This is a genomic window from Caballeronia sp. BR00000012568055 (genome assembly GCF_029439455.1).
In the GTDB taxonomy this organism is placed as follows: domain Bacteria; phylum Pseudomonadota; class Gammaproteobacteria; order Burkholderiales; family Burkholderiaceae; genus Caballeronia.
This window is the reverse complement of the sequence record NZ_JAQFVG010000238.1, coordinates 368-43,343: the sequence shown is the minus strand read 5'-3', so window position 1 is coordinate 43,343 and position 42,976 is coordinate 368. Positions and strand designations below refer to the sequence as shown.

The 42,976-nt window shown below is 59.9% G+C and carries 45 protein-coding genes and 2 pseudogenes; 27 read left to right on the top strand and 20 right to left on the bottom strand.

Annotated elements, in window-relative coordinates:
• Positions 1-16: 16 nt before the first annotated feature.
• Positions 17-1,252 (top strand): porin, encoded by a 1,236-nt coding sequence (locus P7F28_RS11180; RefSeq protein ID WP_277184546.1) that lies wholly within the window; start codon positions 17-19, stop codon positions 1,250-1,252.
• A 60-nt stretch (positions 1,253-1,312) separates the two neighbouring features.
• On the opposite strand, the gene P7F28_RS11175 is transcribed toward P7F28_RS11180, so the two are convergent.
• Positions 1,313-2,941 carry a hypothetical protein gene (locus tag P7F28_RS11175; RefSeq protein WP_277184545.1) on the bottom strand — a complete coding sequence of 543 codons (1,629 nt, stop codon included), beginning with the start codon at positions 2,939-2,941 and terminating at the stop codon, positions 1,313-1,315.
• A gap of 442 nt (positions 2,942-3,383) precedes the next feature.
• Here P7F28_RS11175 and P7F28_RS11170 point away from each other — a divergent pair, with 442 nt between their 5' ends.
• Both P7F28_RS11170 and P7F28_RS11165 read left to right on the top strand, forming a co-directional pair.
• The gene (locus P7F28_RS11170) at positions 3,384-3,605 is read left to right on the top strand and encodes a hypothetical protein (protein WP_277184544.1); all 222 of its coding nucleotides are present in this window, start codon (positions 3,384-3,386) and stop codon (positions 3,603-3,605) included.
• Between the two features lie 179 nt (positions 3,606-3,784).
• On the top strand, positions 3,785-4,858 hold the full coding sequence (locus P7F28_RS11165; RefSeq protein ID WP_277184543.1) for a hypothetical protein: 1,074 nt from the start codon (positions 3,785-3,787) through the stop codon (positions 4,856-4,858).
• A 76-nt stretch (positions 4,859-4,934) separates the two neighbouring features.
• On the opposite strand, the gene P7F28_RS11160 is transcribed toward P7F28_RS11165, so the two are convergent.
• Positions 4,935-5,252: a DUF4148 domain-containing protein gene (locus P7F28_RS11160; protein WP_277184542.1), complete on the bottom strand. Its 318-nt coding sequence runs from the start codon at positions 5,250-5,252 to the stop codon at positions 4,935-4,937.
• 340 nt (positions 5,253-5,592) lie between these two features.
• On the opposite strand from P7F28_RS11160, the gene paaA reads away from it, so the two are divergent.
• From paaA to P7F28_RS11110, 10 genes and pseudogenes are all read left to right on the top strand, one after another.
• Positions 5,593-6,606: a 1,2-phenylacetyl-CoA epoxidase subunit PaaA gene (gene paaA / locus P7F28_RS11155; protein WP_277184541.1), complete on the top strand. Its 1,014-nt coding sequence runs from the start codon at positions 5,593-5,595 to the stop codon at positions 6,604-6,606.
• A 16-nt stretch (positions 6,607-6,622) separates the two neighbouring features.
• On the top strand, positions 6,623-6,907 hold the full coding sequence (paaB, locus tag P7F28_RS11150) for a 1,2-phenylacetyl-CoA epoxidase subunit PaaB (protein WP_233386847.1): 285 nt from the start codon (positions 6,623-6,625) through the stop codon (positions 6,905-6,907).
• 10 nt (positions 6,908-6,917) lie between these two features.
• The gene (gene paaC / locus P7F28_RS11145) at positions 6,918-7,721 is read left to right on the top strand and encodes a 1,2-phenylacetyl-CoA epoxidase subunit PaaC (protein ID WP_277184540.1); all 804 of its coding nucleotides are present in this window, start codon (positions 6,918-6,920) and stop codon (positions 7,719-7,721) included.
• Positions 7,722-7,729: 8 nt separating this feature from the next.
• Positions 7,730-8,254, top strand: a complete 525-nt coding sequence (gene paaD / locus P7F28_RS11140) for a 1,2-phenylacetyl-CoA epoxidase subunit PaaD (RefSeq protein ID WP_277184575.1) — start codon at positions 7,730-7,732, stop codon at positions 8,252-8,254.
• 30 nt (positions 8,255-8,284) lie between these two features.
• Positions 8,285-9,373: a 1,2-phenylacetyl-CoA epoxidase subunit PaaE gene (gene paaE / locus P7F28_RS11135; RefSeq protein ID WP_277184539.1), complete on the top strand. Its 1,089-nt coding sequence runs from the start codon at positions 8,285-8,287 to the stop codon at positions 9,371-9,373.
• Between the two features lie 79 nt (positions 9,374-9,452).
• A complete protein-coding gene (locus P7F28_RS11130; RefSeq protein ID WP_277184538.1) occupies positions 9,453-10,961 on the top strand; it encodes a 3-hydroxyacyl-CoA dehydrogenase in 1,509 nt (502 codons plus the stop codon).
• Positions 10,962-10,979: 18 nt separating this feature from the next.
• The gene (gene paaK / locus P7F28_RS11125; protein WP_277184537.1) at positions 10,980-12,305 is read left to right on the top strand and encodes a phenylacetate--CoA ligase PaaK; all 1,326 of its coding nucleotides are present in this window, start codon (positions 10,980-10,982) and stop codon (positions 12,303-12,305) included.
• Between the two features lie 237 nt (positions 12,306-12,542).
• A pseudogene (locus P7F28_RS11120) lies at positions 12,543-15,718 on the top strand (efflux RND transporter permease subunit).
• A 53-nt stretch (positions 15,719-15,771) separates the two neighbouring features.
• A complete protein-coding gene (locus tag P7F28_RS11115; protein ID WP_370467296.1) occupies positions 15,772-16,911 on the top strand; it encodes an efflux RND transporter periplasmic adaptor subunit in 1,140 nt (379 codons plus the stop codon).
• Positions 16,908-18,398: an efflux transporter outer membrane subunit gene (locus P7F28_RS11110; protein ID WP_277184535.1), complete on the top strand. Its 1,491-nt coding sequence runs from the start codon at positions 16,908-16,910 to the stop codon at positions 18,396-18,398. The genes P7F28_RS11115 and P7F28_RS11110 overlap by 4 nt, the downstream gene beginning before the upstream one ends.
• A gap of 42 nt (positions 18,399-18,440) precedes the next feature.
• On the opposite strand, the gene P7F28_RS11105 is transcribed toward P7F28_RS11110, so the two are convergent.
• From P7F28_RS11105 to P7F28_RS11095, 3 genes are all read right to left on the bottom strand, one after another.
• Positions 18,441-19,130 (bottom strand): methyltransferase domain-containing protein, encoded by a 690-nt coding sequence (locus P7F28_RS11105; protein WP_277184534.1) that lies wholly within the window; start codon positions 19,128-19,130, stop codon positions 18,441-18,443.
• A gap of 228 nt (positions 19,131-19,358) precedes the next feature.
• Positions 19,359-19,994: a hypothetical protein gene (locus P7F28_RS11100; protein WP_277184533.1), complete on the bottom strand. Its 636-nt coding sequence runs from the start codon at positions 19,992-19,994 to the stop codon at positions 19,359-19,361.
• 31 nt (positions 19,995-20,025) lie between these two features.
• Positions 20,026-21,420 (bottom strand): selenium-binding family protein, encoded by a 1,395-nt coding sequence (locus P7F28_RS11095; protein ID WP_277184532.1) that lies wholly within the window; start codon positions 21,418-21,420, stop codon positions 20,026-20,028.
• 128 nt (positions 21,421-21,548) lie between these two features.
• On the opposite strand from P7F28_RS11095, the gene P7F28_RS11090 reads away from it, so the two are divergent.
• On the top strand, positions 21,549-22,376 hold the full coding sequence (locus tag P7F28_RS11090; protein WP_277184531.1) for a DMT family transporter: 828 nt from the start codon (positions 21,549-21,551) through the stop codon (positions 22,374-22,376).
• Positions 22,377-22,427: 51 nt separating this feature from the next.
• Positions 22,428-22,586, top strand: coding sequence for a hypothetical protein (locus tag P7F28_RS11085; RefSeq protein ID WP_277184530.1), 159 nt, complete (start codon positions 22,428-22,430; stop codon positions 22,584-22,586).
• A gap of 52 nt (positions 22,587-22,638) precedes the next feature.
• On the opposite strand, the gene P7F28_RS11080 is transcribed toward P7F28_RS11085, so the two are convergent.
• The gene (locus P7F28_RS11080; protein WP_277184529.1) at positions 22,639-22,962 is read right to left on the bottom strand and encodes a hypothetical protein; all 324 of its coding nucleotides are present in this window, start codon (positions 22,960-22,962) and stop codon (positions 22,639-22,641) included.
• 76 nt (positions 22,963-23,038) lie between these two features.
• Entirely contained in the window at positions 23,039-23,509 is a 471-nt protein-coding gene (locus P7F28_RS11075) for an Lrp/AsnC family transcriptional regulator (protein ID WP_277184528.1), read from the bottom strand.
• A gap of 110 nt (positions 23,510-23,619) precedes the next feature.
• On the opposite strand from P7F28_RS11075, the gene P7F28_RS11070 reads away from it, so the two are divergent.
• Entirely contained in the window at positions 23,620-24,546 is a 927-nt protein-coding gene (locus tag P7F28_RS11070) for a DMT family transporter (RefSeq protein WP_277184527.1), read from the top strand.
• A gap of 48 nt (positions 24,547-24,594) precedes the next feature.
• On the top strand, positions 24,595-25,506 hold the full coding sequence (locus tag P7F28_RS11065) for a recombination-associated protein RdgC (protein WP_277184526.1): 912 nt from the start codon (positions 24,595-24,597) through the stop codon (positions 25,504-25,506).
• A 20-nt stretch (positions 25,507-25,526) separates the two neighbouring features.
• Here P7F28_RS11065 and P7F28_RS11060 read toward each other — a convergent pair whose 3' ends face one another.
• The 4 genes from P7F28_RS11060 to P7F28_RS11045 all read right to left on the bottom strand — a co-directional run bounded on the left by P7F28_RS11060 (position 25,527) and on the right by P7F28_RS11045 (position 29,358).
• The gene (locus tag P7F28_RS11060; RefSeq protein ID WP_370467294.1) at positions 25,527-26,738 is read right to left on the bottom strand and encodes a diguanylate cyclase domain-containing protein; all 1,212 of its coding nucleotides are present in this window, start codon (positions 26,736-26,738) and stop codon (positions 25,527-25,529) included.
• Positions 26,698-27,411 (bottom strand): hypothetical protein, encoded by a 714-nt coding sequence (locus tag P7F28_RS11055; protein WP_277184525.1) that lies wholly within the window; start codon positions 27,409-27,411, stop codon positions 26,698-26,700. Before P7F28_RS11055 ends, P7F28_RS11060 begins: the two co-directional genes overlap by 41 nt.
• 522 nt (positions 27,412-27,933) lie before the next feature.
• Positions 27,934-28,845, bottom strand: coding sequence for a YihY/virulence factor BrkB family protein (locus P7F28_RS11050; protein WP_370467293.1), 912 nt, complete (start codon positions 28,843-28,845; stop codon positions 27,934-27,936).
• Positions 28,846-28,962: 117 nt separating this feature from the next.
• On the bottom strand, positions 28,963-29,358 hold the full coding sequence (locus P7F28_RS11045; RefSeq protein WP_277184524.1) for a hypothetical protein: 396 nt from the start codon (positions 29,356-29,358) through the stop codon (positions 28,963-28,965).
• Here P7F28_RS11045 and P7F28_RS11040 point away from each other — a divergent pair.
• Entirely contained in the window at positions 29,357-30,835 is a 1,479-nt protein-coding gene (locus P7F28_RS11040; RefSeq protein ID WP_277184523.1) for an NCS1 family nucleobase:cation symporter-1, read from the top strand. The genes P7F28_RS11045 and P7F28_RS11040 overlap by 2 nt on opposite strands.
• A 6-nt stretch (positions 30,836-30,841) precedes the next feature.
• Here the strand turns inward: P7F28_RS11040 and P7F28_RS11035 are convergent, their stop codons facing one another.
• The gene (locus P7F28_RS11035) at positions 30,842-31,165 is read right to left on the bottom strand and encodes a hypothetical protein (protein WP_277184522.1); all 324 of its coding nucleotides are present in this window, start codon (positions 31,163-31,165) and stop codon (positions 30,842-30,844) included.
• Positions 31,166-31,262: 97 nt separating this feature from the next.
• Between P7F28_RS11035 and P7F28_RS11030 the strand changes: the two genes are divergently transcribed.
• Positions 31,263-32,228, top strand: a complete 966-nt coding sequence (locus P7F28_RS11030; protein ID WP_277184521.1) for an alpha/beta fold hydrolase — start codon at positions 31,263-31,265, stop codon at positions 32,226-32,228.
• A gap of 10 nt (positions 32,229-32,238) precedes the next feature.
• On the opposite strand, the gene P7F28_RS11025 is transcribed toward P7F28_RS11030, so the two are convergent.
• A complete protein-coding gene (locus P7F28_RS11025) occupies positions 32,239-32,661 on the bottom strand; it encodes a diacylglycerol kinase (RefSeq protein ID WP_277184520.1) in 423 nt (140 codons plus the stop codon).
• A gap of 141 nt (positions 32,662-32,802) precedes the next feature.
• Here P7F28_RS11025 and tehA point away from each other — a divergent pair, with 141 nt between their 5' ends.
• Positions 32,803-33,801, top strand: a complete 999-nt coding sequence (tehA, locus tag P7F28_RS11020; protein ID WP_277184519.1) for a dicarboxylate transporter/tellurite-resistance protein TehA — start codon at positions 32,803-32,805, stop codon at positions 33,799-33,801.
• A gap of 13 nt (positions 33,802-33,814) precedes the next feature.
• On the opposite strand, the gene P7F28_RS11015 is transcribed toward tehA, so the two are convergent.
• Positions 33,815-34,732: a LysR family transcriptional regulator gene (locus P7F28_RS11015; RefSeq protein ID WP_277184518.1), complete on the bottom strand. Its 918-nt coding sequence runs from the start codon at positions 34,730-34,732 to the stop codon at positions 33,815-33,817.
• Between the two features lie 258 nt (positions 34,733-34,990).
• Between P7F28_RS11015 and P7F28_RS11010 the strand changes: the two genes are divergently transcribed.
• The 3 genes from P7F28_RS11010 (at position 34,991) to P7F28_RS11000 (ending at position 36,249) form a co-directional block, all read left to right on the top strand.
• Entirely contained in the window at positions 34,991-35,386 is a 396-nt protein-coding gene (locus P7F28_RS11010) for a hypothetical protein (RefSeq protein ID WP_277184517.1), read from the top strand.
• Positions 35,387-35,443: 57 nt separating this feature from the next.
• Complete coding sequence (locus P7F28_RS11005; protein ID WP_368860334.1) at positions 35,444-35,644, top strand: hypothetical protein; 201 nt, start codon at positions 35,444-35,446, stop codon at positions 35,642-35,644.
• A 71-nt stretch (positions 35,645-35,715) separates the two neighbouring features.
• Complete coding sequence (locus P7F28_RS11000) at positions 35,716-36,249, top strand: cupin domain-containing protein (protein ID WP_277184516.1); 534 nt, start codon at positions 35,716-35,718, stop codon at positions 36,247-36,249.
• On the opposite strand, the gene P7F28_RS10995 is transcribed toward P7F28_RS11000, so the two are convergent.
• Entirely contained in the window at positions 36,230-37,171 is a 942-nt protein-coding gene (locus P7F28_RS10995; protein WP_277184515.1) for a DMT family transporter, read from the bottom strand. The genes P7F28_RS11000 and P7F28_RS10995 overlap by 20 nt on opposite strands.
• 300 nt (positions 37,172-37,471) lie before the next feature.
• Here P7F28_RS10995 and P7F28_RS10990 point away from each other — a divergent pair, with 300 nt between their 5' ends.
• Together P7F28_RS10990 and P7F28_RS10985 are read left to right on the top strand one after the other, a co-directional pair.
• A complete protein-coding gene (locus P7F28_RS10990; protein ID WP_277184514.1) occupies positions 37,472-37,861 on the top strand; it encodes a YqjD family protein in 390 nt (129 codons plus the stop codon).
• Positions 37,862-37,945: 84 nt separating this feature from the next.
• Positions 37,946-38,419 carry a response regulator gene (locus P7F28_RS10985; RefSeq protein WP_277184513.1) on the top strand — a complete coding sequence of 158 codons (474 nt, stop codon included), beginning with the start codon at positions 37,946-37,948 and terminating at the stop codon, positions 38,417-38,419.
• Positions 38,420-38,455: 36 nt separating this feature from the next.
• Here P7F28_RS10985 and P7F28_RS10980 read toward each other — a convergent pair whose 3' ends face one another.
• The 3 genes and pseudogenes from P7F28_RS10980 to P7F28_RS10970 all read right to left on the bottom strand — a co-directional run bounded on the left by P7F28_RS10980 (position 38,456) and on the right by P7F28_RS10970 (position 39,908).
• Entirely contained in the window at positions 38,456-38,716 is a 261-nt protein-coding gene (locus P7F28_RS10980) for a DUF1488 domain-containing protein (protein ID WP_277184512.1), read from the bottom strand.
• A gap of 211 nt (positions 38,717-38,927) precedes the next feature.
• Positions 38,928-39,152 (bottom strand): annotated as a pseudogene (locus P7F28_RS10975) (zinc ribbon domain-containing protein); the annotation flags it as partial.
• Between the two features lie 60 nt (positions 39,153-39,212).
• Positions 39,213-39,908, bottom strand: coding sequence for a carbonic anhydrase (locus P7F28_RS10970; RefSeq protein ID WP_277184511.1), 696 nt, complete (start codon positions 39,906-39,908; stop codon positions 39,213-39,215).
• A gap of 324 nt (positions 39,909-40,232) precedes the next feature.
• Between P7F28_RS10970 and P7F28_RS10965 the strand changes: the two genes are divergently transcribed.
• Together P7F28_RS10965 and P7F28_RS10960 are read left to right on the top strand one after the other, a co-directional pair.
• Positions 40,233-40,544, top strand: a complete 312-nt coding sequence (locus tag P7F28_RS10965) for a zf-TFIIB domain-containing protein (RefSeq protein WP_277184510.1) — start codon at positions 40,233-40,235, stop codon at positions 40,542-40,544.
• A 57-nt stretch (positions 40,545-40,601) separates the two neighbouring features.
• Positions 40,602-41,129, top strand: coding sequence for a CBS domain-containing protein (locus P7F28_RS10960; RefSeq protein WP_277184509.1), 528 nt, complete (start codon positions 40,602-40,604; stop codon positions 41,127-41,129).
• A gap of 3 nt (positions 41,130-41,132) precedes the next feature.
• On the opposite strand, the gene P7F28_RS10955 is transcribed toward P7F28_RS10960, so the two are convergent.
• Both P7F28_RS10955 and P7F28_RS10950 read right to left on the bottom strand, forming a co-directional pair.
• Positions 41,133-41,528, bottom strand: coding sequence for a hypothetical protein (locus tag P7F28_RS10955; protein WP_368860333.1), 396 nt, complete (start codon positions 41,526-41,528; stop codon positions 41,133-41,135).
• Between the two features lie 526 nt (positions 41,529-42,054).
• Positions 42,055-42,976 (bottom strand): ISNCY family transposase (locus P7F28_RS10950; RefSeq protein WP_277184507.1); only part of this gene is annotated, 922 nt, incomplete at its 5' end.

The window sequence follows — 42,976 nt, the reverse complement described above, 5'->3', positions numbered from 1 at the left end:
GAGCAGAGGAGATCAAATGAAGGGTTTCAACTTGACCAAGAGCGCGCTCGTCGCGGCACTCGCATTCGCCGCCGCAGCCCCGGCTTTCGCACAAAGCAGCGTGACGCTGTACGGTATCGTCGATGATTCGATCGTGTACCAAAGCAGCCAGACCTCGCTGGGTTCGACGAGCGGTGGCCGTTCGAACGTCAAGACCGCATCGGGCATCTGGGCGGGCAGCCGTTTCGGCCTGAAGGGCGCGGAAGATCTGGGCGGCGGCACCAAGGCCATTTTCCAGTTGGAATCCGGCTCCAACATCAATAACGGCGCGCAGCAATACACCAACGCCATGTTCGGCCGCCAGGCTTGGGTCGGTCTGACGAACGGACAGTTCGGTACGCTGACGTTGGGTCGTCAGTACACCTCGTACTACACGCTGATGGCCCCGTACAGCCCGACCAACTGGCTGACCGGCTACTTCGGCGCACACCCGGGCGATCTGGACGAACTGGATACGATCTACCGCGCAAACAACTCGATCGTCTATACGTCGCCTAAGCTCTACGGCGTGACGGTCAGCGGTTCGTACTCGCTCGCAGGCACGCCGGACAGCGTGTATCGCGGATCGACCTGGTCGGCTGCAGTCCAGTATCAGCAAGGCCCGATCGGCGGTACGGTCGCGTTCACGCGCATCAACAACTCGACCATCGGTGGCGGCGTCTACGGCACGGATTCGACGACGAACACGGCTGGCCAATCGGGCGTGTCGGCAGTGACCAACGGCTATCAGGGCGCGCAGGCGCAGAACCGCTTCGCGGTCGGCCTGGGCTACGTCTTCAACAGCGCGTGGGATATTTCGGCGACGTACACGAACGTTCAGTACATCCCGGGTATCGCGTCGAAGTTCACGGACGAGCAAGTGTTCAACACGGCCGGCACCGTGCTGCACTGGAAGGCCACGACGGCATGGGACTTCGCAGCGGGCTACAGCTACACGTGGGCCAGCAAGGCGAACGGTATCGACGATGCAGCGTCGTACCATCAGTTCAATCTGTCGCAATACTATTCGCTGTCCAAGCGCACCGGTCTGTACGCACTCGAAGCGTTCCAGCGCGCGAACGGCCGTACGCTCGGCACGCCGACGTTCACGGCAGCAGGCGCGGTCAACCGTTCGATCGCGGCAACCGCATCGATCGGCGACGGCTTCCAGACGGCTCCGTCGTCTTCGCGCAGCATGTTCGCAGCAGGCGTGGGTATCATCCACCGCTTCTAAGCTTCATCAGCGGTTTAGCTGTATCGAAAAACCGGGCGCTTCGGCGTCCGGTTTTTTTTGTTAGCGAGGCGGATCGGTGCGAACCACGGCCGCATTCGACGCGTGATGCGGCACCTTAGGCGGCACATTCGGTGGCACATTAGGCGGCACATTAGGCGGCACATTAGGCGGCACGCGCGGCGGCGGCTCCGTCTCGCGCGGCGGAAAGATCGCGCCCACGAGCCGATCGACAAAATAGAAGAACTTGTCCGATGCATAACCCGCCACGAACGACAAGGCGAGCGGTGAAATATCCTTGCCGCCTTCGAGCAATTTGCTAAAGAGTCCGATCGAAATTCCCACGATCACCGCGCTCGTCATATGCGCACGATTGGCAACTTTGGAATGCTCCGGATGAAACGTATTCGCCGATGAATCGACGTTCAATTGGCGAAGGATCGACGCGCATGCGCCCAGGCACGCGTATAAAACCGGCAGCAGGAATCCCGTCACCGCGCCGAACACGGACAGAATGATGTCGTTCGCATACAGCGCCATCGCGCGAATGTCCTGATACACCGCGATCTTTTCAAAGCCTTGATCCACGGCGTCTCGCTCGGTGGGAATGGTGGTATCGCCCGCTTTTTTCTCGGGACGCGCGAGCAGCGGCAACGTGATTTCCAGCACTTCACGCGCGACTTCCGCCTGACATTGCCAGTCGCCTTGATCTTTCGGCGGTGCTTTGGTCGCGCCCGTAGTGAACGCGGTGCGAAGACTGAGCGCGTTTTTATCGTCGGGGCAGGGTAATTTATATGGACTCCGTATTGCACCAAAACCGAGCGCCGCCGTCGCCCAGCTAATGCGCGATACATCCGAGAAAAGCTGCCGGTTATTGGTCGCGAAAGTCTGCAATTCCTCCTTGATTTGCAGGGCCGGCTGCGAATTCTGCAAGGCGATGAGCGCGCCGTCGTTGCCGCTATCGACGGCGGCATCGATCGCGGCGCGGTGCGCGAGCAACTGGTTGTGGAGCGTGAGCGCTTCGGCATCATTCGACCTGACGATATTGCCGATGTCGCCCGAAATCTGATTGCCGACGAAGAGCATGCACGACAGCGACAACACGACCACGGTCAGCGTCACGGCGCAGTACGTGTAGATGCGGATCGCGCGGCGCGCACCGCGCCGCGCTTCGTCGCCCGCGGTCTCGGCCACCACCGGCGACAGCGAATGCGCGATACGGCTCATCGCAGCGTAGAACGCGGCCTCGAGCTCCGGACTCCATGTGCGGTTCTGCAATGCCGTGCGCGCGTTCGACAGCGCCTGCACGTCCTTCTCTTCGAGCAGTCTGCCGTTCTGCGCGCCGTACGAGACCATCTCCCGGCAGTGCGCGATATCGTCGATGATGCGCGGCCCCGGATATTGCACGCGCTCTGAAATCCGGCCCATCGCGGCATAGAAGGCACTGCCGACGGCGCACGTCCACTCACCGCGATCGCAGGCGCAGCGCGCATTTCGGACGGCGTTGACATCGGCTTCATCGATCACGGTGCCGGCCTTCGCCGCGTGCGAGATCAGCATCTCGCAGCGGTCAAGATCCTTCTTCACGCGCGCGCCGGGTCGTGTGCTGCCGGAGGCTTCGTTTGCCGTGGCGTTTGCGTTGGCATCGCCGCCTGGCTCGCCAGTGGGAAGCGTCGTGGAAGGAACACTCATGCCGGTCTCCCGTCATCACCGGGCGGCGTCGTAACGCCGGACGGATATCGATCCGAACCGAATGCGCGATCCAAAGACTTTCACGCTGAGTGCGTCATGCGAGGTTCATGCGCACGACGCCGAAGGCGAACCAGAAAGTTCGCATAGCAAACGTTTGTATTGATCAGGTAGACGAATTTTAGGTGGGGAGTGTGCAGAATGTGTGATCGCATGCCCACACAAGGACGCGTTTGCATTTTGCATGTTTGATGCAAAGCGCCGCGTGCTAACGGCTTGTGCAACGGTCGGGCGCAGTGTGCTGGATTTTGGCGGATACAAGAGAAGCGGGGACGCGACGATGTTTCCAGACACGGGATGTCGGGCAGATTTTTAGCCGATATGCGATCCTTGACCGGCGGCAATCACACGCGTGACGCGCCGCGTTTCGACTGTGGGGTGAATCATGAAAACAAAGGGCTTTGCCACGGTTTTCGCCGCCGCTGCATTCACCATCGCCGCACCTGCGTTCGCTCGTGATGACGGTCCGCGTTTCGCGCAGGATCGGCTCGATACGCTCGTCGCGCAGCATGCGGAAGCGAGCCGGCATATCGCGCATGCGGATCGGGGAACGTCGCGTGAGGCGAGCGCCTTGTTCGCGCGGAAGGCGAAAGACAACGCTTCCTGATCGATCGCACTGATCGTTGAAGCAAGTTGTTCGGCTGGCGCGCAACACGCCAGCCGGGAGTGCCTTTTTGCATTCAAAATGCGTCATGCAAAAAGGCAAAGGTATGAGAATTGCTGCCGCGCCCCAAGTGTTCCGCGGCTTCAGGCCGACGATCCTCCCGTCATCCAACACTCATTCCCATGACCAGAAAAGCCCTGTGCACCGCCGTTCTGTCCGCGTCCTTTCTTGCTGCGGGCTGTGCGGGCATCGGGCCTGGCCGTTTAAAAGCGGACCAGGTCGATTACGCCCGCGCCCTCGGCGATGCCAAAAAACGTGAAATTCTTGCCGCGATTGTCGGTTTGCGCTTCGCCGATGCACCGTCGTTCCTCACCGTGAGCAGCATCATCGCCGCGTATACATTCGATGCGACGGGTGGCGCGATCCTCAACGCCGGTTCCGGCGCTCAGCCGAATTACGCGCAGGCCACGGGCAGCGTGTCGTACTCGAATCACCCGACGTTCACGTTCACGCCCACCACCGGCGATGCCTACGCCAGCGCCTACATTCGCCCGCTCGCGCCCACGCTCGTGATGCCGCTCGCAGAAAGCGGCATTCCGATCGATCTGCTGCTGCGTATCACCGCGCAGTCGATCAGCGGTTTGCAGAACGGCAATGCGCTGGGTGGGCCGAATGCATCGGGATCGCCGGATTTCTTCTTGCTTTTACAGGCGTTGCGCCGCTTGCAATTGGCGGGCGAGTTGAACATCGAAACGCGTAACGAAGACAAGAACGGCAAGTCCGGCGTGTTCATGACGTTGGGCGCAACGCGCAGTGGTGAGATCAAGCAAGTGGTCGATGATCTCACGCTGGTCCGCAAGTTGTTGCATCTGTCGCCGAAGATGAAGACATACGAAATCATCTACGGGCAGTCGTCGGATCGCGATCGCATACCAATGGTCACGCGTTCCGTGCTCGGCATTCTCACCGATCTCGGCGCGCAGATCGCGGTGCCGGACAGACAGGTGGATAGCGGCGCAACCAAGCCGAGCATCGGATTGATCGGCGGCGAAACACGGCCGACGATCATCGTGAAAGTGGGGCAGAAGCCGCCGAAGGATGCCTATGTCAGCATTCCTTACGATCAATCGGATTACTGGATCGATCGCAGCGACTTCGATTCAAAATATGCGTTCACCGTCGTGCAAAACCTGATGGCGCTCGCCGAAGTCACCGACACCGCCAAGGCACCCGTGGTCACGATTCCGGCGAATTGACCGAATCCACGCGCAAAAAAGGCGCTGTATCCGATCGATGCAGCGCCTTTCCTTACTTTCCTCGACAACGGTCCAATTACTGGCCGAAGAACGTGCTCATCGCGCGCGGCTCAGCCCGGCCCGATTGCGACGAACCTGTCGCGACCGAACCGTAGTCGCTCGATTGCGTCGAGGTTTGTGCGACTGCCTGTGCATTCACACGCGCTTCGGCAGCCTGAAGATTCGCCGGATACGATGGATCATTGATATTCGGGTTGTAGCCGGCTTTCTCCAGTTGCACCAGTTCGGCGCGGACCTGAGCGCGCGTCAGCGGCGCGTCGCTTTGTTGGGCGAAGGCGAGTGCGGGAGCGACGAGTGCGGCTGCGACAGCGACTGCGGAAATGAGCGACTTCATGATTGTTACCTCCGGTTCAGTTTGGTGTTGCTTCGAGTCCGTTAATAAGACGAGCAACTTGTGGACGGAGTTTAAAGAGGCGTCCGCTTCAGATCATTCGCGTTTCCGTTGAATGATCTTTGTCGAAATCGGAATAATGCCTGCGCGGTATGGAGTAGCGAGTGCTGGTCAAGCGCATTCTTTCCAATTTCGACAAAGATACTTTTGGCGCGATTTGGGCGTCGCAGGGTTAACGCGACGCTATTTATCGATTCTGCCAAACGCGAAAATTAATCAACCGTCCGGTCGGTTAATAGTTATACTTGCGCATCGTATCTCAAAAACTATTGCGGAGCCCCGCATGTACACCCAATCTCTCGATATCCCTTCGAGTCAGAACGCTGAACGCGAGAGCAATAACGCTTCGAACGCAGCGTCAGCCGAACAATCGCGATTCGATTCCGTGATGCAAGCCGATGGCAAGATCGAGCCGCAGGACTGGATGCCCGAGGCGTATCGCAAAACGCTCGTGCGTCAGATCTCGCAGCATGCGCATTCGGAGATCATCGGCATGCAGCCCGAGGGCAACTGGATCAGCCGCGCGCCGAGTCTGAAGCGCAAGGCGATCCTGCTTGCGAAAGTGCAGGATGAGGGCGGCCACGGGTTGTATCTCTATAGCGCGGCCGAAACGCTCGGTGTGTCGCGCGGTCAACTCGTCGCGGCACTGCATGCGGGCAAGGCCAAGTATTCGAGCATCTTCAACTATCCGACACCCACTTGGGCCGATGTCGGCGTGATTGGCTGGCTGGTCGATGGCGCGGCGATCATGAATCAAATTCCGCTGTGCCGCTGCACTTACGGTCCCTACGCTCGCGCGATGATCCGTATCTGCAAGGAAGAGTCTTTCCATCAGCGTCAGGGCTTCGATGCGCTGCTCGCCATGATGAAGGGCACGCAAGCGCAGAAGGACCTCGTTCAGCAGGCGGTGGATCGCTGGTGGTGGCCCGTGTTGATGATGTTCGGCCCGAGCGACAAAGATTCGATTCACAGCGGCCAGTCGTTTGCATGGGGAATCAAGCGTATTTCCAACGGCGATCTGCGTCAGAAATTCGTCGATGCCACCGTCGAGCAGGCAAAGATTCTCGGCGTGAGCTTGCCCGATCCGGATCTTAAGTGGAACGAATCACGCAACGCGCATGACTACGGCGAGATCGACTGGGAAGAGTTCTGGCGCGTGGTCAACGGCGATGGTCCATGCAACAAGGAACGCCTGGCTACGCGTGTGAAAGCACATGACGAAGGAGCCTGGGTGCGTGAAGCGGCGCTGGCTTACGCGGACAAGCAGAAAGCGCGTGCGCATCGGGATGCGGCATAAAAAGGGAGACGGGAAGATGAACAAGGAATGGCCGATCTGGGAAGTGTTCGTGCGCAGCAAGCAGGGACTGGATCATAAGCATTGCGGCAGCCTCCACGCGCCCGATGCAGGCGCGGCACTGCGCATGGCGCGCGATGTCTATACGCGTCGACAGGAAGGCGTGAGCATTTGGGTGGTGCCGTCAGCGGCGATCACCGCTTCGGACCCTGCGGACAAGGGCGAATTGTTCGAACCGGCGGTGGACAAGATATATCGGCATCCTACGTTTTTTGTTTTGCCCGATGAAATCAATCATATGTGAGGCGCGGGATATGTCGATTACGCATCAGCATCTCGCCTATGTATTGCGTCTCGCCGATAACGCGCTGATCCTCGGTCAGCGCAATGCGGAATGGTGCAGCCACGGTCCTGCGCTCGAAGAGGATATTGCGCTCGCGAATATGAGTCTCGATCTGATCGGGCAAGCGCGTTTGCTTTATACGCATGCGGCCACGCTCGAAGCCTCGTTGACCGGCGCGACGAAAACCGAAGACGACTACGCGTATTTCCGGACTGAACGCGAGTTTGCGAACTACACGATTGCGGAACTGCCGCACTTCGGGCCGCTTGCGGGCACGGCACGCACCGAACGCGACTACGCCGTGACTATCGTGCGTAACTTTCTTTATTCGGCATTCATGTTTGAGACGTGGACCGCCTTGCAGGCATCGACCGATGCGCAACTTGCGGCGATCGCGGCGAAGTCGATCAAGGAAACGCGCTACCACGTGCATCACGCGCGCGACTGGTTCGTCCGATTCGGTGATGGCACCGATGAGTCTCATCGTCGTGCGCAGGCAGCGCTCGATTATTTGATGCCTTATACAAGGGAGTTTTTCGCCATCGATGACACCGAACGCGCAGTCGCCGAAGCGCGCATTGCACCGCTTGCGAGCGATGTCGAAGCGACATGGCGCGAGGAAGTGGCATCGGCAATCGAAGAGGCGACCTTGTCTGCGCCTGCGGAAGTGAAGCACGTCAGCGCGGGCAAACATGGCGAGCACTCCGAACATATGGGTTATCTGCTCGCTGAAATGCAAAGTCTCGCGCGTCAACATCCGGGCGCGACGTGGTGATGAAAGCGATGGAAGCGATGGAAGCGACTATTGAACGTGCCTGGTCGGTGCTCGAATCCGTGCCCGATCCGGAGATTCCCGTGGTTTCGATCCGTGAATTAGGCATTCTTCGCGACGTGCGTCACGGCGATGACGGTGTGCTCGAAGTGGTCATCACGCCGACTTACTCGGGATGCCCCGCGATGTCGCAGATTGCCGAAGATATCGCGCACGCGATCGATCAGGCCGCGCTCGGTGCGCATCGTATCGAAACGGTGCTGGCTCCCGCGTGGACGACCGACTGGATCACCGACGAAGCGCGTGACAAGTTGCGCCGCTACGGTATCGCGCCGCCGTCCGGGCAATGCGGCCACGCGCCCGCTGAAACGCTCAAGCCAATTCGCTTCGCGCCTCGCAAGCAGGACGTCGTTGCGTGTCCACGCTGCGGCTCGCATCACACGGAAAAGCTGGCACAGTTCGGATCGACCGCATGCAAGGCGCTCTACCGATGCCTCGATTGCCGCGAGCCGTTCGATTACTTCAAGCCGTACTGAACCGATTCAACCTTCTTCGATACGCACATCATGGCTACTCCGCAATTCCATCCGCTGCGCATCCGCGACGTCCGACCCGAAACCGCCGACGCAGTCACGGTCTCGTTCGACGTTCCGCCCGCCTTGCGCGATGCGTTTCGCTTCACGCAAGGCCAATTCGTGACCTTGAAGACGCATATCGACGGGGAAGAAACGCGACGCTCGTATTCGATCTGCGTCGGCGTGACCGACTACGATCGCGACGGCGAGTTGCGCATCGGCATCAAACGTGTGCGCGGCGGGCGCTTCTCGAACTTCGCATTCGATACCCTGAAGCCAGGGCATGAGATCGACGTCATGACACCGGACGGGCGCTTCTTCACGCATCTGAATGCGGATCACGCGAAGCACTACGTAGCATTTTCGGGCGGCTCTGGCATCACGCCGGTTCTTGCGATCATCAAAACCACGCTCGATATGGAGCCGACCAGCCGCTTTACGCTGGTCTACGGCAATCGCAGTGTCGATGCGATCATGTTTGCCGAAGAACTCGAAGACTTGAAGAATCGGTATATGAGTCGTTTCTCGCTGTATCACGTTCTGTCGGACGATATACAGGATGTCGAACTATTCAATGGCGTGCTGGATCAGGATAAATGCCGCGCGTTTCTTGAGACCTTGCTCCCGGCTGACGAGATCGATGAAGCCTTTATCTGCGGTCCCGGTCCGATGATGGACGCCGCAGAGGCCGCGCTGAAGGACTCGGGTGTCGCGCCAAAACAGATTCATGTGGAGCGCTTCGGCACACCTTTGCCGCAGGCGGGCGTGCCGCAGATCGAGATTACGGAGAACACGCCGGCTGCGGATCTTGAAGTCATCATCGACGGCAAGAAGCGCAAGATGCGGTTGCCTTATCAAGGCGTAAGCGTGCTGGATGTCGGTCTCAAGGCTGGCCTCGCGTTGCCATACGCATGCAAGGGCGGGGTGTGCTGCACGTGCCGCGCCAAAGTACTCGAAGGCGAAGTGAAGATGGAAAAGAACTTCACGCTCGAACAGCATGAGATCGATGAAGGTTTCGTGCTGACGTGCCAGTGCCATCCGGTGAGCGAACGCGTGGTCGTCAGTTTCGACGAACGCTAAGCAGTACGTTTATTTCATTTCACAACGAGGTCGCCGGTGAAACGCCGTGGCCTTGTCGCGTTCCTTTATTGACGAAAACATGGCTACCGCTATTCAGGCTTCTTCGACGATCGGCGTTATCGGCGCGGGCGCGATGGGCGCGGGTATCGCGCAAGTCGCGGCGCTCGCCGGACATATGGTGTTGCTTTACGATCTCGATTCCAACGCGCTCGAGAAAGCGCGTAACGGAATTGCATCGAATATTCAGCGTTTGATCGACAAGAACAAGGTTGATGCCGAAACGGGGCGCGCAGCGATCGAACGTGTATGCGTGGTCTCTGATCTTGCCGATATGCGCGGCGCGGCGCTCGTCGTCGAAGCGGTTGCGGAACGGCTCGATGTGAAACGTGGCTTGTTTGCGCAGCTCGAAGAGATTGTGGATGATGCCTGTATTCTTGCGACCAATACATCGTCCATCTCGATCACAGCGATTGCCGCGCTCCTGCGCAAACCATCGCGCGTGGTCGGCATGCACTTCTTCAATCCCGCTCCGTTGATGGCGTTGGTCGAAGTCGTGCGCGGTCTCGCCACGTCCGACGATATTGCGCAAGCCGTTCATGCGACTGCTGCGGCGTGGGGCAAAAAGCCGGTGTATGCGAAGTCCACACCGGGCTTTATCGTCAATCGCGTGGCGCGTCCGTTCTATGCCGAAGCCTTGCGCGTGCTGAACGAGCAGGGCGCCGACGAAGCGTCGATCGATACCGTCATGCGCGATTCCGGCGGCTTCAAAATGGGTCCGTTCGAGTTGATGGACCTGATCGGACATGACGTGAACTTCGCGGTGACGAAATCGGTTTTCAACGCGTATTACAACGATCCGCGCTTCACGCCCTCGCTCATTCAGCAGGAACTCGTCGATGCAGGCTTTCTCGGCCGCAAATCGGGACGTGGCTTCTATGATTACGCTGCCGACGCGATCAAGCCTGCGGCACGCATCGAAACGAATACGCGGACGCCTTCGAAGATCGTGCTCGGCGAAACGCATCCGCTTTATGCGGCATTGCAAGCGCGAGTCAAAGGCGAAGGCCGCAATGATATTCCCGACCTCGTCGCATGTATTGAGGATGCCTACCTTTTCGTGACCGATGGCCGCAGCGCCACCGAACGTGCGCACGCGCTCGGAATCGACAATGTCGTGCTGATCGATCTCGCGCTCGACTATACGAAGGCGCAAAGCATCGCGCTAAGCCGCGCGCGCCAGTGTTCGAACGACGCCTACGCAGCCGTCGCCGGCGCGCTTGCACAAGCGGGCTATACCGTCGTTCCCTTCGCCGATGTAGCGGGCATGGTAGTTATGCGCACGGTCGCCATGCTCATCAACGAAGCAGCGGATGCCGTCAATCAGGGCGTCTGCACGCGCGCCGATCTCGATCTTGCGATGGAAAAGGGCGTGAACTATCCGCTCGGACCGCTTGCATGGGGCGATCGCATCGGCATCGCGCGCGTTCATGATGTGCTGCTCAATCTTGCCAGGCACTACGGCGAAGACCGTTATCGCGCATCGCCGCTGATTGCGTCGCTTAGATTTGCAGGACAGCAATTCCATTAATCGATCCAGGAGACAACCGTGGTTCAACCTATTCCGCAGGCGGGCGAGCTGGAACCGATCGAACGCGCGAGCCGGGACGAGCTTCAGGCCGTGCAACTCGAACGCCTCAAGTGGACTTTGCATCACGCATACGAAAACGTGCCGCACTACAAGCACGCGTTCGATGCAGCTGGCGTGCACCCCGACGATTTGCGCGACTTAACCGATCTGGCTCGCTTCCCGACGACGTCGAAGAAAGATCTTAGGGATAACTATCCATTCGGTCTCTTTGCCGTGCCGCGTGAGGAAATCGTGCGCGTTCACGCCTCGAGCGGAACCACGGGTAAGCCGACGGTGGTCGGCTATACGGCAAAAGACATCGATACGTGGGCCAACGTCACCGCGCGCTCCATTCGCGCCGCAGGCGGGCGCAAAGGCGACACTTTGCATAATGCCTTCGGTTACGGCCTGTTCACAGGCGGTCTTGGCATTCACTACGGCGCGGAACGTCTCGGCTGCATGGTCGTGCCGATGTCGGGCGGTCAAACCGAAAAGCAGGTTCAATTGATCCGCGATTTCGAGCCATCGATCATTCTGGTCACGCCGTCGTACATGCTCAATCTGATCGACGAAATGACGCGTCAGGGCATGGACCCGGCGCACACGTCGCTCAAAATCGGCATCTTCGGTGCAGAGCCGTGGAGCCAGGGTTTGCGCAGCGAGATCGAAACGCGCGCGGGCATTCAGGCGCTCGATATCTACGGGCTTTCCGAGATCATGGGGCCGGGCGTTGCGTGCGAATGTATCGAGTCGAAAGACGGGCCGACGATCTGGGAAGATCACTTCTATCCGGAAATCATCGACCCGCTGACGGGTGAGGTGTTACCCGAAGGCAGCACGGGCGAGCTCGTATTTACTTCGCTCACCAAAGAAGCTATGCCGATGATTCGCTACCGCACACGCGATCTGACTTCGCTGTTGCCGCCGAGCGCGCGTTCCATGCGTCGTCTGGCGAAGATCACTGGCCGCTCCGACGACATGCTGATCATTCGCGGCGTGAACGTATTTCCGAGCCAGATCGAAGAACTGATTCTCGCGATCCCTCGTTTGAGCGGAAATTATCAGCTTTGCATTTCGCGTGAAGGACATATGGATTCGCTGTCCGTCGCGGTCGAAGCGCGCGCCGAAGTGTGCGCCTCTTTGAGCGATGGCGAGCGCGCGGGCCTCTCACGCGAGCTACAACAGCGCGTAAAAACGATGGTCGGTGTATCAACGCAAGTGCGCGTGCTCGACTCGGGCGAAATCCCGACGACAGCAACAGGTAAAGCCAAGCGCGTCGTCGATACGCGACCTGCACTCGCATAAAGAACACACTCCGCACCATGCGGAGTGCGTCCCCATTTCCCATTATTTGAAACGTCCGATACTTTCCTGACAGCGCTGTCATTTAGCGGGGATTGGTCGGGAGAATATCTTCCGCATAAACCCTCGCAATCGTTTGTACCATTTGGTTTACCGCGTTCTGTTGTGTCATCGTAGCGACTGTTATTCGAATGACCTTCGATAACTATTCGAACACCAAACGGGGCCAGCAGAAATTCGATGTGGATCGTCAGACTCGCGCTCAAGCGGCCGTACACATTTATCGTTTTATCGCTGCTGTTGTTGATCATCGGTCCGCTTGTCATTCTGCGCACGCCGACCGATATTTTTCCGAACATCGACATACCGGTCGTCAGCGTCATCTGGACGTACAACGGCCTGCCGCCCGATCAGATGGAGCGGCGCATCACGCTCAATTACGAGCGAGGCCTTTCCGTGGCGGTCAACGATATCGAACATATCGAGTCGGAGTCGCTGCCGGGCATCGCGGTTATCAAGGTTTATTTTCAGCCAAACGCGAATATCGATGAAGCGGTGGCGGAGATTACCGCGCTGTCGCAAACGCAATTGCGCTCGTTGCCGCCGGGTATCACGCCGCCGAATATTCTGCGATTCAATGCGTCTACCGTGCCCATCTTGCGGCTCGCGTTGTCATCGGCGGAACTCACCGAGCAGCAGCTTTACGACTTCGGCAACAGCTTCCTCAAGACGCAACTAGCGACCGTGCAGGGCGCATCCGTGCCGCTGCCTTATGGCGGCAAGCAGCGTCAGATTATGGTCGATATCGACTCGCAACGGCTGCAAGCCAAGAATCTCGCACCCACCGATGTCGTCAACGCCATCACCGCGCAAAACCTGATCTTGCCGACGGGGACGGCGAAAATCGGGTCTACTGAATATTCGGTTGGGCTCAATGCAAGCCCGAACACCATCGAAGGTCTCAACGATATTCCGATCCGCACCGGTCCGGGTGGCACCATCTATATCAAGGACGTCGCGCATGTGCGGGACGGCTTTCAGCCGCAGACGAATATCGTGCGCGTGGATGGCACGCGTGCGGCGTTGCTCACGGTGAACAAGAGCGGTAACGCGTCCACGCTGGATATTGTCGCGCGCGTGAAGAACCTATTGCCCAAGCTGCGCGACATGGTGCCCGAGTCGCTCAAGATCGATCCTGTTGCCGATCAATCGCTGTTCGTGCGTGCGTCGGTAGAAGGCGTGTTGCGTGAGGCGGTGATCGCCGCCGGCCTGACCGCGCTAATGGTGCTGCTTTTTCTCGGCAGTTGGCGCGCCACGTTAATCATTGCGATCTCGATTCCCTTGTCGATGCTCACGTCGATCGTTGCGCTCTCCGCCATCGGTCAGACTATCAACATCATGACGCTGGGCGGCCTTGCACTCGCAGTCGGCATTCTCGTTGACGACGCCACCGTCGCGATCGAGAACATCAGTCAGAACCTCGAACAAGGCAAAGAACTCGAGCAAGCCATTCTCGAAGGCGCGCAGCAAATCGCGGTGCCTACGCTGGTTTCGACGCTGTCCATCTGCATCGTATTTATTCCGATGTTTCTGCTCACCGGCGTCGCGCATTATCTGTTCGTGCCGCTTGCAGAAGCGGTCGTATTCGCGATGCTCGCGTCGTATTTCTTCTCGCGCACGCTGATCCCGACGCTTGCGAAATACCTGCTGCGCAATCACGAGCATATGGGCGGCGATGTCGAGTCGATGAAGGAATCGCGCAACCCGTTCGTGCGCATTCATCTCGCATTCGAGCGGCGATTCGAGCGCGTACGTACGCGTTATCGCGGCTTTCTCGAAGCACGACTCGAACATCCGGGCCGCTTCGCCGGACTCTTTCTGCTTTGTTGTCTGCTCTCGCTCGCACTCGCGCCATTCCTCGGGCGTGACTTTTTTCCGTCAGTCGATTCAGGAGTGATTGCGCTGCATTTGCGCACGAAAACCGGTACACGTATCGAAGAAACGGCCGCACTGACCGACCGCGTGGATAAACGCATTCGCGAACTCATTCCACGTGGCGAGCTGCATTCGATCATCGACAATATGGGCTTGCCGGTGTCGGGTATCAACCTCTCGTATAACAACACGGGCACGGTAAGCACGGCGGATGCAGACGTGCTCATCAGTCTCAACGAAGATCACGCGCCGACCGAACGCTATGTGCACGAGTTAAGAAAGCGTTTGCCGCAAGAGTTTCCCGGCGTTGCATTCACATTTTTGCCCGCCGATATCGTGAGTCAGATTCTCAACTTCGGCACGCCCGCACCGATCGATATCGCTATTACGGGCCGCGACGTGCGCGGTAATCGCGAGTTCGCGAATCGACTGTTGGAGAAGATCAGGCGTGTACCCGGTCTCGTCGATGCGCGGATTCAGCAGCCTTCCGATCTGCCGTCGATCAATGTCGATGTGGATCGGACCAAAGCGCTGCAAGCGGGCTTTACGCAGCGCGATGTGGCGAACAATCTGCTCATTACGCTTTCGGGCAGTCAGCAAACCACGCCTACGTTCTGGCTCAATCCGGTCAATGGCGTGAGCTACAACGTCATTACGTCAGCGCCGCAGTACGATATGAACTCCTTACAATCGGTCGCCAATATTCCCGTGACGTCGGCGAGTGGCAAGACCAATATTCTCGGCGCGCTGGCTTCGCTGTCGCGCGGCTCGCGCGATGCCGTGGTCTATCACTACAACGCGCAGACCACCATCAATCTCTATGCGACGACCGAGCGGCGCGATCTCGGCGCGGTATCGGACGACGTGCAGCGCATCATCGACGAAGCACGCGGACACTTGCCCAAAGGCTCATCTATCGACATACGCGGTCAGGTGGAAACGATGAACACTTCGTTCTCCGGATTGGCGCTTGGTCTTATCCTCGCCGTCGTGTTGGTGTACTTGCTGATCGTCGTGAACTTTCAGTCGTGGCTCGATCCGTTCATCATCATCACGGCATTGCCGGGCGCGCTCGCGGGCATCGTCTGGATGCTGTTTCTCACGCATACCACGCTGTCCATTCCGGCGCTCACGGGCGCGATCATGTGTATAGGCATTGCCACGGCCAACAGTATTCTCGTTGTGAGCTTTGCACGTTCCGCGTTGCAGGAACATGGCGATGCCGTGCGTTCCGCGCTCGAAGCCGGCTATGCGCGTTTTCGTCCCGTGCTGATGACCGCGCTTGCCATGATGATCGGCATGGTGCCGATGGCGATCGGTCTGGGTGGGGCGGTGAACAGAACGCGCCGCTCGGCCGCGCGGTGATCGGCGGCCTGATGGTCGGCACGATCGCGACACTGTTCTTCGTGCCGGTGGTGTTCTCGATGATTTACAAGCGTCTCGAAGCGCGCAACGCGCAAGCGAAGACGAAAGAAGCGTAGACGGGGATCGAATGAAAGAGCAGTCGGAACATAAAAGGCGTGGACGTTTGTGGATGATGATCGGACTACTGATCGTCGTCGCGCTCGTGGCACAAGGCATTTTCTCGCGACATGGCGTGCATGCCGAACTCGAACACGATGCCAACGAGTACAGCATGCAAACCGTCGAGGTCATCAAGCCCGTACGTATGAAGCCGACGCAGGATCTCATGCTGGCAGGCGACGTACGCGCTTATTCCGATGCACCGATCTTCGCGCGTACCAATGGGTATCTGAAGCGCTGGACGACGGACATCGGCACCAAGGTCAAGAAAGGACAATTGCTCGCTGAAATCGATGCACCCGAGATCAACGATCAGCTTCGTCAGGCCCGCGCCGATGCACAGACCGCGCGTGCCAACTATCTGCTGGCGAAGACCACGGCGGACCGCTGGACGCAGATGCTGAAGAACAACTCGGTATCTCGTCAGGAGACCGATGAAAAGCAGGGCGACGCGCTTGCCAAGGAAGCGGCGTTCAATGCGGCACAGGCCAATGTATCGCGGCTCGAGCAGATGGTGTCGTTCCAAAAAATCTATGCACCGTTCGATGGCATCGTCACCGCGCGCAATACCGATGTCGGCCAGTTGATCGATGCAGGCAGCGGCGCGACGGGACGCGAGTTGTTTCACATTCAGGATGCGTCGTCATTACGCGTCTATGTCGATGTACCGCAAGCCTATGCGCGCCTTGTGACAGTCGGCATGCCTGCCGATCTGATCTTGAACGAAGAACGCAATCGCAAATTCGAGGGCGTGACGGTACGCACGGCGGGCGCGGTCGATCCGGTGGCGCGCACGATGCGTGTCGAAGTGGACGTGAAGAATCCGACCGGCGAATTGTTCGCGGGCGCCTATGCGCAAGTACGATTTCGACTGACGAACGCAAATCCTTCGTACACCTTGCCAGGTAACGCATTGCTGTTTCGGCCGGATGGCGTGCACGCGGCGAGTGTCGATGCGAACAATCGTGTCAAGCTGTTGCCGATCACGCTCGGTACGGATTACGGCACGCGCGTGTCGATCGTGTCTGGATTGCAAGGCGATGAGCGCGTGATTGTGAATCCACCGGATTCGATCATCGACGGCGCGATGGTTCGCATTGGCGCGCCCAAGGCAGAGAAGCCGGCGAAGCGCGGAGGCGATGCGTCATGATGCGGCCATCGCTGCTTGTCATCGCGCTGATGCAGACGATCACGCTCGGAGGATGCGCGGCCGGGCCGGACTATGTGCGTCCGGAAGTCGTCACGCCCGCGTCGTATAAAAACGCCGAGCCACTCGATGCGCCTGCACAGCAAGCCTGGAAACCCGCGCAACCCGCCGATGGCCAGCCACGCGCGCCCTGGTGGCAGGTCTACGACGATCCGCAATTGAATGCGCTCGAACAACGCATTGTGAATGCAAACCAGACGGTAGCGGCGGCGTCGGCTCGCTATCGCGGCGCGCGTGCGGTCGTGGCGCAGGCTCGCTCGGCGTATTTCCCGACCATCAGCGCGAACGCGGCATTCACGCAGACACGTGCATCGCAGAACGTGCTTTATAAATCGAGCGCGGGCGTGACCTTGCCCGACTATCTGATCGATGCGCAAATCTCGTGGGAGCCGGACCTGTGGGGCCGTATCTCTCGTGCCGTCGAAGGCGGGCAGGCCGAAGCGCAGGCGAGCGCTGCCGACTTGCAAAGCGCGATTTTGTCGATGCAGGCGGAGCTCGCCACCAACTATTTCGATCTACGCGGCACGGTGGAAGAGGAGCGCTTGCTTAAAGAAACTTTGCAGGCCTACGAAAAATCGCTGGCGCTCACGCGTGATCGTTTCGCGGGCGGTGTCGCTGCGGAGTCGGACGTGGCGCAAGCCGAGGAGCAATTGCGTTCGACGCAAGCACAACTAATCGATCTGGAGACGACGCGCACGAGCCTCGTCAATGCCATCGCAATTCTCGTTGGCGAGCCGCCTTCGACGTTCACGCTCGATGTCGCGCCGCTCAACGAGTCGCACGCGCCACCGGCAGCCGCGCTCGCTGCGTTGCCCTTGTCGGTGCCTTCCGCGCTGCTGGAACGCAGGCCGGATATCGCGGCTGCGGAGCGGCGCGTCGCGGAGGCGAATGCGCGCGTCGGCGTAGCGACGGCGGCGTTTTTCCCGAATTTGTTTCTTGCCGCGACGGGCGGTCTGGAAGCGACGCATTTCAGCGATTGGCTGATGGCGCCGAGCCGCTTCTGGTCGCTTGGTCCGTCGCTGGCTTTTACGGCGCTCGACTTCGGCGGACGCGCAGCAGCCCGTGACGCAGCGCGTGCCGCCTACGATGCGAGCGTCGCGGATTATCGCCAGACTGTGCTCATCGCGTTCGGGCAGGTGGAAGATAACCTGAACGCGCTCGAAGTGTTACGTCGCGAGAGCGAAGCACAAAGTCAGGCGGTCGATGCCGCCAAACGCGCGTTGAGCAAGGTCGGCAATCGATATGAAAACGGGGCGATCACGTATCTGAATGTGGTCGTGACGCAGGCGATCGTCTTGTCGGATCAGCGCGCGGCGGTGCGAATCGAGCGGCGGCGCATGGCGGCAAGCGTCGGGCTGGTAAAGGCGTTAGGCGGAGGGTGGTCAACCGCTGATTTGCCGAGTCGGGAGCAGGTATCGCGGCAAGAGTAAAAAACGCCGGAGCGATGTCCGGCGTTTTGCGCGCGCATTCGATTACATCGTGGCGCGAGGCCTGCAAATCATAAAGTACTGCGAACTCATCCACCACGGCATATGCGGCACCGGACTCAGATGTACCGCATCGATCACGAAGCGCTCGCTGACGAGATCGCGCAATTCACGAAAATCGAAACCTTTATGCGTGACGCGCGGATCTTGCGGACGGCTCACGGGCATGCCGATCATTGCCTTGAGCACTTCGCCGGGCGTGTATTCGGACTTGAGCGAGCGGCAGCGTATCATCCAGTTCGATACTTTCGGCGCGATGGCCAGGCCGTACATGATCGGCACCGAGATCACCAATGAACCGGTCGGTTTCAGAATGCGCGATGCATCGTCGAGCAGCGCGTCGAGTTCGTTCGCATACAAGTGTTCGCAGACTTCGAAGGCGGTGAGCACATCGACGCTATGCGGCGTCACACCCGCCAGCGATTCCGCATACCTCACTTCGGGGAACGCCGGCGCCATATACGGATCGTGACCGACCAGCGTGACATCGGGCCGCTGTTCTCCGAGCGTGTGAAGAAACAATCCCGGTCCCGCGCCGAAATCGACCACCGTTCCATAACGCGCGCAATTGCGCGTGACGAGATCGATCGCCATCGTCATACGGGTTCGGTGTGCGAAACGCGCGAGCGGATTGCCGGACTTGACGGTTTGTTCTTCGTAAGAGATTTCGCGCATTGGAATGCTCTCCCTCGTTATTTTCAGTTTTAGTGTTCGACCTTCTCTTTGGGATGCCTTATCAATTTGCTTTCGGGCGATATTGCTGCCATCGAACGTGAGGCGCAACTCGCCGCGTTAGCCATTGATCGCCGAATTGCCGCCGAATCCCGCCATTGCCATCGCTACGGCCTGCGCATTAAACGCTTGTGGAGGAGGTGTCTGAGGGGTTGTTCGACCAAGCCGAGACTACACGAAGAGAAATGCGCCGCATGCGATCAGGGCCACATTCCAGATGCGATCGACATTGAGCCAACCCGTACGTAAAAACCCGAGGCCGGTACGTTCGTGAAGCGTCATCGTGATAAGGGAAATCGCGGCGATCACTGCGAGCATGGCGGCGGTATGTACGCCGAGTGCGAGCGCGCCCGCGACGAAGGCGTCCCCGGTGGCTTGTGCAGTGAGCGCTCCCGAACAAAACGGCAGCAGAGCAGGCATGAGCATGAGGCCCGCGCCATGCGCGCTCGACATAAGAAAGGACCACAACGCGAGTCCTGCGAGGCTGGTACGCATGCCGACCGTCGGCCTTCCGCGATGCCCGCGCCACAATCGCCACACGCCCCATGCGATCAGCAATGCGCCACAGCATCGTGCGAGCGTGTTATGGCCGATGAACGAGCCGAGCGTCAATGCGCCTGCCAGCACGAGCGCCACGGACAGCGCATGGCCGAGCGCAATCGGTACGAGCGACAGCAGCGCGACGCGGCGGCTGTGCGCATACAGACCGAGCGCCACCGCAAACAGCCAGCCCATCGCGGGATTGAGGCCGTGGAACGCGCCGAGGCCCGCAGCGGTGAACAAGAGCGCGGACGGGGCGGAAATCATCGTAAAACGGCTTTGGCGGGCTTGCCGCGCGTTACGGATAGCAGAACGAGTCCGACGAGCAATCGCCGCCTTGTAGCCGGATCTGATGCGGCCGCTGGCCCTTCGGCCAGTCGATGAAGAAGTCGCGATCGACGGTAAGGCCACCGTTCGGATCGGCATCGAGCTTGACCATCCATCCGTCGATGCCTTCGGGATAGAACTGCGCATCCACCGCGCCATACAGCGAGTTGGTGAAGTAGACGCGCTTGCCGTCGCGGCTGATTTCGACCATCTGCGGCGCGCCGTTCAGCGCGCCGTTTTTTGCGCCCGCATGCGTCGCGCGCGAGACGATGCCGCCCACGCGTACCTTGCCCACCAGCTTCGGCGCGAACGGATCGGAGACGTCGTACTGCAACATATCGCCCGTGCCCCAGCACGATACGTACAGAAAACGGTCGTCCATCGAGAGATCGATATCGGACACGAGCGGCGGCACCGCGCCGAAGCCTTGCAGCAAGGGCGGCAATACGCTTGCATCGGCGGGTTCGGCGGGAATGTCGATGATTTTCTTCACCGCCCATTTGTCTTTGTCGCGATACCACGTCCAGATCGACGAAGACAGGTCCTTCAGGCTGATCACGCAATTGACGAAACCGTACGCCTTGGTCGGATCATGCGCGGGCCGCAGTTCGAACACGAGCTGATACTCGTCGCCGAAGTCGATCTCCTGAATATGTTTGCGTTTGGTGAAGTCCCAGAAATGCAGCTTGCGGCCATACTTCGCGCCGAGCAATATTTCGGGTACCAAACCATTTTCGAAAGTGTCCGGCGTGCCCCATTCGCTCGTCACCATTGTGTCGTAGCCGAGATGCCACCAGCCATCATAGGCGAGTCGTTGCGGACCGCGATCCACTTCCCATCGGCCGAGCGGATCGAAGCTTTGCTGATCCAGCATCAGCACGCCGCCAGGCGCTTTTCCCTGCGCATTACCGAGCGCGGTGATGTAGATGCCGCCGGGTCCGCAATGAACCGTATGCGGCCGCGTATAGCCGGTTTTCTCCGCGAGTTCTTCCGGTTCGATGGTCCTGACGATCTTTGGCTGCTTAGGATCGGGCTTCGTGTCGATGATATGGATGCGCGAGGATCGCAAACCCGGCACGATCAGATAGCGCCGCTCCATGTGCGGATGCGGCGCATTGGGGCACAGACACGACGAACACGCATTCCATCCGAAGTGATGCAACTCGTCGCCGATATCCGGCATTTCCAGTTCGCCGACGATCTTCGTATAGCTCGACGAATCGGGATCCACATCCACCACGGCGATGCGGTCAGGCGCGCGGCGCTCGGGATCGAAGGTCGCCACGTAGGCGAGCGTTTCGCGCGGCGCTTTGGCGGCGAGCCGCGGCGAAGGGTAAAAGCTCGGGTCCGGTTTCCATGTCGCCATGTTGCGTCTCCCCACTTGAACGTGCCTTGCACTATAGGACGAAAGCCGTTCGCGCGCTTGCAGCATGTGGAATAAACTTCTTCTTTCTATTAGAATGTACGCATCTAAACGTCTAGACGTCTAAACACATGTTCAGTTACGTCGGTGGATTGGTGTTGTTCGCTGCGCTCCTTCACGCAAGCTGGAACGCCATGCTGCATGGCAACGCGGACCGCTTTCTGTCGCTGACGTGGATGAGTATCTGCATCGCCATTGTCAGCATCGTCGCCATTCCTTTTTTGCCGATGCCACATGCGGGCGCATGGCCTTGCATCGTCGCGTCGGGACTCGTGCATATCGTCTACAACATGGCGCTGGTGCGGGCGTATCAAAGCGGTGACCTCGGCGAAACCTATCCGATTGCGCGCGGTTCGTCGCCCATGCTGGTTGCAATCGGCGCAGCGCTGTTTGCGCGCGAACATCCGGGCGTGCTTCCCATTGTTGGCATCGTGCTGGTTTCTTGCGGGATCATGTCGCTTGCGTTGCAGCGAGGCAATGTATCGAAGAAGAGTGCGATCGCCGCGTTTGTCACCGGCGCGACCATTGCCGTGTACACCGTGATCGACGGAATCGGCGTGCGTGAATCGGGAAACGCTATCGCCTATACAGCGTGGATGTTTGCGTTCTATCTGCTCATGCCCGTGCTTTTCATCGCAATGCGCGGGCCGAAAGCGTTGCGCGCGCCATCGCCGGTGGTTGTGCAGAACGCGCTTGGCGGACTGGTTTCTATCGCGGCGTACGGCATTGTGATCTGGGCGATGCAATACGGCGCAATGGGCGCGGTCTCGGCGTTACGCGAGACGAGTGTAGTGTTCGCTGCATTGATTGGCCGCATGTTCCTGAATGAACAACTTAGTGCGCGCCGGCTGCTTTCCTGCTGCGTGATCGCGTTGGGCGCGATATGCATCGGTGCCTGAAAACAGGCTTAGAATGAAGAAATCGCCTCTTGACCCGTTAAGGAGATTGCGATGACCGAACCGATGATCAGCCTGATGGCGGGAATCGTTCTGGTGTTGTGCATCGCAGTGGTTCTCGTGATGCATCACCGCCACCCGCATGTTCACACGCCCAAAGCCCGCTGGCTCGACACGCATCCGCCGCGTGAATGGCTGCGTCACAGGCATTGAACAGCCGTTGCTTACATCACATTAAAATGCGCCGGATCAACCGGCGCTTTTTTTAGCGCTTCGAGCCTTTCATGGCTTCGGCTTCCATCGCCGCATGCCATTCCTCGCTGTTCTCGATCGGGTCCATCCCTTCATCGATAAAAGCCGATGCGCGCTCCGCAATTGCACGCGTTTCCTCGTCCGTTTCGTCGTCGGACGGATCGTCTTCGTCATTACCGGGTGGCTCCAGCATGTCCTGCAACATCGCGGCCAGCTCCGGCGTGTCCCACGGTTCGCTGCGCTGCTTTTTCTTCTTGATGTAGTGCCGGATTTCGGCATCTTGTTCGGGCGTCAGCGGAAGTCCGCGGAAGGTGCGGTTTGCATCGAAATCGCTCATGAACGTTCCTCTCGCGCGTCAGGTCCGCGCTCACTCGGTTCGTGGAAGCGTGCCTATTTTAACGCTGTTCGTGTGCTCATTCGAGAGGGGGCAGTCGCCGCTCGACCGGCACGGCCTTGATGATGGACGTGCTGGTCGCAGCGCGTTCCGTGACTCGTGCAAGGATGTCGTCCAGTTGTTCGATGGAACGCAGCCAGAGCCTGCAAACGAAGCAATCGTCACCCGTCACCTTATCGCATTCGACGAACTCGGGAATGCGCCGGATCGCCTCTTCGACGAGATGCAATTGGCCCGGCAAAGGCTGCACGCGCACGATAGCCTGAAGCGTATAGCCAAGCGCGCGTGGATCGATCTGCACGGTGAAGCCGCGTATGACGCCCTGTGTTTCGAGCCTGCGCATGCGCTCGGCCGTGCTTGGCGCCGACAGTCCGATTCGCCTGGCCAACTCGCTCACCGCGATACGTCCATCGCTCGCCAACACGGCGATCATCTCGCGGTCGATCGCGTCGATGCCATTCGCATCCGATGCACTAAGGTTTCTTGCCATGATCGCCTTTGATTTCAAGGTCGTTTGAAGAACAGGCCTTATTTTATGCATGGTTTCGCGTGAGATGCATCGTTAAACTGATATTTATTGAAACTTGCTTATCATCGAATATGAATACGGAAAGCACGCATGCTGTCGTAGCGTCGCATGCGGGAGAGCAGCGGCGCGGCGCAATCGAAATGTCACTTGCCATGCTGATGTCCGGCACGATCGGCTGGCTCGTGGTGTCGTCGGGACAAACGCCTATGAACGTGGTGTTTTTTCGCTGCGTATTCGGTGGCGCAACGCTCGTTGCCGTGTGTGCAGCGTTCGGCTTTTTGAAGCGGCGATACTTCTCCTGGCGCATGCTTGGCTTGATTGGGCTTGGAAGCGCGGCGATTGTCGGCAACTGGCTGCTGTTGTTCGCGGCGTATTCGCGTGCATCGATTTCAATGGCGACCACGGTCTATAACACGCAGCCGTTCATGCTTGTGGCGTTGGGCGCGGTGTTCTTGCGTGAGCGCGTCTCGGCGTCGACGTTAGCGTGGCTTGGGATCGCGTTCGTCGGATTGGTGTTGGTGGTGCGTGTCGAGCCTGCGGTGCTTGCCAGACCGGGCCGCTACATCGAAGGCGTTGCTTATGCGCTCGGGGCCGCGTTTTTATACGCGATTACGTCGATCATCACGAAGCGGTTGAAGGGTACGCCGCCGCATCTGATTGCCATGCTGCATGTGTTGTTCGGCATGCTCATGCTTGCGCCGTTCGCTCAATTCGATCAGACGCCGGCCACCATGTTTGGCTGGGCCGATCTGATTGCGCTCGGCGTACTCAACACGGGACTCATGTACGTGCTGCTTTATGGCGCGATTCAAAAACTGCCGACTGCAATGACCGGCGCGTTGTCGTTCATCTATCCTGTGGTCGCGATCGGCGTCGACTGGTTCGCGTTCGGACAACGGCTTGCGTGGATGCAGATCGTCGGCGCGATACTGATTTTGCTGGCCGCTGCGGGCGTAAATTTGAAGTGGCGGATCATGCCCGAGAGACGTATCGAGTGAGCGTCGTATAGAATGGCGCGCTTTTCCGACTACATCGAACGTCCCGCCATGTGGTTCAAAAATCTTCAGCTTCACCGTCTTCCCGCGCACTGGAGCGTCACGCCTGAACAGATGCAGCAATGGCTCGCGCCGCTCGCATTCAGCGATGCATCGAGCATCGAAAATGAACGGCGCGGCTGGGTCTCGCCGCGCGGCAACGACTCGCTCGTCTACACGGCCAATCGCCAGATGCTCATCACGTATCGCGCGGAAAAGAAGTTGCTGCCTGCTTCCGTGGTCACGCAGTTCACGAAGGAACGTGCAATCGAACTCGAGGAACAGCAAGGCTTCAAACCCGGCAGAAAGCAGATGCGCGAGTTGAAGGAGCAGGTCACCGACGAACTGCTGCCGCGCGCCTTCAGTATTCGCCGCGATACCAACATCTGGATCGATCCCGTGCATGGATGGCTTGCGCTCGATACGGCATCGGCGACGCTTGCGGATGACATCATCGGATTGCTGGTGAAGTCGGTGACGGATCTGCCGCTTGCGAGCGTGCGTGTTGCGCGTGCGCCTGTATCGGCCATGACCGACTGGCTGCTCACCGGCGATGCACCCGCCGGATTCACGCTCGACCGCGATACGGAACTGCGCTCGGCAGGCGAAGGCAATGCAACGGTCCGCTATGTCGGCCACGCGCTCGAAGCGGAAGATATGCGCCGTCATATAGAAGCGGGCAAGCAATGTATGCGTCTTGCGATGACCTGGGCCGATCGCGTGTCGTTCGTATTGACGCCGTCGCTGACGCTCAAGCGCGTGACCGCGCTCGACGTGCTGAAGGAAGCCTCTGACCCGACCGCCGTCAACGACGACGAACGCTTCGAAGCCGACTTCGCGTTGATGACCGGCGAATTCGCGCGCATGCTCGCGGATTTGACCGAAGCGCTGGGCGGTGAAGAGGATCTGCGGGCCGCGGCCTGACGCTTCTCAACGCCTGCGTTTCAGCCTCCGTGCGAGGCGAATGCGAAGCCGTTCTTGCCGTTGCGCTTGACCGTGTACATCGTGTCATCCGCAACGGCGACGAGCCGCCAGTAATCCGTGACGCGATCCGGAAAACTGGCGATACCGATACTTGCGCGCACGAGGCCGAGACCCATCTGGCCATCGGTTTCGGCTACGGAAGCGATGATGCGCTGCGCCACGGCGGCCAATTCGGTATCGCTGGAAAATTCACGCACGAGCACCGCGAACTCGTCGCCGCCGATTCGCGCGACCACATCCATATTGCGCACCGTCTGCCGAAAGCGTCGCGACACCGCAATCAAAAACTCATCGCCGATGCGATGGCCGTGCGTATCGTTCACGCGCTTGAAGCCATCGAGATCGACGTACAACACCGCGATACGCGCATCGGGCGCGCCATCGGCCAGGCGTCCTGCGGCTTCTTCCAACGCTGAGAACAGCTTGCGCCGGTTCGGCAGACCGGTCATCGGATCGTGCAGCGAGGCCTGCTCGAATTCATGCGACATGCCCGCCAATTGTCTATTGCGTTTTGCATACATTCCGAGTGCGGAAATCAGCACGCCAAACACGATCGCCGATAACGCGATCAGCGTATGCGAAACGCTGATCACGCGCGTGCGCACGTCCGCGCTCGAACGATCGCGTTCGGCGCGCCAATACGCGTACGCGGAATCGAGTGCTTTGCTTGCCGCCATGAAATCGCTGGCGGGAGACAGCACAGTGGACGGCAAGGGCGGAGCGGCCGTCGGACTGGATGCGATCAAGGCATGCAGACCCGCCAGCCGCGCGGCGAATTCGATGCGCGCCTCACGATACGCAATCACGTGATGCGTATCGCCGGGCGGTGCGCCTTGCAGGGCGAGTACGGTTCCGCGCGCGGCATCGGCGCGTTCGACCGTTTCCAGCACCAGCCCGACGTATTCCTGCTGCAATTGCGCGGTGAAAATCGCCCGGACCTGATAGGCCAGAATCAGCAGGCCGATCAGCAAACACAGTAGCGCAGCACCCGCAAGCGGTGCGGGACCGGGCACGCGTGCGCGCGATACCAAAGCGCGAACGCGATCGAACGCGCGCAAGCTGCGCACCTTCAAGCTGTCATACGGAACATACTCGGCTTCTGGATGCTGCATGCCATCCGCCGCGTCGCCGTCAGGGACGGGAATATTCCTCTCGCTGGCGGGACGTGCCATTGCGTTGTTGTTGATAGCTCACTCGATGAAAGAAAGCGCCCATACGCGCGAACAGGCCCGTGTCGGACTTGGCGCGCGCAACGTGACGGCGCGCGGCCTGTGTCTGTGCTGAGCGGCCTGTGCGCATCGGTACGGCGGCGGTCTGCGCGTTGCCGCTGACCTTGCGTGCCGAACCCTGTGCGACGGGCGCGCTATCGCTGCCAGAAGGGGCGGTGACCGTGGCGAAGGTGGTTGAATCGTCCGTATCGTTTATTTCGGCGAGATCGGTGGTTTCGGGCGTGGCGGGTGCAGCGGGTATCGTGACGATCGACGTCACAGGCGGGGACGTCACAGGCGCGGCTTCGACCGCGCCGCCCGATTGCGTCTGCGCCAGTGCCGGTTGTTCGATGCCGAGGGTCTTGCGCGCGCTGGCCATCGCTTCGGCGTAGACGCGTTGGTCGTGCGTGAACCACATGCTGTAGGCCACGGTGCCGAGCACGCCGATACCCAGCGCGGTCGCCGAGGCCATCCACAAGGCGAGCCTTCCGAAGCGTATCGGTGCAAGCGGTGCGCGCGCAGGCGCGTAGGCATCGTCGCGTTCGAAGACGGCGTCGGCCGCGGGCACGGTGGGATCGTTCGCGGGGCTTGCACGGCCCGTGACGCGCTCATCGGGCAGTTTGGCTTGGTGAGGCATGACAGCACTCTCCGGAAGGTATTCGTCGGACGGCGGGCGCGCTCAAGAACAGGCGCGTTCTCGCCGATAACAGCGTTGGCGCAGCACGCATTCGCGGCGTCGCATCTCATCCACACGGACTGCATCCGCATCAATGAACCGATGAAAACTGGTGCGACTCATCAGACACATTCCGATTAAGCCGCAACAATGTAACTCTCGCCATGGACCTGGAAATTTCCGCCAGGTGCAAGGCGCTGAATCCATCAGGCGAAGAACTTCGCACGAAGTCCGGCGATGCCGCCAGAGCGAATCCGATGGCGCTAACCGCCGTCAGAGGCCGATGTGCGATGTGTGCAACGCGCGGTGAGTTTTGCATTCGATGCGCATTGCATGCATAAAACCGATACTACCGTAGCAGGTCCCGGGCCTGACCTTTGGAGCAAGGCTTCCAGTGGTTTTTGTCAGACGCTGAATGCGCCGTTATGTGGGGTAGCGCACGGAAGAATTTTCGTGGCGCAATTGCAGCGGATTGAAGCGGGGTCAATCGGTCGTAAAGGGCTGAACCGGTCCGCTGGCCGCCGTACCGAAACGCTCGAATTCGGAGATCACCTGTGCGCCAAACAGCAGCAAGGCGGCCAGCGCTTCGAGACTGAACAGCACGACGATCGAAGTCGTCAGCGAGCCGTACACCACACTGACTTGCGAGAGCGTGGCGAAATACCAAACGAGCACATGTCGCGTGATTTCCCACAGCACGGCCGCGGTGATACTGCCGAGCAGCGCGAGCCGCAAAGAGGGCCGTCCGACCGGCATCACGAGATATATGGACGTGAGCACGAAGATTTCGCCCGCCACGCCGAGCAGATACAACAGCAGGCGCGACACGCCACGCAAGGACACTTCGACGCCGAGCAGATCGATGCTGTTCGAGCCCATCGCCTGCAAGCCGTTCGAAACGAATGTGACAATCAGCATGCCAACGCCGAGAAAAAGGATGTAGCAATAGGGCAGCAGCGCGGACAGCAAAAAATGCCGACGCCGGATCGCCACGCGATGCACGAAAATCACCGACATCGCGTTTTCGAGCACGGTGAAGGCGAGCGAACTGAAGAAGATCATCGTAATGGCGAGCAGCCAGCCGATCACCGCGCGATGCGCCAAAAAATTCGCCAGTTCGCGCACGATGGCGCGGGCCTGTCCGGGCACCAGCCATTCGAGCAGACGCGCGAGCGTATCGAGCAATTCCTGCTGCCCGATAAATTTCGACAGCACGATCACGATAAGAATCAGCAGCGGCACAATCGACAACAGCGCGTAGTACGCGACCGCGCCCGCGAGCAACATGCCTTGATTGGCGCGAAAAGCCTTGATTACGCGCATCACGAAGCCGAAGGGATCGTGCGCGACGCTTTCGATCTGCGGACCCAGCACCGGGCCGAGAATCTTCGACATGAACGCTCCGCAATGCAAACGGGCAGGGAACGCCGACTGCACTGCGTCATATCGGGTCGGCGGCATCGGCTGAAACAGCAAGCCGCCTTACATCGAGCAAGTTTTACACCAACGCGGTCAATCCAAGCGGCGCGCCTCCTCACGCGCGGCGGCCTGCTGCGCCGCTTCCTCGAAAGCCAGGTCCAGCACGGCGTCGATATCCTGAGCCGGTAACTCTGCCGCGTCGATGTTGCGAAGGCGGCAGAACAGTGCCAGCGCTTCGGCGGCAGCGATAAATGCGTCGTTCATTTCGGGAAGGGGCAAGCGTTTTTTTCTCATGATGAACCCCATAACGGCATGGTCGTGCGCGGACTTTAGACATCGCAAAACGCCGAATATAAGGGGAAACAGTCCCTGTTTTCGTTCAACTTCGCGGCCACATGCATTACTCTTTCTTGCATCGGCCGAGCATTTGCCGATAACCGGCGACGCAAACGATTCAATCGGAATACAACCGGCCCTGGAGAGCACCATGCCCGCTTCTCACGCCGCAGATTCTTCCTCGCTCGACCCGACGGCCGACGTGCAGATCGTCAATGCCGACGAACGTCTCTACAACCACGATCTCGCGCCCGTGCCGCGCGCGCGGCGCACATGGAACGGCTACAGCATCTTCGCGATGTGGATGTCGGATGTGCACAGCGTCGGTGGCTACACGTTTGCGGCGAGCCTGTTTTTGCTGGGTATATCGGGCTGGCAGGTGCTGCTTGCGCTGACCATCGGCATTCTGATCGTGTATGTGCTGATGAACTGGGTCGGCAAACCGAGTCTTAGGCACGGCATTCCGTTTCCGGTGATGGCGCGCGTGTCGATGGGCGTGATGGGCGCGAATCTCGCCGCGCTGATTCGCGGCGTGGTCGGGATCGTTTGGTACGGGGTCCAAACTTATTTTGCGTCGAAGGCAGTCGCCACGTTGCTGTTGCTGTTTGTACCTTCGGTGGCGAGTTGGCGTGCATCGAGCTTCGTGCATCTCGACATGCTCGGCTGGGTCAGCTTTCTTTTCATGTGGCTGCTGCAACTCATCATCTTTCAGCGCGGCATGGAGATTATCCGCAAGTTCATCGATTTTTGCGGACCGGCCGTGTACGTGGTGATGTTCGTGCTGATGGGCTGGATCTTGTATCGCGCGGGGCTGGGCAGTCTCAATCTCACGCTCGGCGGCAAGGTGCTTTCCGGCGACGATCAGCTTCACGCGATGATCAACGCCATCTTGCTAGTAGTGAGCTATTTCGCTGCTTTACTGCTTAATTTCGGGGACTTTTCGCGCTTCGCCAAGAGCGAGCGGCAGATGAAGATCGGCAACTTTCTTGGTCTGCCGTTCAATTTCGTGGCCTTCGCGATCATCACCGTGATCGTTACCGCAGGCAGCGAAAAAGTCTTCGGCACGATGATCATGGACCCGGTGGAAATCGTCTCGCGCATCGAGAACAAAGTGTGGGTGGCGATCGGCAGTATCACGTTCATCATCGCGACGATGGGCATCAATATCGTCGCGAACTTCGTGTCGCCTGCGTATGACATCGCCAATCTTTTTCCGAAGCATGTGGACTTCAAAAAGGGCGGCCTGATCGCGTCGATTCTCGCGGTCATCGTATGCCCGTGGATCTTCGTCGATAGCCCGAAGGCGATCACTATTTTCGTCAGCGTTTTTGGCGCCGTGCTCGCGCCGATGTATGGCGTCATGATGGCCGACTACTACCTCGTCAAGCATCAACAAGTGAACGCCGCCGAGCTTTATACGATGCAGCCAGGCGGCCGCTTTTACTACGACGGCGGCTGGAACAAGGTCGGACTTGCGGCGCTGCTTTTATCGGGCGTGATTTCAGTCGGCTGGGAATTATCGACGCAAATGCTCAAGCTGCTGCCGCCGAACAATCTCGGCTGGCTGATCGGTGCGGCAGCGGGCGCGTTGCTCTACGTGATGTTTATGCGCGTGGCGAATCGCCAGTGAATGCGCTTATTTGAGCCACTTGCGCACGTCGTCTTCCCATGCGGGCTGGCCGCAATTCTGCGGATTTTCCGGCCCGAGCACGGTGATATAGCCCTTCGTTTTCATGCACGCTTCGTAGGTGCGGACTTGCAGACACTGTCCGGGGCCGGCTTGTTTTGCAGTGGCTTTGCAGGCGTCCATCGCGCGATCCATGCCGCTGAAATCAGCCGATGTCGAGTCGCCATTTCCAGTGGGAGGATTGGCGCTTGCCGAGAATTCGACGGGGCCGGTGCAGGCCGAAACGCATATCGCGGCAACGACGCATGACAGATTCACGAAGCGCATGTTCATCTTCTGATTTCTCCGTAGGTAAGCCTTCGCCTATTATCTCCGCTGTTTCGCTCGCTTTTCCAGTTTTGATTTCACACGAATCCGCCTGGAGTTCCGGATGCAACCGACGACGCTGATCCGCATCGCCGCAGTCTGGTTTTTCGCATGCCTGACACCAACCGCATTTGCCGAAGACCTGTCCTTCGGTCCGAGCCAGCTTTGCGGTCTCACTGCCACGCGCGCCGATGCATCGCCCGCTGCGCAGCAGAAGATCGCACAGGGCAGGAATGGGCCGATCGCTTATGTGCGCTTCGGGCACGGCGCGCCGCTTTTGCTTATCACCGGCTATCGCGCGACGATGAGCGAGTGGAACGCGTATTTTCTGGGTGAACTGGCGCGCCATCATGACGTGATCGTGTTCGAGAATCGCGGAATCGGTGATTCGAAAGCGCAGCCTGGCCGATACGGCCCGGACTACGGCATTCGCGATATGGCCGCCGACGCAGCCGATCTCATCGCGGCATTGAAGCTGTCACGCGTGGATGTCGTCGGCTGGTCGATGGGCGGCATGATCGCGCAGCAACTCGCGCTCGATGCGCCCGCCAAGGTCGAATCTCTGACGCTGATTACGACTGCGCCGCCCGGCCCGCAGGCCGTGCCGCTGACGCCGCAGGTGCAGGCGGTGTTATCGGAGAGCGGGGCGGGCGCGTTCGGCAAGATTATGGCCGTGCTCTTTCCCGCCAATGCCGTCGCCGATGCCACGCAATGCTTCGTTGGCGATATGTTCAAGCCGCGCGGTTATCCGAAAGCGAGCGTTCCTGACGCGGTGGCCGCTCAGCAAAATCAGGCCATGTCGCGCTGGTTCGCCGATTCCTCCGCCGCCGATGCGCTGCGCCGTTCTCCGGTTCGCGCGCTGGTCATTTCAGGCGCGAACGACGACGTCCTCAACGATGCCAACGGCCGCTATCTGGAGAAGCTCATTCCACGCGCGCGACTGATAACTGTCGATGACGCAGGGCATGCGCTGATGTACCAATATCCGATCGAACTGGCTCGGCATATTGATGCGTTCGTACGACGATGACGTAGCCCGCTCACGCATGCGACACAAGCCAATGCCACATCAAGGGCCCTGCAATCGTCGCCCACGTCAATGCGCAAATCAGTATCGCGACGGTGACTGCGGCGCTGCCGCAATCCTTCGCGCGTCCTGACAATTCGTGCCGTTCGAGCGAGATGCGATCGACCACCGCTTCGAGCGCCGAATTGATCAGTTCGACCAGCAAGACCAGCAGCACGGACGCCGCCAGCAACACGCGTTCGACCGCGCTCAAGGGCATCAACATCGCCACCGGCAGCAGGATCGCGGCGACGCATACCTCTTGCCTGAAGGCACTTTCTTCGCGCCACGTCGCAGCGATGCCATCGCGCGAATGACGCAGCGCAAACCAACCGCGCAACACGCCTTGTCGCTTGAGTTTCGACTGCGTTTCAGCCGATGAATGAGTTCGGTTCATTCGTTGAGTGTGGCATAAATTCCTGCGCGCGCACTTGAGACGATCGAGCGGTCTTACGAGACGCCGGCACATTCGCAAACACGCGCGACGCCACTAATCTTCCTCCATCGCAGTTCGACTCGAACGCAAAGGAGAAGGGAAATGGATACCCGCAATGAAAGTAATCACGCCGCTGAGCGCGCACCACTGCCCGTAGCGTTTTTCGGCATTGCCGTCGGCATACTCGCGCTCGCTGGCGCATGGCGCGCGGCCGCGAAAATCTGGACCTTGCCGCATGCTGTTCCGGTGATGCTGACCGCAGGCGCGCTCGCGTTGTGGATCGCGCTGATGGCCGCATACGCGCACAAGTGGCTGACGCATCGCGACGATGCCATCGCGGAAATGCGCCATCCGGTGCAGTCGTCGTTTGCAGCGCTCGCGCCGGTTTCGACGCTGCTCGCCGCGCAGGCCGTGCAAGCCTATTCGCACGGTCTCGCCATCGCGCTGTTCGCGATCGGCGCGCTGAGCCAACTCGCGCTCGGTGCGTATCTGCACGGACGCGTCTGGCAAGGCGGCCGCAAGCCCGAATTGACGACGCCCGCCATGTATCTGCCGACGGTCGCACCGAGCTTCGTTGCCGCCACGGCGGCGGCCGGTCTCGGCTGGACGCAACTCGGCGCGATTTTCTTCGGCGCGGGCGTGTTTTCGTGGCTGGCGATCGAATCGATGATCCTGCATCGTGCGGCCGTGCATGACCCGCTGCCGGAAGCGCTGCGTCCGAGTCTTGGCATCCAGCTTGCGCCGCCGGTGGTCGGCGGGGTGTCGTATCTCGCCATCACGCACGGCGTGCCCGATGTCTTCGCCTACATGCTGCTGGGCTATGGGTTGTATCAGGCCCTGATGCTGTCGCGCCTTGTGCCGTGGATTCGTCAGCAAGCGTTCGCGCCTTCGTACTGGGCCTTCAGCTTCGGCGTGGCCGCACTCCCGACGATGGCGATCCGCATGGTCGAACGCGGCGCGACCGGTGCCATGGAATTGCTGGCGCTTGGTTTGTTCTTGGCCGGAAACGTGGTGATCGGCATCCTGATCGCCGGTACGATCCGCGCGATGCTGAACGGCAAGTTGCTGCCTTTCCAACCCGCACAGGTCAAGCAGGCGTAATGCCGGGAAGCACTTAAGCCATCTTGCCGGCGAGCTTGGCTTCGACCGAATCGCGCAGGAACGCGATCCACGTTTTGATCTTGGCGTCGAGATATTGGCGCGATGCGTACATCGCATAAATGGTCATGGTCTGGAGTTCCCACTCCGGCAGCACGCGCACCAACTCGCCGCTTTCCAGCGAGGGCAGCGCGGACAGCGCAGGCAGCGGCGCGATGCCCAGACCATCGGCGACGGCGACGGCGAGTGCATCGGCGGAATTCACGCGCAGGCGGCCCGGCGGCAACTCGATCTCCACACGTCCGGGCGGTCCGTCGAACACCCAGCGATCGACCGGGAAGAAGGTCGTAACCAACTGCAAACAAGCGTGCTGCGTCAATTCTTCAATGTTTTTCGGCACGCCCGCCGCCTTCAGATATTTGGGCGATGCGCACAGCACGCTGGTCATCGAACAAATGCGCGTGGAGACGAGGGCGGAATCGGGCAGCGACTTGGTCGTGACTTGCAGAAAGACGTCGTAGCCTTCATCGAGCATATCGGGCACTTGCTGGGACAAAGTCAGTTCCACACGAACCTGCGGATGCGCCTCCAGATACTGCGTCAGCGCCGGCACGACGTAATGCTGGCCGAAGGTGATCGGCGCGTGCATGCGCAGCACGCCGTTCGGCAGCACTTGCGCATCGCCCGCTTCGGCTTCGGACAGATCGACCAGCGCGGTGACTTCCTTGCAGCGTGCAAGGTAGCGATTGCCCGCATCCGTCAGCGCGACGCGGCGCGTCGTGCGATTGAGCAAGCGCGTGCGCAGATGCGTTTCCAGTTCGGTAATGGCGCGCGAAGCCTGCGCGGTCGTGATGTCCAGATGCTGCGCCGCGACGGTGAAGCTCGACGCCTCCGCCACCCGCACGAAAATCCGCATGCTCCGCAAGAGGTCCATCGCCCGGCATCCTTTTTGAGAAGCCGAACTATCCCACGACGGCGCGCGCACGCGCAACCGCGCGGTTTTCAGGATGGCGGCGGAGAACCGGTCGAAAGTGCCGGACACACGCGGTTACAGGCTGAGATTCGGCATTCACATCTGTTACAGGCGCTGTAACGCGCGGCGCGTGGCGCGTGGATAAGATGGATTCATGGCCGTATTCCGGCTGTGGACAGCGAAAGAGTTTCGAAGCGATTCGAACTAGAAGAGGACGACATGAACGTCAAGGGTTTGATCGGTATCGGCGTGGCGCTCGGCGCGGGGCTGGCTTGCGGCGTCGCCAATGCGGGCGGGGTGGGCTTCGGCATCAATCTGGGTGTGCCGGTGTATAGCGCGCCGGTTTATGCCGCGCCGGTTGCGCCGGTGTATGCCGCGCCGGTTTATGCGCCGCCGCCTCCGCCGCCGCAAGTCGTGTACGAGCAGCCGGAACCCGTTTATGCCGCGCCCGCGCCGATCTACGCGCCGCCGCCTCCGCCTCCCGCTTATGTCGCCGCTGCGCCGGTCGTCGTGGTCGGCTGGCACGGTGACCGTTACTGGGATGGATATCGCTATTGGAATCGGCGTGACTGGTATGCGTATCACGGTGGCGGCTATGGCTATCGCCACTGGTAAATCAGCAACCCTCGGGGAGGGCATATGACCATGAAAACAGCATCGACAATCAAACGGGTGGGAGGCTTGACCGCCGCGCTCGCCCTTGCAGCGGGCTTGAGCGGTTGCATCTATGCGCCGCCTTACGGCTATGCACCGGCGCCAGCACCGGCCTACGGTTATGCCTACGCGCCGGGTTACTACGCGGCACCGGCAGTCTCGGTCGGTGTCGGCTTTGGTGGTGGATACGGCGGGTACGGACATTGGCACGGCCGCTGAACTACCTTGGCAACGCGCGTCCGTTGGAACGCGCGTTGCTGCGCTTTCTCGCATTCCTGGAGAAACGCGACATGATTGATGAGACGCTTTCCTTGCAGTCGGCTGACACGCACTGCGAGTCCTTTTTGCTCGATGCAAACGGCTGGGTGCCCAACAACACGCGGCTGCCGGTGCTGATCTGGCACGGCGCGCTCGATCCGCGCGAACGCGATATCGCCGGTCACTTTGAAGCCTTATTTGCGCAGAACGGCTGGCCGCCGCAGTGGCGCGACGGCGTGTTCGACTATCACCATTTCCATTCGACAGCGCATGAAGTGCTCGGCGTCGCCTCGGGCGATGCGGAGCTGATTATCGGCGGGCCGAAGGGCCGGGTCATCGCCCTGCGCGCCGGCGATGCGATCCTGCTGCCTGCCGGAACGGGCCACTGCCTGCTGACAAGCGGACGGCGCTTTCAGGTGGTCGGCGCGTATCCGCCCGGCCAGCAATGGGATATTCGCCGCGACGCGCTCACCGACGACGAGCGTCGCAATATGGAAGCCTTGCCGTTTCCGAAACGCGATCCCATCGCGGGCGAGGGCGGAGCGCTCACGCGTCTCTGGAAATAGCCGACTTTGCGCCGAGCAAGGGCACGCGCTTGATAAAGCCCGTCGCCAGCGCGGTGCCGATCAGCACGATCGCGCAGGCCGCCACCATGCCCATCGACACGCGCTCGGCCAGAAACATCGCGCCCCACAGAATGCCGAAGATCGGAATGACGAAGGTCACGGTGATCGCGCGCGCTGGTCCCGCGACCGCGATCAAATGGAAGAACAACATATACGCGATGCCGGTGCACGCCACGCCCAGCCCGAAAGCCGCGCCCCACGATTGCATAGACACCGCGCCCGACGGCCACCAGAAAATGGCGAACGGGATCAGGGCGATGGTCGCCGCGCTCATCGTGCCGGCCGCGACCGTCAACGAGTCCACGCCCGTCAGATGCCGCTTCGTGTAGCTCGCCGCGATGCCGTAGCAGAGCGTTGCCGCCAGCGCCGCGAGTGCGGCAAGCGCGGTCGCCATCGGTGACAAAGGCGCGGCGGTGGCGTCGTGCACGAACATCTGATCCCATACCAGCGCCAGCACGCCCGCAAATCCGATCGCCAGACCGGCGACGCGCAGACGGCTCAGCCGGTCCTTCAGCCACAGAAAGGCGACCAGCGCGCCCCACAACGGCGTGGTCGCGTTGATCACCGACGTCACGCCCGCCGATAACGTGTACTCCGCATAGGCAAACAGGCAGAACGGAATCGCCGAGTTCAGCATGCCGACGACGAACAACGGCCACGCGCGCTGACGCATCGTCGAAAAAGCTGGACGCGATGCGCCGCGCAATACCAGCACAATCAGCAAGAACGCCGCGCCGATACCCACGCGCAGGGCCATCAACGGTGCAACGCCAAGATCGGTCACGCCGACGCGGATAAACAGAAACGAGCCGCCCCACAGCGCGGCGAGCACAACGAGTTGAATCAGATTGACGGGCTTCATGGCGGGATTGGCTCGGGAGTAAGTCGCGAAGCCATGTTAGTGGCGCGGCGGATCGCCTTGTTTCGGCGCGGCGTGAAACGAATTGTGCGGCCGCCTGATCGCGTGTGGTGTGGGCTTTGCGCTGGCCATCGTAGGCGCGCGGCATTGGCTCGGCAAACGAGCAATTTTCACGGCTATGTGAATAAAACTACGATATTCGTCCGTTTGGATTATGACGTTCGGCCAGCTTGAAGTCGGGCGCATTCGATGCGACTCTAGTTAGACGAACACGGTGTTTTTTGCAGAGCAAGGAGAAAGAACATGGACAATGCAAACGGTAAAGACGTCGGGGCACCGCAAGCTTCCGTCGATACACCGCCTTTCTCGCGCAAATCCGCGTCGGAGCGAGCTATCGCGCCGTATCACGTGCACGGCAGCGTGCTCGAAGGCGGCGACAGTCCCGCCGTGCTGGCGCAGCCGGCCGCCGTGCATGCCGAAGGGCAGGGCAGCACGTTTCGCCCGTCCCCGCGTGCGGCCAGGGCGGCGCATCGCGCGCGTCGCGCCTTGTCCGATGCACGCGACGCGGTTTCCGTGCGTTATCGCCGTGCAAGCGACGGCACCGATGACTTTGTGCACGACAATCCGTGGAAGTCGATTGCGCTGGCGGGTATCGGCGGCTTTCTGTTTGGTTTGCTGATCTCGCGTGAATAAAAAAACATGCGTACGAAAGGCGGGTCTCGTCCTTGCTGAACCGATGGTGACGACGCGGCGACCCAGCGCCGCGCCGAACCGAATATGGACCAACCAGCCTACGAAACACGCGCTGCCAGATGCGAAATCTGGAACGAACGCCGCTCCGACGGACAAAATTACGGACAGGAGCGCCGCCGCGTTCTGATCGTGCATGCGGAATCGAACGTCGGTGACTCGTTCGCGCTGATGCTCGCCATGCGCGGCTATGAAGCCGTGCAGGTCGGCAACGTGCCGGGCGCGCTGCAATTCGCGTCGGAATGGCATCCGCAAGTGGTTTTTGTCGATACGCGCATCGGCAGTACGCAGGCATCGCACGATCATGCGCTGGTGCGCGCATTACGCGAGCAGGCGCAAAAACTGGCGTGGCTGGAGGCGCAGATGATGATCGCGTTCGCATCGGACGAAACGAGCGATCCGCGCGACGCGATGCTGGCAGCGGGCTATGACGGCTTCGTTCGTACGCCGTGCCCGATATGGAGAATGTTCGACTTGCTGCGCCGTTATTACGCGCGTTGAGATTCAAAGAGGGCGGGCGCGCCGCCCTCGGCGGCCTTACTTGAAATCGAGCGTTTCGAGTTCCACTGATTGACCGTGATTGCGTTCGAGTGCGCGGCGCGCCGCATCCTCGATTTTTACGCGTCCTCCTTCGAACGCGTTGAGGAGGTCGTGTGAAGAGGTACCGGTATTGCCGAAGTGATTGTTGAGCGCATCGAGGGAGACGCTGCACCAGACCTCGCGGCCATCAACCTTGGCCTCGAACGCGACACGCGCCGCTGCCACGACATGACGTCGCCCGCTGAACTCTATCGTCATCCTTATCACCTCCTGTTATTCGTTCGGAACATGCTGAGTGCGACTGCTGCACGCTTCGCAATGCCAGCGGCGCTGATTCAACCAGCAGCGATCCGCGCATACATTCACGCGTCGCGCCGCCGCTACATCATACGCCCGCTCAGCAAAAGATAGCGTGTCGAGGGTTTGCAACGGGCGTGCCCGAACCTTGCAACGCGCGATGTCCGAACCAACAACAGGAGCAGCCACCGCGATGTTTCATGCCGTAGCTGCCGGCTTCTTCCTGTCCCGCCGATCCCACCGCACCGCCTGATTTACCGAACGTAGGTGCGCCGACGGTCACGCGTCCGGCAATCTCGCCGCACTTCGGGCAGGCTGCCGGTTCATCGCGTTCTGCAATGCGGCGGACCGTTTCGAATGCACCGCAATCCGCGCATTCGTAATCGTAGACAGGCATGGTGTTTCCTGACGTCTCTTTGTATTGACTAACGTTTCAGCCTGGGCAAAGCGCGCAGCGTCACTTCTGCTGCTGCATGCGCGCGCGTGCTTCGGGGATGGATTCGAACGCGCCGGCGTTTTCATCGAAAACGGAGACCTGTCCGTGGCCGATGTCGTAGACCCAGCCCTGCACCTGCAATTGTTTCTGCGCAAGCCGGCCTGCCACGGCCGGATGCGTGCGCAGATGCGTCAGTTGCAGGCGAATGTTTTCTTCGACCATCGCCTGCACGATTTTTTCTTCTTCGAGCTTGCGCGCCTGCACGACGCTGCGCGCGGCTTCCGCATTGCGCAGCCATGCGTGCACGGTCGGCATTTCATCGGCGATAGTCGCGCCCGAAGCGAGTCCCTTCATCGCGCCGCAATCCGAGTGGCCGCAGATCACGATCTGACGCACGTTCAGCGCGAGCACCGCGAATTCGACCACCGCCGACACACCGCCCAGCATTTCGCCGTAAGCCGGCACGATATTGCCGATGTTGCGGCACACGAACAGCTCGCCCGGCCGCGTCTGCGTAATCATTTCCGGCGACACGCGCGAGTCGGCGCAGGTAATGAACAGCGTGTGCGGCGCCTGCTGATGCGCAAGGCTCTTGAAAAGCGCTTCGCTGTCGGGGAACACGGACTGGCTGAACGCCTCGGCGCCGTCGAGCAAGTAGCGGAGGTCGGGCGTGTCGGAGCCGGCGCGTTCTTCGTTCATCGGGGATTTGTCGGACATGGGATGGATGCCTCTTGTTGCGTTTTCGTGTGCGGCGAACCGCGTCAGGACGGAAGCTTGAGGGGTTTTGAGATGACACGCAAGTCGCGTGCAATGCGCGGCAGCATTCTTACCGGACGACGTGAGCAGCGCGGACAGCCTCACGCTGCGTACGCGCGTCAACTTCGCGCAACGGAATGCTTTTTCATGAGTTACGGCTAAGCAGTTCTCATCACACGATAAAACTTCGGTTTTTCCGAACCAAAACGCCTGAAATCTCATGTTTTTCGGCTGCATCACTTCCTTTACGATGACTTCATCGAAAGCAAACAGTAAGGAAGAGAGATGAAATGCCCAGTTTGCCCGGCCACGGATCTGCTGATGACTGTGCGCGAGGGCATCGAAATTGATTACTGCCCGAAGTGCCGCGGCGTGTGGCTGGATCGCGGCGAACTCGATCAAATCGTTCGCCGCGCAGCACAAGCATCCATTGCCGATGCCGCCGATCCGGCGCACGAGCCGTATCGCGATGAAGACGAACGCGACCGACGCCTCACGCATCGGATGGATGGCTACCGCTACGGCGATTCACGCGATAAACGCGCGCATCAGCGTCGAAAAAAGTCGTTCCTCAACGATCTTTTCGATTTCGATTGAAGTCATTCACGTTGGTCCGCAGCAAACACCGCACGTCATTCACTCGGAGAACGGCACATGGCAACGCTCAGGCAGGTCCTCAACACCAAGCAGGACAACGCGATTCACACGATCGACGCCGAAGCCAGCGTATACGACGCGGTCGCGCTGATGTCGAAGACGGGCATCGGCGCGCTCGTGGTGACGGTTGGCGGCAGGGTGGACGGCATGGTTTGCGGCATCGTGACCGAGCGGGACTACGCGCGCAAAGTGATCCTGCGTGACAAGTCTTCGCGCACGACGACCGTCTGCGAAATCATGACCGCGCCGGTGATGTCAGCGACCTCGTGCGCGAACACGGAGGACTGCATGGCGCTGATGACGCGTCAGCATATCCGGCATCTGCCGGTGATCGAAAGCGGTCGGTTGATTGGGATTGTGTCGATCGGCGATCTGGTGCGGCTGTTGATCGAAGAGCAGCGGTTTGCAATCGATCAGCTCGAAACTTACGTGCGCGGACCGCAACTGGACCAGGCGACCTGCGCGCTGACGCGCCGCAGTCCGTTACCGGAAACACTCGCGACGCGCTTATTTGAGGAACATTGAAATCTAATGAATTTCGTTTCTCATACGCGCGATGATGGGTGAAATGACACCATGTTCACCGGAAACGACTCGATCACAGACATCGAGCAGATGTCGTAATTCGTCCCATTTGCTTACCACGCCCATTCGTTCGATACCGGCCATATTCTGAAGAATGGCCGGATCGGTTTCAGCCGTAAAAACGATGATGGGCATAGCGCGATCGTAATTGCGTATGGTGCGGAGGCAATTCAGATCGGTGAACCAGGACTCACCGTGAAAATACCATGGATCGATGATCAGCAAGTCGTGCCGGTTGTCCGACATGGAGCTGATTAACTCGAGTTTCGAGGATGCGATATCGATTATCTTTACGCCGAGATCGCGCTGGAGATAAGCCTGAAGGCCCTCGGCGTACATTGCCGTTGAATCGGCAATTAAACATCGTTGAAGCAGACAGTCACGTTTCATCGGAAATCTGGAATTTGAAGTATTTAACATTCGCGTTCATTTTCGTGGTCGTGCATAAATACTTTAGTTTATTATCGACTACTTTAATCGCCATTGATAATTTGTGACAATTACGAAGAGCGAGAAATCGATTAATTTATCGCGTCTGGATGCAGAACACAGACTGAAGTGCTGCAGTCCCATTTAATGAGAGATTTTTATTTTGACTTTGATGGACGAGTATTGCTTACTGCGTCGAAGTTTTGGAAATTGGATGTCGGAACGCAATCAGCCGCGGGTTGGGACAGGTTTCAAATGCGACATCTGTAGATAGCCAGAACACGACATTAGGATATAGCCGCTACACATGATGTCACGGCTATTTACAAATGTCTGCTGCCTGACTCAGTAGAAATGTCCGATTCCTCTGTGTCCCAGCCAACAACATCGTGTTGAAGCAGACAGCCTGAACGGGCAGGGCGCTGACGCATCGGCGTCACGATCCGCCCGCTGCTGACTTGCTGTTGATGGGCTGCGCGCCGCGCTTTTGTTCGTGCAGCGCCACCATCGTTCGCTCCATATCCTGTTGCGTGAACTCGCGCTGCTTCTTCGTGCCAGCCACCCGCTTGCCCGCACGCACCGCGGCGCCCCGATGCGTGCGCGAGGGCGCCGTGCCGATGCTACGGTTGTCACGCTGCGCCTGCATCGCCTGCGAGAGCTCCAGGACATGCGCCAGTCGCTTGCACTCGACCACCGCCCCCTGATCGACCTCCGTGAGTCGGTCGTACTGGCGGCTCACCAGCAGCCGATCGCCGGCATGCAACTCCATGCGCCCGTCGGGATACTCCCACACCTCGATATCCCGATGAATCAATGCCCGATTCGCCTCGGTGTCCTCCAGCAAGTACATCACCCGGTCGTACTGCACCGTGAGCGCCTTGGTGACCCGACGCGCTTCGCGCCACGTCAGCGCGCGCGCCAGAGATTCATCGTCGCGCAACGGCCGATGCGCATCGAACGTGCTGCGCGGCGGCTTGGCAAAGCGTGAGTTGTAGTCGGCCATGAAGCAGGGCGCATAGGCGTTGGCCGCCTCCCAGGTGCTGATCCCGCGCAAGCGCAACTCCTTGACCAGCCGGTCCTGCAAGGTCAGATTGGCGCGCTCGACACGCCCCTTGGCCTGACTCGTATTCGCGCAGAACGCGTCGATGTTCAGCTCGTACAAGGCCCGCCCGAACTGCGTCACGCCTTTGCCGGCGGTCTGCGAGCGGTTCCTGACGTAGAAGACGCTGGCCTTGTCGCTGTAGAACGCCACCGGCTTGCCATGCGCATGCAGGTACTTCGATAGCGCCTCGAAGTAGCTGAAGGTCGATTCGGTGGCCGTGAAGTGCAGCGTCATCAGCCGCCCGGTCGCATCGTCG

Excerpts from the sequence above, each read along its gene's own strand:
- P7F28_RS11160 (WP_277184542.1), bottom strand. The coding sequence starts at position 5,252 with ATGAAGTCGCTCATTTCCGCAGTCGCTGTCGCAGCCGCACTCGTCGCT.
- P7F28_RS11100 (WP_277184533.1), bottom strand. The coding sequence starts at position 19,994 with ATGATTTCCGCCCCGTCCGCGCTCTTGTTCACCGCTGCGGGCCTCGGC.
- P7F28_RS11130 (WP_277184538.1), top strand. The coding sequence starts at position 9,453 with ATGGCTACCGCTATTCAGGCTTCTTCGACGATCGGCGTTATCGGCGCG.
- P7F28_RS11170 (WP_277184544.1), top strand. The coding sequence starts at position 3,384 with ATGAAAACAAAGGGCTTTGCCACGGTTTTCGCCGCCGCTGCATTCACC.
- P7F28_RS11060 (WP_370467294.1), bottom strand. The coding sequence starts at position 26,738 with ATGGCACGTCCCGCCAGCGAGAGGAATATTCCCGTCCCTGACGGCGAC.
- paaC (WP_277184540.1), top strand. The coding sequence starts at position 6,918 with ATGTCGATTACGCATCAGCATCTCGCCTATGTATTGCGTCTCGCCGAT.
- P7F28_RS11115 (WP_370467296.1), top strand. The coding sequence starts at position 15,772 with ATGATGATCGGACTACTGATCGTCGTCGCGCTCGTGGCACAAGGCATT.
- paaA (WP_277184541.1), top strand. The coding sequence starts at position 5,593 with ATGTACACCCAATCTCTCGATATCCCTTCGAGTCAGAACGCTGAACGC.
- P7F28_RS10960 (WP_277184509.1), top strand. The coding sequence starts at position 40,602 with ATGGCAACGCTCAGGCAGGTCCTCAACACCAAGCAGGACAACGCGATT.
- tehA (WP_277184519.1), top strand. The coding sequence starts at position 32,803 with ATGGATACCCGCAATGAAAGTAATCACGCCGCTGAGCGCGCACCACTG.
- P7F28_RS11070 (WP_277184527.1), top strand. The coding sequence starts at position 23,620 with ATGAATACGGAAAGCACGCATGCTGTCGTAGCGTCGCATGCGGGAGAG.
- P7F28_RS11015 (WP_277184518.1), bottom strand. The coding sequence starts at position 34,732 with ATGGACCTCTTGCGGAGCATGCGGATTTTCGTGCGGGTGGCGGAGGCG.
- P7F28_RS11025 (WP_277184520.1), bottom strand. The coding sequence starts at position 32,661 with ATGAACCGAACTCATTCATCGGCTGAAACGCAGTCGAAACTCAAGCGA.
- P7F28_RS11035 (WP_277184522.1), bottom strand. The coding sequence starts at position 31,165 with ATGAACATGCGCTTCGTGAATCTGTCATGCGTCGTTGCCGCGATATGC.
- P7F28_RS11065 (WP_277184526.1), top strand. The coding sequence starts at position 24,595 with ATGTGGTTCAAAAATCTTCAGCTTCACCGTCTTCCCGCGCACTGGAGC.
- P7F28_RS11030 (WP_277184521.1), top strand. The coding sequence starts at position 31,263 with ATGCAACCGACGACGCTGATCCGCATCGCCGCAGTCTGGTTTTTCGCA.
- P7F28_RS11075 (WP_277184528.1), bottom strand. The coding sequence starts at position 23,509 with ATGGCAAGAAACCTTAGTGCATCGGATGCGAATGGCATCGACGCGATC.
- P7F28_RS10955 (WP_368860333.1), bottom strand. The coding sequence starts at position 41,528 with ATGTACGCCGAGGGCCTTCAGGCTTATCTCCAGCGCGATCTCGGCGTA.
- P7F28_RS11080 (WP_277184529.1), bottom strand. The coding sequence starts at position 22,962 with ATGAGCGATTTCGATGCAAACCGCACCTTCCGCGGACTTCCGCTGACG.
- P7F28_RS11085 (WP_277184530.1), top strand. The coding sequence starts at position 22,428 with ATGACCGAACCGATGATCAGCCTGATGGCGGGAATCGTTCTGGTGTTG.
- P7F28_RS10985 (WP_277184513.1), top strand. The coding sequence starts at position 37,946 with ATGGACCAACCAGCCTACGAAACACGCGCTGCCAGATGCGAAATCTGG.
- P7F28_RS11055 (WP_277184525.1), bottom strand. The coding sequence starts at position 27,411 with ATGCCTCACCAAGCCAAACTGCCCGATGAGCGCGTCACGGGCCGTGCA.
- paaD (WP_277184575.1), top strand. The coding sequence starts at position 7,730 with ATGGAAGCGATGGAAGCGACTATTGAACGTGCCTGGTCGGTGCTCGAA.
- P7F28_RS11050 (WP_370467293.1), bottom strand. The coding sequence starts at position 28,845 with ATGTCGAAGATTCTCGGCCCGGTGCTGGGTCCGCAGATCGAAAGCGTC.
- P7F28_RS11105 (WP_277184534.1), bottom strand. The coding sequence starts at position 19,130 with ATGCGCGAAATCTCTTACGAAGAACAAACCGTCAAGTCCGGCAATCCG.
- P7F28_RS11175 (WP_277184545.1), bottom strand. The coding sequence starts at position 2,941 with ATGAGTGTTCCTTCCACGACGCTTCCCACTGGCGAGCCAGGCGGCGAT.
- P7F28_RS11090 (WP_277184531.1), top strand. The coding sequence starts at position 21,549 with ATGTTCAGTTACGTCGGTGGATTGGTGTTGTTCGCTGCGCTCCTTCAC.
- P7F28_RS11095 (WP_277184532.1), bottom strand. The coding sequence starts at position 21,420 with ATGGCGACATGGAAACCGGACCCGAGCTTTTACCCTTCGCCGCGGCTC.
- paaE (WP_277184539.1), top strand. The coding sequence starts at position 8,285 with ATGGCTACTCCGCAATTCCATCCGCTGCGCATCCGCGACGTCCGACCC.
- P7F28_RS11165 (WP_277184543.1), top strand. The coding sequence starts at position 3,785 with ATGACCAGAAAAGCCCTGTGCACCGCCGTTCTGTCCGCGTCCTTTCTT.
- P7F28_RS11010 (WP_277184517.1), top strand. The coding sequence starts at position 34,991 with ATGAACGTCAAGGGTTTGATCGGTATCGGCGTGGCGCTCGGCGCGGGG.
- P7F28_RS11000 (WP_277184516.1), top strand. The coding sequence starts at position 35,716 with ATGATTGATGAGACGCTTTCCTTGCAGTCGGCTGACACGCACTGCGAG.
- P7F28_RS10995 (WP_277184515.1), bottom strand. The coding sequence starts at position 37,171 with ATGAAGCCCGTCAATCTGATTCAACTCGTTGTGCTCGCCGCGCTGTGG.
- P7F28_RS11180 (WP_277184546.1), top strand. The coding sequence starts at position 17 with ATGAAGGGTTTCAACTTGACCAAGAGCGCGCTCGTCGCGGCACTCGCA.
- P7F28_RS11110 (WP_277184535.1), top strand. The coding sequence starts at position 16,908 with ATGATGCGGCCATCGCTGCTTGTCATCGCGCTGATGCAGACGATCACG.
- P7F28_RS10990 (WP_277184514.1), top strand. The coding sequence starts at position 37,472 with ATGGACAATGCAAACGGTAAAGACGTCGGGGCACCGCAAGCTTCCGTC.
- P7F28_RS10965 (WP_277184510.1), top strand. The coding sequence starts at position 40,233 with ATGAAATGCCCAGTTTGCCCGGCCACGGATCTGCTGATGACTGTGCGC.
- P7F28_RS10970 (WP_277184511.1), bottom strand. The coding sequence starts at position 39,908 with ATGTCCGACAAATCCCCGATGAACGAAGAACGCGCCGGCTCCGACACG.
- P7F28_RS10980 (WP_277184512.1), bottom strand. The coding sequence starts at position 38,716 with ATGACGATAGAGTTCAGCGGGCGACGTCATGTCGTGGCAGCGGCGCGT.
- P7F28_RS11045 (WP_277184524.1), bottom strand. The coding sequence starts at position 29,358 with ATGGTGCTCTCCAGGGCCGGTTGTATTCCGATTGAATCGTTTGCGTCG.
- P7F28_RS11040 (WP_277184523.1), top strand. The coding sequence starts at position 29,357 with ATGCCCGCTTCTCACGCCGCAGATTCTTCCTCGCTCGACCCGACGGCC.
- paaB (WP_233386847.1), top strand. The coding sequence starts at position 6,623 with ATGAACAAGGAATGGCCGATCTGGGAAGTGTTCGTGCGCAGCAAGCAG.